The 41,647-nt window shown below is 70.5% G+C and carries 25 protein-coding genes; 16 read left to right on the plus strand and 9 right to left on the minus strand.

From position 1 onward, the window contains the following. Nucleotides 1-105: 105 nt before the first annotated feature. Both AB0B35_RS38780 and AB0B35_RS38785 read right to left on the minus strand, forming a co-directional pair. Complete coding sequence (locus AB0B35_RS38780; RefSeq protein ID WP_361055919.1) at nt 106-948, minus strand: fructosamine kinase family protein; 843 nt, start codon at nt 946-948, stop codon at nt 106-108. Between the two features lie 80 nt (nt 949-1,028). Next, a complete protein-coding gene (locus tag AB0B35_RS38785; protein WP_361055922.1) occupies nt 1,029-1,997 on the minus strand; it encodes a helix-turn-helix domain-containing protein in 969 nt (322 codons plus the stop codon). Between the two features lie 283 nt (nt 1,998-2,280). Between AB0B35_RS38785 and AB0B35_RS38790 the strand changes: the two genes are divergently transcribed. Then, the gene (locus tag AB0B35_RS38790) at nt 2,281-6,207 is read left to right on the plus strand and encodes a carboxypeptidase regulatory-like domain-containing protein (RefSeq protein WP_361055925.1); all 3,927 of its coding nucleotides are present in this window, start codon (nt 2,281-2,283) and stop codon (nt 6,205-6,207) included. Between the two features lie 59 nt (nt 6,208-6,266). On the opposite strand, the gene AB0B35_RS38795 is transcribed toward AB0B35_RS38790, so the two are convergent. Beyond that, complete coding sequence (locus AB0B35_RS38795; RefSeq protein WP_361055927.1) at nt 6,267-7,361, minus strand: RICIN domain-containing protein; 1,095 nt, start codon at nt 7,359-7,361, stop codon at nt 6,267-6,269. Between the two features lie 493 nt (nt 7,362-7,854). On the opposite strand from AB0B35_RS38795, the gene AB0B35_RS38800 reads away from it, so the two are divergent. Both AB0B35_RS38800 and AB0B35_RS38805 read left to right on the plus strand, forming a co-directional pair. Then, on the plus strand, nt 7,855-9,210 hold the full coding sequence (locus tag AB0B35_RS38800) for a ricin-type beta-trefoil lectin domain protein (RefSeq protein ID WP_361055930.1): 1,356 nt from the start codon (nt 7,855-7,857) through the stop codon (nt 9,208-9,210). 444 nt (nt 9,211-9,654) lie between these two features. Beyond that, a complete protein-coding gene (locus AB0B35_RS38805; protein ID WP_361055933.1) occupies nt 9,655-12,351 on the plus strand; it encodes a ricin-type beta-trefoil lectin domain protein in 2,697 nt (898 codons plus the stop codon). Between the two features lie 83 nt (nt 12,352-12,434). Here AB0B35_RS38805 and AB0B35_RS38810 read toward each other — a convergent pair whose 3' ends face one another. Beyond that, a complete protein-coding gene (locus tag AB0B35_RS38810) occupies nt 12,435-13,751 on the minus strand; it encodes a cellulose binding domain-containing protein (protein WP_361055936.1) in 1,317 nt (438 codons plus the stop codon). A gap of 256 nt (nt 13,752-14,007) precedes the next feature. On the opposite strand from AB0B35_RS38810, the gene AB0B35_RS38815 reads away from it, so the two are divergent. Both AB0B35_RS38815 and AB0B35_RS38820 read left to right on the plus strand, forming a co-directional pair. Continuing rightward, nucleotides 14,008-14,949, plus strand: a complete 942-nt coding sequence (locus AB0B35_RS38815; RefSeq protein ID WP_361055939.1) for a PaaX family transcriptional regulator C-terminal domain-containing protein — start codon at nt 14,008-14,010, stop codon at nt 14,947-14,949. Between the two features lie 338 nt (nt 14,950-15,287). After that, nucleotides 15,288-16,793: an endo-1,4-beta-xylanase gene (locus AB0B35_RS38820; protein WP_361055942.1), complete on the plus strand. Its 1,506-nt coding sequence runs from the start codon at nt 15,288-15,290 to the stop codon at nt 16,791-16,793. Between the two features lie 393 nt (nt 16,794-17,186). On the opposite strand, the gene AB0B35_RS38825 is transcribed toward AB0B35_RS38820, so the two are convergent. Beyond that, nucleotides 17,187-18,827: a ricin-type beta-trefoil lectin domain protein gene (locus tag AB0B35_RS38825; protein ID WP_361055945.1), complete on the minus strand. Its 1,641-nt coding sequence runs from the start codon at nt 18,825-18,827 to the stop codon at nt 17,187-17,189. A gap of 532 nt (nt 18,828-19,359) precedes the next feature. On the opposite strand from AB0B35_RS38825, the gene AB0B35_RS38830 reads away from it, so the two are divergent. The 6 genes from AB0B35_RS38830 to AB0B35_RS38855 all read left to right on the plus strand — a co-directional run bounded on the left by AB0B35_RS38830 (nt 19,360) and on the right by AB0B35_RS38855 (nt 25,962). Further along, a complete protein-coding gene (locus AB0B35_RS38830; protein ID WP_361055948.1) occupies nt 19,360-20,619 on the plus strand; it encodes an extracellular solute-binding protein in 1,260 nt (419 codons plus the stop codon). Nucleotides 20,620-20,624: 5 nt separating this feature from the next. Then, nucleotides 20,625-21,587: a sugar ABC transporter permease gene (locus AB0B35_RS38835; protein ID WP_361055951.1), complete on the plus strand. Its 963-nt coding sequence runs from the start codon at nt 20,625-20,627 to the stop codon at nt 21,585-21,587. Further along, nucleotides 21,587-22,414 (plus strand): carbohydrate ABC transporter permease, encoded by an 828-nt coding sequence (locus tag AB0B35_RS38840; RefSeq protein WP_360527164.1) that lies wholly within the window; start codon nt 21,587-21,589, stop codon nt 22,412-22,414. The genes AB0B35_RS38835 and AB0B35_RS38840 overlap by 1 nt, the downstream gene beginning before the upstream one ends. Nucleotide 22,415: 1 nt before the next feature. Then, on the plus strand, nt 22,416-23,564 hold the full coding sequence (locus AB0B35_RS38845) for a mandelate racemase/muconate lactonizing enzyme family protein (protein WP_361055953.1): 1,149 nt from the start codon (nt 22,416-22,418) through the stop codon (nt 23,562-23,564). A 316-nt stretch (nt 23,565-23,880) separates the two neighbouring features. Further along, nucleotides 23,881-24,690 carry a FadR/GntR family transcriptional regulator gene (locus tag AB0B35_RS38850; protein WP_361055956.1) on the plus strand — a complete coding sequence of 270 codons (810 nt, stop codon included), beginning with the start codon at nt 23,881-23,883 and terminating at the stop codon, nt 24,688-24,690. Nucleotides 24,691-25,110: 420 nt separating this feature from the next. Beyond that, the gene (locus AB0B35_RS38855; RefSeq protein WP_361055959.1) at nt 25,111-25,962 is read left to right on the plus strand and encodes an amidohydrolase family protein; all 852 of its coding nucleotides are present in this window, start codon (nt 25,111-25,113) and stop codon (nt 25,960-25,962) included. A gap of 152 nt (nt 25,963-26,114) precedes the next feature. Here the strand turns inward: AB0B35_RS38855 and AB0B35_RS38860 are convergent, their stop codons facing one another. Next, nucleotides 26,115-27,005, minus strand: coding sequence for an amidohydrolase family protein (locus tag AB0B35_RS38860; protein ID WP_361055962.1), 891 nt, complete (start codon nt 27,003-27,005; stop codon nt 26,115-26,117). A 267-nt stretch (nt 27,006-27,272) separates the two neighbouring features. Here AB0B35_RS38860 and AB0B35_RS38865 point away from each other — a divergent pair, with 267 nt between their 5' ends. From AB0B35_RS38865 to AB0B35_RS38880, 4 genes are read left to right on the plus strand one after another with little or no spacing between them, the layout of a single operon-like run. After that, nucleotides 27,273-28,265 carry an alcohol dehydrogenase catalytic domain-containing protein gene (locus AB0B35_RS38865; RefSeq protein ID WP_361055965.1) on the plus strand — a complete coding sequence of 331 codons (993 nt, stop codon included), beginning with the start codon at nt 27,273-27,275 and terminating at the stop codon, nt 28,263-28,265. Continuing rightward, nucleotides 28,262-29,029: an SDR family oxidoreductase gene (locus AB0B35_RS38870; protein ID WP_361055968.1), complete on the plus strand. Its 768-nt coding sequence runs from the start codon at nt 28,262-28,264 to the stop codon at nt 29,027-29,029. The genes AB0B35_RS38865 and AB0B35_RS38870 overlap by 4 nt, the downstream gene beginning before the upstream one ends. A 31-nt stretch (nt 29,030-29,060) precedes the next feature. Next, nucleotides 29,061-29,363: an L-rhamnose mutarotase gene (locus AB0B35_RS38875; protein ID WP_361055971.1), complete on the plus strand. Its 303-nt coding sequence runs from the start codon at nt 29,061-29,063 to the stop codon at nt 29,361-29,363. A gap of 35 nt (nt 29,364-29,398) precedes the next feature. Beyond that, on the plus strand, nt 29,399-30,370 hold the full coding sequence (locus AB0B35_RS38880; protein WP_361055975.1) for an aldo/keto reductase: 972 nt from the start codon (nt 29,399-29,401) through the stop codon (nt 30,368-30,370). A gap of 98 nt (nt 30,371-30,468) precedes the next feature. Here the strand turns inward: AB0B35_RS38880 and AB0B35_RS38885 are convergent, their stop codons facing one another. The 3 genes from AB0B35_RS38885 to AB0B35_RS38895 all read right to left on the minus strand — a co-directional run bounded on the left by AB0B35_RS38885 (nt 30,469) and on the right by AB0B35_RS38895 (nt 38,012). Next, on the minus strand, nt 30,469-32,742 hold the full coding sequence (locus tag AB0B35_RS38885) for an RICIN domain-containing protein (RefSeq protein WP_361055978.1): 2,274 nt from the start codon (nt 32,740-32,742) through the stop codon (nt 30,469-30,471). A 381-nt stretch (nt 32,743-33,123) separates the two neighbouring features. Beyond that, complete coding sequence (locus AB0B35_RS38890; protein ID WP_361055981.1) at nt 33,124-36,120, minus strand: glycoside hydrolase family 95 protein; 2,997 nt, start codon at nt 36,118-36,120, stop codon at nt 33,124-33,126. 119 nt (nt 36,121-36,239) lie between these two features. Further along, the gene (locus tag AB0B35_RS38895) at nt 36,240-38,012 is read right to left on the minus strand and encodes a family 43 glycosylhydrolase (protein WP_361055990.1); all 1,773 of its coding nucleotides are present in this window, start codon (nt 38,010-38,012) and stop codon (nt 36,240-36,242) included. A gap of 708 nt (nt 38,013-38,720) precedes the next feature. Here AB0B35_RS38895 and AB0B35_RS38900 point away from each other — a divergent pair. Further along, nucleotides 38,721-41,591, plus strand: coding sequence for a PQQ-dependent sugar dehydrogenase (locus AB0B35_RS38900; protein ID WP_361055984.1), 2,871 nt, complete (start codon nt 38,721-38,723; stop codon nt 41,589-41,591). Nucleotides 41,592-41,647 lie beyond the last annotated feature (56 nt).

Raw genomic sequence — 41,647 nt, forward strand, 5'->3', positions numbered from 1 at the left:
TCGAGTCGGCGGGCGCGGACGACACCGGCGTCAAGCCCGGCGACACCGTGGTCGCCCCGTTCGTGTGGTCCGACGGGACCTGCCCCGCGCCGCGGCGAACCAGGTTCAGGGGCCCGGTCGGCGACGGAAGGGGGCCAGGGTGGCGCGGATGAGGTCGCCGGCGCCCCAATCGTCGTCGAACTGGGCCAGCACGGCGAGGTGCTGCCGGAGCTGGATGATCGGCATACGGCTGCGCCAGTCGCTGTCCAAGGAGGTCAGCTCCGCGTAGGTCGCGAAGAAGCGGGAGGCTTCGGGCGGCGGCGACGTCGTCCACACGTGGGCCAGGTCGACCTCGGCCCACATGTAGGACACCGCCGGATCGATCAGCGCCGGCCGGCCGTCCGCGGTGGCCATGATGTTCTGCGCCCACAGGTCGCCGTGCGTCAGGCAGGCCGGGCGGTCCGGCAGCAGCTCGGGCAGCCGGTGGCACAGCCGTTCCAGCGCCGAGCGGTCCGCCCGGTCGAGCGCGGCCTCGACCCGGGGCTGGTCGAGCCAGCGGAGCAGCCGGTGCTGTGCGAAGAAGGCGAAGCCGTCGTCGTGCCAGGTGTTGACCTGGCGGCGTCGGCCCAGCCAGTTGTCGCGGTGCCAGCCGAAACGCGGGTGGACGGTGCTCGTGTGCAGGCGGGCGAGCAGGTGTGCGAGCTGCTCCCAGAAGGTCTCGCTGTGCGGTCTGGGCGCAAGCACCGACAGCACCAGCAGGTCCCGGTTCGCCAGCAGCACGTCGGGGGTCGGCGCGCCGCCGATCTCACGCAGGGCGGCCAGCCCATCGGCCTCTGCGAGGAAGACGTCGTCGGACGGCGGCTCGGCGAGGGCCTTGACGAACACCGGCGGCGCGTCGCGGCGGGCGGCTATCCCGGCGAGCGCCGCGAGCCCGCCCGTGGTCGGCTCGACGGTGACGACGTCGTTCAAGCCGCTACGGAGCAGGGCCTCCAGTAGCAGTGCCGACCCGGTCGGAGCTTTCATCCTGGTCAGAGGTGATGTCATCGGGCTCAGAGCCAGCCGCGGCGGACCGCTTCCATGCCGGCCTGGAACCGGGTCTCGGCGCCGACCAATTCCATGATCCGGTGCACGTGCCGGTGCACCGTGCGCACACTCCAGCCCAGGGTGCGCGCGATCGCCTCGTCGGTGGCGCCGCCGGCCAGCAGCCCGAGCAGTTCGGCGCTGCGGTCCGACAACCCGTCCGGCAGCTCCTCGCCGGGCCGGTTGACCGCGACCGAGCGCTCCCACAACGTCTCGAACAGCGCGATGAACGCGTCCAGCAGCGTCGACGGATACACCAGGTAAGCCGCCTCGGTCATCCTCCCGCCGGTCATCACCGGGATGACCGCGAACCGGTCGTCGCAGATGAGCATCTTCATCGGCACCTCGGTGGCGACCCTGGCCCGCTCGCCGTGCTGGATGCCCCGCCAGACCTCCGCCATCCGGCCCGGGATCGTCAGCGCCGAGCGGTCGTAGATGACCCGGTAGCTCAGGCCGCGGTCGGCGAGCTGATGGGTCTCCTCGGCATTGCCGCTCACCGGATTGTCGAGGTACGGCGGCCGGTCCATCCCTCTGATCTGCACCCGGGCCTCCCGCTGCAGGCGCACCAGGGTGGCCCTCAGGTTCGCGGCGCCCTCGACCACCTCGACGAGTTCACCGGGATGCCGTTCGGTCGCGTCCCGCCGGCGGAACTGCTCGGCCAACTGGTCGGCGTGCGTGCGCAGCCGCGACAGGTGGCGCTCCTGCTCGGCGATCAGGGACGCGGCGGCCTGGTCGGGCGGCGTCGCGGCGTACCGCGCGGGCCGGCCGGGCAGCCGGTCGGCGAGGCCGTGTTCGACCAGGCGGCCCAGCGAACGGGTCAGCTGCGCCCGGGAGAGCGTCACGTCGCCGAGCAGTTCGCTCAGGGTCGCCTGGCGGCGCAGGGTGAGCGCCTCGTAGACGTGCTCCTCGGGCCCGGACACACCCACCACATGCCACATTCCGTGCCTCCTCCGGCCCCGGTGAAATGCCTGCGCGGCACGACGAACCAAGATCCGCCATGACTGTTTCCGGCGCGTGAACCAGCCGGAGACCACCGTCCGGAACCCGCCAGCTGTCCTGAACATGAACGCCGCGACACATTGTCCACGCCCGCCGGCCCATGCCAAGATCGCCGTCATCTCGCGCCGACGCCGTGGCCGAAAGGCACGTGCGGCTGACGGCGGGCCCGTGGCGGCCGCGACAACCATGCGCCGCTCCCGTTCGGACGGTTAGGAGTTCCACATGGTCGTGCCCTCGACAGGGGCCCGCGGGCGTCACCCAGGTGCGCGGATCGCGCTCGTCGTGCTGTCGTTGCTCGCCACCGGCGCGCTCGCGGGCGTCCCGGCCCAGGCCGCCGTACCGGCGGAGCAGGCCGCGCCGAACCGGGTGGCGCCGCAGTACCGCCCAGCGGGCTGCAACACGGCCGAGGCGACGACGTCCACCGCGGACGGTCCGCTGGCCCGCTGCTACGCGCTCGGCCTGCCTACCGCCGGCGACGGGCGGCAGCAGAAGGCCTCCGGGCCGCCGGCCGGCGCGCTGGGCCCGGCCGACATCCGGTCCGCGTACCGGCTGCCCGACGGCGGCGAAGGCCAGACGGTCGCGATCGTCGGCGCGTTCGGCTATGACGCCGCCGAAGCCGACCTGGCGGTGTTCCGCGCCCACTACGGACTGCCGCCCTGCACCACCGCCAACGGCTGCTTCCGCAAGGTCGACCAGTCCGGCGGCACGAACTACCCCCTGGAGGAGCCGGGCTGGTCGATCGAGGCCGCGCTGGACCTCGACGCCGTCTCCGCGGCCTGCCCGAAGTGCCGGATCCTGCTGGTCCAGGCCGACAACAACGCCATGGGCAACCTGGGCCGCGCCGTCGACACCGCGGCCCGGCTCGGCGCGGTCGCCATCTCCAACTCGTACGGCGTCCCCGGTGAAGCCCACTACCAGCACCTCTACCACGCCCACTACGACCACCCCGGCATCGCCATCACGGTCGCCAGCGGCGACATCGGCAACCTGCAGAGTTTCCCGGCCACCCACCCGGACGTCACCGCGGTCGGCGGCACCCTGCTGACCCGCGACTCCTCCCCGCGCGGCTGGTCCGAGACCGCCTGGGAGCACGCGGGCAGCGGCTGCTCCAGCTACGAGGCCCGCCCCGACTACCAGGCCGGCATCGACACCCGGTGCGGCGACAAGCGCGCCACCGCCGACGTCTCCGCCACCGCGGCGCCGGAATCCGGCCTGGCCGTCTACAACACCCTCGGCCAGGACGGCTGGGCGCAGTGGGGCGGCACCTCGCTGGCCGCGCCGCTGCTCGCCGGGATGTACGCCCTGGCCGGCGACCCGCTGCCGGGCACCTACCCGGTCACCTACCCGTACCGCAAGGACCGGGCTGCGGGCCTGACCGACGTCACCACCGGCGTCAACGGCTACTGCGGCAACCTGCTCTGCGCCGCCGGAGCGGGGTGGGACGGCCCGACCGGCCTGGGCACCCCGGCCGGGGTCTCGGCGCTGACCCTCGGCGCGAGCGGGCAGCTGACCGGCACCGTCACCGCCGGGCGGAACACCCACGGCAAGAAGCACGGCGCGCTCTCGGGCGTGACCGTCACCGCCACCGACAGCACCGGGGCGACCTTCCACGCCACGACCGACGCCCAGGGCCGCTACCGCCTGCCCGTGCCGGTCGGCGGCTACGACGTCACGGCCGCCGCCGCCGGCTACCGCTCCGCGCCGGTGGCCAAGGCGATGGTCGGCAGTGGAGCCCGGGTCGTGCGCGATCTGACCCTGACCGCGATCCCGACCCGGACGCTGACCGGCACCGTCACCGACGGCTCCGGCCACGGCTGGCCGCTCTACGCGAAGATCACCGTCGACGGCCGCGCCGAGACGGTCCGCACCGACCCGTACACCGGCCGCTACCAGGTCGATCTGCCGGTCGGCGGCACCTACACCGTGCGCGCGACCCCGGTCGACCTGCCCGGCTACGTTCCCGGCACGGCCACCGCCACGATCGACGCCGCGAAACCCGGCGAGACCGGCACGGTTCGGCGCGACCTCGTGCTCACCGCCGACGACACCACCTGCAACGCCACCGGATACGCCTGGCGCCACCAGGGCGTCGCCACCGATTTCACCGGCTGGTCCGGGCAGCCGAAGGACGGCTGGCAGGTCACCGACGAGACCGGCTCCGGGCAGACGTGGCGGTTCGACGACCCCGCGTTCAAGGGCAACCTGACCGGCGGCGACGGCGGGTTCGCCACCGTCGACACCTGGTCCCAGTCCGGTGACATCAACTCGGCCCTGGTCAGCCCGCCGGCCGACCTGACCGGGGTGTCCGCCCCGGTGATCGGGTTCGACAGCGACTACTCGGCCACCAACTTCGGTGTCCAGTCCGCCGACCTCGAACTCAGCCTGGACGGCGGCGCGGGCTGGAGCGTCGTGCGCCACTTCTCCGACGTCAGCGTCTCCGGACACGTCGAGATCGCGATCCCGCAGGCCGCGGGACGGTCCGGGGTCCTGGTCCGGTTCCGCTACCAGGGGAGCCTCGCCAACTGGTGGCAGGTGGACAACGTCTTCGTCGGCACGCGCGCGTGCGCGGCCGTGCCCGGCGGGTTCATCGCCGGACAGGTCCGCGACGCCAACACCGGCCGCGTGCTCAGCGGCGCGAAGGTGTCGGCGGGCACCGGACCGGCGGCGACCACCGACGGCGCCGGGTTCTACCAGGTCTTCGTCGCCGGCGGGGGAGCGGTTCCGGTGACCGCGACCGGCCTGCGCTACGGCGACGCCACGGCGACGGTGCGCGCCGTCGGGGACCGCGTCGTGCGCCGCGACTGGAGCCTGCGGGCCGGGCAGCTGGCCGTGAGCCGGTCCAGCCTGCCGGTGTCCGTGCGGCCCGGCCGCACCGTCACCAGCGAGGTCCGGCTCACCAACACCGGTGACCGGCCGCTGCGGGTCGGGCTCGTCGAGCAGGATCGCGGCTACACCCCGCAGGCCGGCGGACACCGCGCCGCCGGGCCCGAGACGCCGCTGGTCAAGGTCCCCGTGTCGGACGGAACCAGGTCCCGCGACTTCGTGCGCAGTGCGGCGACGTCGCGGCCCGGGCAGTCGGCCGCGGACGGCACCGCCTGGGTGGAGCTGCCCGAGCTGCCGGAACCGCTGGTCGAGAACACGGTCGCCGACAACGATGGCACCGTCTACTCGGTCGGCGGCAACACGTACGGCCGCATGATGGCCGAAGGGTTCGTCTACGATCCGCAGGCGCGCGTCTGGAAGCCGATCGCCGCTCTGCCGCAGCCGCTGATGGGAGCGGGCGGCGCTTTCGTCGACGGCAAGCTGTACGTCGTCGGCGGCTGGGACCTGACCGGCGAACCCCTCGCCACCACCTATGCCTACGATCCGATGACCGACCGCTGGTCCCGCCGGGCCGATCTGCCCGCCGCGGTGGCCGACGCGGCCACCACCACGGTCGACGGCAAGCTGTACGCGGTCGCCGGATGCCCGACCTACACGTGCGACACCCCGTCGCACCGGACCTACCGCTACGACCCGGACACGAACCGGTGGACCCGGCTGGCCGACTACCCGCTCGGCGTGGCAGACCACGCCTGCGGCGCGGCCGGCAACGGGCTGATCTGCGTGGGCGGACAGTTCCCGTACCTGAAGGACTCCACCGGCGACGCCTTCCGCTACTTCGCCGAGTCCGACACCTGGGTGCCGACCACCGGGCTGAACCCGCTGTACGGCATGGCCTACGCCACCGTCGGCGGCCGGCTGCGCGTCATCGGCGGCGTCACCGCGAGCAGCATCACCAACCAGGTGATGGAGTTCGACCCGGCGACGGCGGTGTGGTCGAAGCTGCCCAACGCCAACCGGGCCGTGCTCGGCGGCGGGGCGGCGTGCGGCACCTACCAGGTCGGCGGCCAGATCAGCCGGGACGCCCTGACCGGGGCCGCGCAGCAACTGCCCGGCGCGGAGTCCTGCGTCCGCGGCGCCGACGTGTCGTGGCTGTCGGCCAGGCGCACCGAGATCACCATCCCGGCGGGCCGCACCGTCACGGTGACCGTCACGGCGTCGGCCCCGGCGGTGGCCGGGCACGGCGTGTACACGGCGCAGCTGGCGTTCGAGACGGACACCCCGTACCGGACCGAACCGCTCGCGGTGGTGATGACACTCCGCTGACCGGCGATCAGCGGAGCCCGCCCGGTGGACCTGTCCACCGGGCGGGCTCGCGCGGGTACTCAGCCGCGGGTCCACCGCTGGTTGGCGGCGGCGGTGCAGGACCAGAGGATCACCGGGGTGCCGTTGGCGGTGCCGTTGCCGGAGACGTCCAGGCAGAGTCCGGAAGCGACGTTGCTGACGGTGCCGTTGCTGTTGAGATTCCACCGCTGGTTGGTGCCGCCGTGGCAGTCCCACAGCTGGACCTTCGTGCCCGGCGCCGCTCCCGTGGGCGCGTCCAGGCACTTGCCCAGCGACTGGAGGGCCTGCCCGCTGACGGTCCACTGCTGGTTCGACCCGCCGCCGCAGCTCCAGATGATCGGCTGGACGCCGTTGGCGGTGTTGCTGCCGGGCACGTCGAGGCAGCGCCCGGAGGCCGCGCTGACCAGCGTGGACGATGCTGGGGTGGTGCTGGAGCCGATGCTGCCCGGCACCGAGCGCAGGGCGGCGTACCAGGTGGCGGCCATCTTGTCGTAGCCGGCCGCGGTCGGGTGGATGCCGTCGATGAGGTCGGCGGTGGTGAGCGCGCTGTGCATGTCGACGAGGTGGACGCGCCGGCCCGCGTTGACCTTGCTCTGCACGATGCCGGGGATGGCCGAATTGAAGGTGCGCGCCGCGTTCTCCTGACCGGAGTTGCTCAGCGGGATGATGGTCGCGACGAACACGTCCGCCGAGGGCACCGCGGCGGTGATGCGGTCGAGCAGGCCGGACAGCCGGCCCGGGGCGCCGGACAGGTTGTAGTTCTGCAGCACGTCGTTGGTGCCGATGTGCAGCAGCACCGTGCGCGGGGTCGTGTTCTGGAGCCAGCCGGTGATGTTGGCGTCGATCTGGTCGATCCGCCAGCCGGGGTGGCCCTGATGGTCATGGTCGCCGAGGGAGGAAGGGCCGTTGAACTGCGTGCCGACCAGGTCGACGCGGTATCCGCCGGCGGCCGTCCGCTGCCAGAGCCCGATCCGGTAACCGCCGGGCACCTGGGTACCCTCGGTTATCGAGTCGCCCAGCGGCATGACCCGCACCCCGCCGTTGGACTCGGCGTGGGCCACGCCGTTCTGCATCACCGCGACGGTCAGCGCCAGCGTGGCCGCCGCAGTGGCGAGCAGGCGCGCGTACTTGGCCATGGTCGATCCCTTCACTCAGGTCGTCTCGGCATGCGGCCACTGACCAGGGCAGCGGTGACCGCTCACATCGAAACGGTTTCGGCTGGGAGGCAGTCGTTACCTGTCGTCTTCGGCCTAATAACATGGATGACATGTGATGTGTTCGGTCCAATGTGACCGATAACATTCGAGGCGTCAAGGGTGCGAGTTTTCCCGGACCACGGGATCGACGGCAGTCGTTGACATGTGACGTGTTACGTCGCTACGGTGGCGCTGTCCCACGGGGACAGTCGGCCTGGGGCAGCGAGCCGACCGCCGCTCAGCCCACCGCGTGGTGCGGCGACGCCTGGACCGGCAGCCGCGCCGCGGACCACATCGCCCAGGTCCGGCTCCATCCCGCCAGATCAACCGCCCGCCCGCCCGGGTGCGGCGGTCGGGCTGTGCTGTCCCGTGCCCCAGCCGCAGGCGGCCGTCGCCAGTGCAGTCCCCGCTCCCAAGCAAAGGAGACAGCACCGTGGAATCCATCCAGCACCGACCCGCACGGCAACGGTGGCTCGCCGCGCTCGGCGCGGCCGCCGTCGTCGTCGCGGGGGCCCTGACGGCCACCGCACTGACCGGCCCGGCGGCGTACGCCGCCACGACCGCCGGCTGCGGCAAGAGCCCGACCCTGCGCACCGGCACGTACACGATCCAGAGCAGCGGCCAGAACCGCAGCTTCAACCTGCGCGTCCCCGACGGCTACAGCAACACCCGCCCCTACCGGCTCATCTTCGCCTATCACTGGCGCGGCGGCACCATGAACGACGTCTCCTCGGGCGGCAGCAGCGGGAGCACGTGGTCCTTCTACGGCATGCAGCAGCAGTCCGACAACAGCGCGATCCTGGTCGCCCCGCAGGGACTCGGCAACGGCTGGGCCAACTCCGGCGGCGCGGACGTCACCTTCACCGACGACATGATCCGCATGATCGAGAACGACCTGTGCGTCGACACCACGCAGCGGTTCGCCATGGGCTTCAGCTACGGCGGCGGCATGAGCTACGCCATCGCCTGCGCGCGGGCGACCGTGTTCCGCGCCGTGGTGGTGTACGCGGGCGCGCAGCTGTCCGGCTGCAGCGGCGGCAGCCAGCCGATCGCCTACTTCGGCATCCACGGCATCTCCGACAACGTGCTCAACATCTCGCAGGGCCGCTCGCTGCGCGACACCTTCCTGCGCAACAACGGCTGCGCCCAGCAGAACGCCTCGGAACCGGCCGCGGGCAGCGGCAGGCACATCACGACCACCTACTCCTGCCGCGCGGGCTACCCCGTGCAGTGGGCCGCCTTCGACGGCGGCCACGGGCCCGCGCCGGTCGAGGGCTGCTCCGGCTGCGAGGACGGGGCCCGGACCTGGACCAAGGCCGAGGCCTGGCGGTTCATCGCCCAGTTCGGCTCCGGCACGCCGCCGAGCTCCCCGCCGCCGAGCAGCCCGGCCCCCGGCCAGTCGAACGTGCTGCTGGTGGGCCAGCAGTCGGGCCGCTGCGTCGACGTGCCCAACTCGTCCACGGCCAACGGCACCCAGCTCCAGCTGTGGGACTGCCACGGCGGGACCAACCAGCGCTGGACCTACACGTCGAACCGGCAGCTCACGGTGTACGGCAACAAGTGCCTGGACGCCAACGGCGGTGGAACCGCCAACGGCACCGCCGTGATCATCTGGGACTGCAACGGCCAGGCCAACCAGCAGTGGAACCTCAACGCCAACGGCACCCTGACCGGTGTCCAGTCGGGGCTGTGCGTCGACGTGTCGGGCGCCGCTACCGCCAACGGCTCCAGGATCCAGCTGTGGAGCTGCCACGGCGGCGCCAACCAGCAGTGGAGCACCCGGAACTGACCGGGAACGCCGGGCCGGTCGCATCGTGCCGGCCCGGCGGCCACGACAGGCGCGGGAGCCGTCGTCGCCCGGCCCGCGCCCACTCGATGAAAAGCGTGGTCCGCACACGGAACCTGGCCGAAATGGAATAGACACAAGCCGTTGACGTGTGACGTCATACGTCGCTACTGTTGCGGTGCTCCAAGGAGGACAAGCGGCCTTTCGGGCAGCGGCTCGCACCATTCACGGCGGCTGCGCGGCAGGGAAGGCCGCGCTCGCTCCGGCGGCCGGGCCTGCGGCTGCCGGACCACCGCGGCGGGACACCACAGCAGGAGGCCGGCACCACCGCTTCGACGGCGCGAGAGTGCTGGCCCGGCAGGCGGTGGTGCCGCGGAAACGGCAGACCATCGCACTCCGGACGCAGCGGCGGACACCGCCGAGCTGCGGCAGTCGAAAGGAAGAGACGTGAAGTCAGCGCTATCGACCGTGGGAAGATCGCTGGTGGCGGTCGCGGTCCTCGTGTCCGCCTCGGTGGCGGCCACCGTCGCCGCCCAGGCGCCGGCCGCGGCCGCGACCCAGGCGACGTACTACGTCGCCCCCAACGGCAACGACGGCAACCCGGGCACCATCGGCTCGCCGCTCAAGACCGTGCAGCGCGCCCGGGACCTCGTCCGCACCATCAACACGAACATGACCGGCGACATCTACGTGTACCTCCGCGGCGGCACGTACCCGGTGACCAGCACCATCGAGTTGGGCGCGAGCGACTCGGGCACCAACGGCTACCGCGTCTTCTACTCCGCCTACAACAACGAGACGCCGATCCTCGACGGCGGCGTGCAGGTGACGGGGTGGACCCAGCACAGCGGGAACATCTGGAAGGCCCCCCTCAGCCGCTCCAACAAGCTGCGCGCGCTGTATGTCAACGACAAGCGCGCGTACATGGCGTCCAAGACCATCTCGTCGGCGGGCTGCTACGGGACGTACAACATCACGGCCGGTCAGGCGGCGTGGGCGTGGGAGTCGGGTTCGCAGTGTGACGGGGCCCGGTACAGCGCGTCGGACTTTCCCGCCATCAGCGCCAACCACGACGACATCGAGATCGAGACCGGCACCACCTGGACCACGGCCATCGTCGGTGTGCGCCAGGTGACCAGCGACGGCTCCGGGCGCATCGCGCTGTTCCAACAGCCGGGCGCGGCCATCGCCCAGGGCGCGTTCAACGGCAACGCCCAGGTCGGCGGCACCCACAAGGTCATGAACGCCTACGAGTTCCTGGACACCCCGGGCGAGTTCTACTTCAACAAGTCCACCCAGACCCTGTACTACTACAAGGCGAGCTCGGAGAACATGGCGACCGCCGCGGTCTTCGCGCCCAACAATGTGACCACGCTGCTGCGCATCGCCGGCACCTCCACGAGCAGCCACGCCCGCAACATCACGCTGTCCGGGCTCACCGCGCAGCATTCGGACTGGAACCTGTTCACCGTGGCCGGCTCGCCCTACAAGCAGGCGCAGCAGGGCAACCTCGGCGCGACCGCGTACGCGAAGCAGAACTTCCACGTCTACTACTACCGCAACGTCGACGTCACCCCGACCATGATCGACATCCAGAACGCCGACGGCATCCTGCTGCAGCGCAACCGGATCCAGCACGCCGGGGCCGACGGTGTCGGCATGGTCAACGACGTGCAGAACTCGCAGCTGATCGGCAACTTCACCAACGACATCGCCGGGTCGGCGATCAGCGTGGGCCACCCCCAGCACGTGTACATCGGCGACCACACGTCGAGCAACCGCGAGAAGTACCCGGTCGCGGTCGAGGGCCTGCCGAAGACCATCGACATCAAGAACAACTACCTGTACGACAGCGCCGTGCTGTTCAACGGGCACAGCCCCATCACGGCCTACTTCGTCGACACCCTGACCGTGCAGCGCAACCGCATCGAGAAGGCGCCGTGGTCGGGCATCACGATGGGCTGGGGCTGGTGGAACTTCGACGGCTCGGCCGGCTCGATCGCGCCCAACCGGCCGACGACGACCGCGAAGAACAACACCATCAGCTACAACCACTTCATCGACACGGTGCAGCGCCTCAGCGACACCGCGCCCATCTACACCCTGGGCAGCCAGCCCGGCACCACCATCACCAACAACTACCTGCAGGGCGTTCCGTCCGGGCACAAGTACGGCCTGCACCCTGACGAGGGCTCGGCGTACATGACGTTCCGCGACAACGTGCTCAGCGTCGACAAGAACGTCACCTGGCTCGTCAACTCCGACGACTGGGGCCGCAAGCACGACCTGAGCATCACGCAGACATACGGCCCCATCAACAAGGTGTCGAACAAGGTCCTGCCCAACAGCACGGTCCACGACATCCTCGTCTCGTCCGACTACGTCTGGCCCGCGGCGGCGTACGGCATCGCCGTGAACTCCGGGCTGGAGGACGCCTACCGGGGCATCATTCCGCAGGCCAACCTCGTGCTGCCCGACTACGTGCTGCCGGCGAGCACCTACGTGGGCAGCAGCGGCACGTCGATCCCGATCCGCGGCACCGGCGACTCGACCAAGTCCGTGTGGCTCGCGCCGTACGGCACGACCAGCTTCACCGCCGGGGCGACGATGACCCGCGCCGACGGCACCGCCACCTCGATCGCCGTTCCCAGCGCGGCGGGCGAGTACCGGCTGTACGTGGTGGACGCGCAGGGCGTGCGCTCGGTGGAGTCGAAGTCGATCGTCCGGCGGGACGGCAGCGGCGGCGGTGGTCAGCAGAACGTCCAGCTCGTGGGCGGGCAGTCCGGCCGCTGCGTCGACGCGCCCAACAGTGCCACCGCCAACGGCACCCAGCTGCAGCTGTGGGACTGCCACGGCGGCGCCAACCAGCGGTGGACCTACACCAGCGGCAAGCAGCTGACCCTGTACGGCAACAAGTGCCTGGACGCGTCCGGGGCCGGCACGACCAACGGCACCGCGGTGGTGATCTGGGACTGTCACGGCGGCACCAACCAGCAGTGGAACGTCAACTCCAACGGCACCATCTCCAGCGTGCAGTCCGGGCTCTGCGTGGACGCCACCGGCGCGGGGACCGCCAACGGCACGAAGATCGTCCTGTGGTCCTGCAACAGCGGCGCGAACCAGCAATGGAGCCTGCGCAGCTGACGACTCGTCGACCCGGCCTCGCGATCGGTGAGGCCGGGTCGACGACCCGCGTCAATGCGGACGGACCTTCCGCGGACGGTGCATCAGGCAGCCGAGCAGGTCAGCGTCGGCGTCGACGGAGTGCCGCCGGCGAGGAAGCCGAACGTTGTCGACCCGCCGGCCGACAGCGACCCGTTGTAGGAGACGTTGCGCACCGTCACGGACTGGCCGCTGGTGGACAGCGTGCCGCTCCACAGCTGGGTGATGGACTGGCCGCTGCTGAGCGTCCAGCCGACCGACCACCCCGTGAGCGGGGCGCTGCCGGCGGTGACCGTCACCTCGCCCTGGAAGCCGCCGGGCCAGGGGTTGACGGTCCGGTAGCTCGCGCTGCACGCGCCGCCGGGGGCGGGCGAGGACGGTGCCGGGCTGCTGGGCGCGGGGCTGCTCGGGCCGGGGCTCGGGGAGGCGGAAGCGCTCGGCGACGGGCTGGCCGACGGGGAGGCGCTGGGGGAGGGCGTGCCGGCGAACTGGGCGAGGAACGTGTTGACCGCCGCCGAGGTCCAGGTGCGGGTGCCGCTGGTGGCCGTCGACCCGTCCACCGGGTGCGGGGCGTGGTCGCCGTCGAAGGCGGCCCACTGGACCGGATAACCGGACCGGCACCCCGAGTAGAGCGTGGTGATGTGCGTCAGGCTGCCCTGCGCCGGTTCGCGCGGGCTCTGCGCGGTGCAACCGTTGTTGCGGACGAAGGTGTCGCGGATCGAGCGTCCGCTGGAGATGTTGAGCACGCTGTCGTGGGTGCCGTGGATGCCGAAGTAGGCGACCGGCTGGGTGCCCCCGCCGCAGCCGCTGAGGTTGGCGCCGGAGTAGACCACGACCGCCCGGAACACCGAAGGCCGGGCGCATGCCAGCGCGTAGCTCATCGCGCCGCCGTAGCTCCAGCCCATGGCGTAGACCTGGGCCGTGTCCACGCACAGGTCGCCCTGCACCAGGCTGACCAGGTCGTCGATCAGGGTGACGTCCCGGCCGTTGGTGTTGGCCCAGCCGTTGCTGATGCCCTGCGGCGCGACGAAGATCGTGCCGTCGTTGGACAGCTGCTTCTGCCCGTAGAACGCCCAGGCCGCCCCGTCCGATCCGCCGGTGGCGACGTCATTGGCGGTGCCGTTGAGCCAGTGCAGGCCGAAGATCAGCCGGTACGGTCGGGTGTTGTTGTAGGTGCTCGGAATGCTCAGGATGTACGTGCGGTTCTGGCCGCCGCTCTGGATCGAGCGAGTCCCGCTGGTCAGCGTCGGGGTTCTGCCGCAGCCGGCGGTCGGCCCGGCCTCGGCCAGGCGCGGCACCAGCAGGACGGCGCCGGTCAGCGCCAGGGTCAGCAGGCTGCTCAGCACCCACCGGTGTCGGCTTGAGCTGTTCGTTCGTGTCATGGCACTTCCTCGATGACAACAGTTGCGGGTCGGCTTGCCCTGGCCTGCCCCTGCCGGTGTGCCGGACTTCGTTCACTACGTGGTCGGGCTCCTTCGACGACGTGTGTCATGAAGGATGCCGGTCGGACAGGAAAGTGTCAATCGAACGGCTCGAATGGTTCCCGGCTGCTCCGGCGTCGCGTGGCCGCTGACGGGTCGCACCTACGATGGGCGGGACCCCGTGCCGCGGGGCGTGGCCGTCCCAGCCGGAGTCGTGGTGAAACTGTTCGAGATCGAAGAGATCTACCCCGATGTGGACGGCGGCTCGCGACTGCCCCGACGCCAGGCGGGCAACTCGCCGCAGGGCCTGGCCACGACACTGGTCGCCGACTACACGCTGCCCACGCGGGCCTGGCTGCCGTCGGCCGCGGTCACCACCCTGCTCGGCGAGTTCGGGATCACCAGCGGCGCGGCCCGGACCGCGATCAGTCGGCTGGCCCGCCGGGGCGTGCTGGAGAGCAGCCGGGACGGCCGGCGCAGCTTCTACCGGCTGACCAGCGACGCCGCCGACGAGCTGTCGGCCGGGGGAGCCTGGATCGCCCGGTTCGCCGAGCAGGCCCGCACCTGGGACGGCACCTGGACGCTGGTGGCCTTCTCGCTGCCGCAGGAGCACGGCACGCAGCGGCGATCATTGCGCGGCCAGCTGCGCTGGCTGGGGTTCGCGCCGCTGTACGACGGCCTGTGGGTCTCGCCGGATCCGTGGAATCCCACCGTCGCCGGGCGGCTGGCCGAGGTCACGCCCGGCGCGATGACGGTGTTCCGGGCGGCGCACGTCGACCTGGCCGCCAGCGCGGACCGCAACCCGATCGAGGCGTGGGACATCGCGGCGATCACCGAGCACTACGCGGCCTTCGACCGGCAGTGGCGACCGCTGTTGCGGCGCGTCCGCGCCGGACGGATCGCGGGGGCCGCGGCGGTCCGGGCCCGCACCGAGATCATGGACGCCTACCGGCACATCCCGCTGCTCGACCCGCAGCTGCCGCTGGAACTACTGCCCGCGGGATGGCCCCGCACGCAGGCCCGCGAGGTGTTCGTCGAGATCTACGACGGGCTGGCCGAGCAGGCTCAGCGGCACGTGCTGGACGTGGTCGGCCGGTCCTCCGGTGAGCCCGCCGCCGGCATCCGAGCTCACACCGTCGCGGTGATGGCCGCCGCCTGAGCTGTTCCGAAGGTCGTCCGGAAGTTTCGGAACCGTCGCCGTGATCCACTGTGCTTCGAACTTTCGCACCGCGCGGACGGTGCTCCTAAGGCATCAGTGATGATCACGCGCTGGGCTATCTGGACTGCTGAAATAGCTCTCGTGAGTGGATGTCGACCTAGCATCGGGCAAGGCTCAGCCGACATTGGTCATTGGTCATCTTCCGGAAGTTATCGAAAAGTTTCCGTTGCGGCGGGCATTCAAGCGTGGCAACATGCCCCGGTATCGATGCCCGATTCCCCGGCGCCGCAACCGATCGCCCGAGACGACGTGTGCGCCGACCACGAAAGGAGACCATGGTGACTGCGCTTCCCACCGCGCATCATGGCAGGAACCCACAGCGGCGATCGCCCATCCGCGCCGCCGCGCTGACCGCGGCCGCCGGTGCCCTCGCCCTGCTCACCGTCGTGCTCGTCATCCCGAACGCGAGCGCCGCGGCCAGCACCCTCGGCGCCGCCGCGGCGCAGTCGGGCCGGTACTTCGGCACCGCCATCGCCGCCAGCAGGCTCGGCGACTCGACGTACACCACGATCGCCGGGCGCGAGTTCAACATGATCACCGCCGAGAACGAGATGAAGCCCGACGCCACCCAGCCCAACCGCGGGCAGTTCAACTTCAGCTCCGGCGACCAGATCTACAACTGGGCGACCCAGCGCGGCCTCAAGGTCCGCGGCCACACCCTGGCCTGGCACGCCCAGCAGCCCGGCTGGATGCAGAGCCTGTCCGGCAGCAACCTGCGCCAGGCGATGATCGACCACATCAACGGCGTCATGGCCCACTACAAGGGCAAACTCGCCGCCTGGGACGTCGTCAACGAGGCGTTCAACGAGGACGGCAGCCGCCGCTCGTCCAACCTGCAGGGCACCGGCAACGACTGGATCGAGGTCGCCTTCCGCACCGCCCGCAACGCCGACCCGTCGACCAAACTCTGCTACAACGACTACAACATCGAGAACTGGAGCTACGGCAAGACCCAGGGTGTGTACAACATGATCCGGGACTTCAAGTCCCGCGGCGTGCCCATCGACTGCGTCGGCCTGCAGACCCACTTCACCGGCGGCAGCTCGCTGCCCGGAAACTTCCAGACCACCCTGTCCAGCTTCGCCGCCCTCGGCGTGGACGTGGCCCTCACCGAGGTCGACGTCACCAACGCCTCCACCTCGCAGTACGGCGGCCTGACCCAGGCGTGCATGAACGTGCCGCGCTGCATCGGCATCACCGTGTGGGGCGTGCGCGACAGCGACTCGTGGCGCTCCAACGAGAGCCCGCTGCTGTTCAACAGCGGTGGCGGTACGAAGCCGGCGTACACCTCGGTGCTCAACGCCCTCAACGCCGCCACGCCGCAGCCGTCGCAGTCGACGCCCGCCTCGCCGCCGCCGTCCTCGCCTGCCCCGAGCGCCTCCCCGACGCCTCCGACGGGCGGCGGTGTCGGCCGGATCGTGGGCGCGCAGTCGGGCCGGTGCGTCGACGTGCCCAACGCGTCGCAGACCAACGGCACCCGGGTGCAGCTGTACGACTGCCACAACCAGTCCAACCAGCAGTGGACCTACACCTCCGGCAAGCAGCTGACCGTGTACGGCAACAGGTGCCTGGACGCGGCCGGTTCCGGCAACGGTGCGGAGATCCAGATCTACAGCTGCAACGGTCAGGCCAACCAGCAGTGGAACCTCAACTCCAACGGCACCATCACGGGTGTCCAGTCGGGTCGGTGCCTGGACGTCTGGAGCACCGCCAACGGCGCCCGGATCCAGCTCTACGACTGCAACGGCCAGGCCAACCAGCGGTTCAGCCTCGTTTCCCAGTGAACCGGCGCCACGATCGCGTGGCCAGGGCGGCCGTGTGGTGACCGCCGGCGGCCGGGGGCGCATGTCGCCCCCGGCCGCCACCGCAGCATATGACGTATGACGAAAAGAAGATCAACGCACCATAAGTGACAGATGTTCCCCGAGGCCTCATCGGTGAGATCACGTGCCAGTCCGCGATCGTACCTGACAGGATGCTGTCTCCAGGCGAGCACGTCGACATCAATGCATTGACATATGACGTATGATGGACATACGGCGGGGCCCAAACCGCCAGCGGACCGCGGTGCTGGAGCCAGGCCGCCGCGGTCCGCGCCCCTCGCACCCAAGAGCCCGCCGAGCGGATCGGGGACATCCGCCCGGCGGGCTCTTCTCATGTCGACCTTTGCCCGCGGTCTAGCGGCGGGTCCAGCGCTGGTTGGCCGCGCCGGTGCAGGTCCACAGGATCACCAGGGTGCCGTTGGCGGTGGCGGCGCCGTTGACGTCGACGCACAGGCCCGACTGCCGGCTGCTGATCGTGCCGTCGGAGTTGAGGTTCCACTGCTGGTTGGCGCCGCCGTTGCAGTCCCAGAGCTGTACCTTGGCCCCTGCCGTGGCGTTGAGCGGTGCGTCGAGGCACTTGCCCAGGGCCTGCAACGCGGCCCCGTTGACCGCCCACTGCTGGTTGCTCTGGCCGTTGCAGTCCCAGATCACCGGCTGCGTGCCGTTGGCGGTGTTGCTCTGCGGGACGTCCAGGCAGCGCCCGGAGGCCGCGCTCACGAAGGTGGTCGTCGACGGCGGGGGAGTGGTGCCGCCGCCGCTGACGCGGTAGACCACCGTGCCGTGCGCCGGGACGCTGGCGGAGATGGTGCCGCTGGTGGAGCCGGTGGCGTTGGTCCACGCGTCCAGCAGGGTGAACGACGTGCCGGACTTGCCGACGGCCGCGGCCGTGGTGGAGACCGTCGTGGTCGAGGACCCCTGGTTGAACAGGGCGACCGCGACGTCGCCGTTGGCCAGCCGCTTGGCGAGCACGCGGCGGGTGCCGTCGTGGGAGACCTGGGTCGCCTGCAGGCCCAGGGAGTCCTGGTTGATGGCGATCAGGTTCGCGTTCTTGAGGATGGTCTGCGTCCCGCCGGACATCGAGCGCAGGTCGTTGCCGGCGATCAGCGGCGAGGCCATGACCGCCCAGAGCGCGAAGTGGCTGCGCATCTCGGTGTCGGTCATGCCGCCCCGGCCGACCTCCATCATGTCGGGGTCGTTGAACCCACCCGGCCGGGCGTAGGAGGCCAGCGGGACGGTGACGTTGACGATGTTCTGGATGCCCATCGGGTAGCCGTTGCTCTGTCCCGTGTCCCAGGCGTTGGTGATGTCCTCGGTGGTCCGCCACATGTTGGCCACGTCGCCCCAGTTGCGCAGCGGGCCTGTCTTGGCGTGGATGCTGTTGGGGTTGATGCTGTAGACGATGGGGCGGCCGGTGGCGGCGAGCGCGTCGCGCATCTTGGCGAACGTGGCGACCTGCTGGTCGATGGTGCCGGTGGGCGAGCACCAGTCGTACTTGAGGAAGTCCACCCCCCAGGCGGCGAACTGCCGGGCGTCCTGCGCCTCGTGCCCCTGGCTGCCGGTGGCGCCCGGGTACGAGCCGAAGTACTGGGCGCAGGTCTTGTCCAGGGGCACCTGGTAGATGCCGAACTTGAGACCGCGGCTGTGCAGGTAGTCGCCGAGCGCCTTCATGCCGCTGGGGAACCTGGTCGGGTCGCCTTGCAGGTTGCCCGACGAGTCGCGGTTGGGGTTGAACCAGCAGTCGTCGACCACGACGTACTGGTAGCCCAGGTCGCGCATGCCGCTGCTGACCATCGCGTCGGCGTGCTGGCGGATCAGGGTCTCGTTGATGTTGCAGCCGAACGTGTTCCAGGAGTTCCAGCCCATCGGTGGCGTGCGGGCGACACCGTTGTCGAGTGCGTGCGCGGCGGGGGCCTGCAGGCCGAGCGCGGCCGCGGTCAGCAGCAGTGCTGCCGCCAGCGCGGTGGCCAGGCTTCGCCTGCGGTGGGGACGGTTCATCGTGCTCCTCTGGTCGGGACGGGCGGGTGGGGAGCGGACGATGCGCGGTCCGCCGGTCGCGGGCGCGGTCGGCGGAACCGTCGGATCGGCCTGATCTTCGGCAGCGCGAACCCCTCACGGCGCGGGACGCGGTGAGTCGCAGTGTGCGGAGTGCTCTGTCCGGAAGGGATGGAGCGGGCGGGCGCTGAGGTGCGGAACGCCTGTGGGTCGGGTGGCGTCGTCATAGACTGTGACCGATAACATCGGAACGCGTCAAGACGTTGCCGAAATGTTTCGGTTGATCGAGCGGACTCAGCATGGCATGGTCTGCGCGTTGTGGATGGGGCGCAGGGCGCCGGTCGGAGCCATGTGATCGGTAACAATCCGAAAGCCCGGAGCGGGTGGCTCTGGTCGTGGTGCGAGTGTCGGGAGCCGACGGTGGCGGCCTTAGGTTTCCGCCAGGTTTCCGTTGACATCACACATCATATGACTTAGCTTTGCTGCATTCCAGCTGACGGCCGGCCCGATCCGGCCATTCTCGAGATGAGAATCAATGAAGCAGCGAGTACTCTGGCCGGCCGCCGTCGCGGCGATGCTGGCCTTGGCGGGCTGTGGAAGCGCCACGGGCAGTGAATCCCCGTCCGACGCGGCGAGCGGCAAGCTCGTGGTGTGGGACTGGAAGTCCAGTGACAAGACCGCAACCGCATACGTGGAGAAGGCGAAGGCCGATTTCGCCAAGAAGCACCCTGGCGTGACCGTCGAGTTCGTCGCCCAGCCGTTCGACCAGTACTACACGCTCCTCGGAGCGGCGATCCAGGCGGGCAAAGGCCCCGACGTCATGCTGTTCAACGGCGGCGGTCAGATCCGCGACCGGGTCGACGCGCTGGTCCCGCTGGACCAGTACCTCAGCCCGGACAAGGAGCGCCTGGCCGGCTGGGACGCGTTCACCAAGGACGGCAAGGCGTTCGCCGCGCCGGTGACCCTGCAGGGCCACCCGATCTACTTCAACAAGGACCTGTACAAGAAGGCCGGGCTCGACCCGCAGAAGCCCGCGACCACCTGGAACGCCTTCACCGCCGACTGCGCCGCCATCACCAAGGCGACGAAGGCCACCTGCTTCTCGCTGGGCAACAAGGAGGGTGCCGGCATCCAGTTCTTCCTGTCGGCGCTCGGTTCGGGAATCTTCTCGCCCCAGGAGTACGACGACTGGATCGCCGGCAAGCGCGACTGGAACTCCCCCCACGTCAAGCAGCTCTTCCAGCTGTGGAAGGACGTCGAGGCGGGCGGCCTGAACAACAAGGGCGGCAACTCGACCACGATGTTCACCGACGCCTTCGGCATCTTCCAGGCGGGCAAGGCGACCAACATCATCGGCCTGATGTCCGACATCGGGCACTGGAAGGACTTCAACGAGTTCCTCGGCCCCGAGAACGTCGGGGTGATGAAGTCGCCGGTCATCGCCGAGGGTGCCGTGCCCAGCCTGCCCTTCGACGGCGGCATCGGCTACGCGGTCGCCAAGTGGACCAAGGACCCGGCCCTGGCCGCCGACCTGGTGCGCTCGCTGACCTCGACCGACGCCCTGACCGCGTTCTACACCAACGCGGGCGCGGTCGTCTCCGACACCACCGTCAAGGCCGCCGAGCCGGCCGTCACCGCGCTGGTCGCCGACCTCAAGACCGGCAAGCCCGCACTGCACGTGGCGCTGTCGTCGAAGACCATCGAACTGATGGGTCGGCTGTCGCAGCAGATCCTCGACGGTTCCGTCACCGTCGACGCCGCGCTCAAGCAGCTCGGCGAGTCGGACCGGAGCTGACCACAGTGCCGCTCGGTGATTTCACGCCGCTGTTGGCCCGCCCCGCTCGGGCGGGGCGGGCCGACGGGCCGGCGACCGCGTCACGCAGGCGTCCCAGGGCCGGCAGGCTGTCCTCGGAACGGCTGTCCCCGTTCGTGCTCATGGCCCCCGCCGTCGCCGTCATCGTGCTGTTCCGGCTGTGGCCGCTGCTGCTGGGGGTCAACTTCTCCTTCACCGGCGACGGCGAGCGCAACGGCGCGGCGGTCGGGCTGGACAACTACGCGGAACTGTTCGCCGACCCGCTGTTCCTGGGCGCGCTGCGCAACGTGGGCTGGCTGGTGCTGCTGCTGCCCATCGCGGTGGCGATCCCCGGGATGCTGGCGACGTTCATCTACCTGCGGGTGCCGGGCCACCGGTTCTACCGCAGCGTGTACTTCTTCCCCGCGGTGCTGTCACCGGTGATCGTGGGCTCGATCTTCAACCTGCTGCTGTCCTTCGACGGCCCGGTCAACAGCCTGCTCGAACTGGCCGGCCTCGGCCCGGTCGACTGGCTCGGCGACTCCGACGTCGCGATGTTCACCGTCGTCGGCGTGCACGTGTGGGCGACGTTCGGCATGTCGCTGGTGGTGTTCCTGTCCGGCTTCGCGACACTCGACCCCGCCCTGCTCGACGCCGCCCGCTCCGACGGGGCCAGCCTGCCGCAGGTGATCCGGCACGTGATCATCCCCGGCCTGTCCCGGACGATCCAGTTCGTGTTCGTGACGACCATGATCGGAATGCTGACCTCCATGTTCGGTCTCATCTACGTGATGACCAGCGGCGGCCCGGGCGGGTCCACCTACCTGCCGGAGTACTACATCTGGATCCAGCAGGGCCAGATGAACCGCCCGGCGTTCGCGTCGGCGGCCTCCACCGTGCTGTTCCTGGTCATGCTCGTCGTAGGACTCGCGCAGGTCAGCTTCCTGCGCCGCACCGGTAGGGAGGACTGATGCGCGGCGCCCGTTTCAGCCGGTGGCTGATCGCCCTGCCCATGGCGCTGCTCGCGCTCGCGACGATCTACCCGCTGGTCTTCACCGCCAACGCGGCGATGAAGACCCGCCGCGACTACATCCTGGACCGGTTCGCGTTCGCCGACACCCTGCGCTGGGACAACATCGCCACGGCCTGGACCAGCGCCGGCACGGCGCGCTACTTCCTCAACTCGGTGATCGTGGTCGCGGGTGCGTCCGCGTTGCTGCTGCTGCTCGGCTCGATGGCCGGGTTCGCGCTGAGCCACCTGCGGTTCCGCGGATCCCGGGCGCTGTTCCTGGGTTGTCTCGCGGCGCTGTTCGTGCCGTTCCAGGTGATCATGGTGCCGCTCGTGCGGACCATGGCCGACACCGGGCTCGTCGACACCTACCCGGGGCTGATCCTCGCCTACACGGCGCAGTACCTGCCCTTCACGATCTACCTGATGACCAGCTACTACAGCGCCATCCCCAGCGAGATCGTCGACGCCGCGCGCATCGACGGCAACACGACCTACGGCGTGTACCGCAGGATCATGCTGCCGATGGGCCGGCCCGCGCTGCTGTCGGTCGGCGTGCTCAACGCGCTGTTCTGCTGGAACGACGTGCTCATCGCACTGCTGATGATGCCGTCCGCAGAGCACCGCACCCTGATGGTCGGGGTGACGTCGCTGCGCGGTCAGTACTCGGCCGACATCCCCACGTTCGCCTCGGGGGTGCTGATCGCAGCCGTGCCCGTACTGGCGGTCTACCTGTTCTTCCAGCGCCGGATCGCCGACGCTGTCACCGCTGGTTCGACGAAAGGCTGACATGCGCATCACTGGGTATCGCGCCCTCAACACCGTGCAGGAATGGGGCCGGCCCGTCGGCGACGCCAACGGCGTGTACGCCGACGGACTCACCGACGTGCCGATCGTCGTGGTGACCACCGACGAGGGTGTCACCGGTGTCGGCATGGGCCCGCACGTGGAACTGGACGCGATCTTCGCCGCCATCGACGGCGAGGACCCGCGGGCGGTGACCGCGCTGTACGACAGGATGCTGCGGCAGACGTTCAAGGCCGGACACGCCGGAGCCGTCTTCGGGGCGATCGGGGCGTTCGACTCCGCCCTGTGGGACATCAAAGCGAAAGTCGCGGGCCAGCCCCTGTGGCGCCTGCTCGGCGGCCGCGACCGCGTGGTGCCCGCCTACGCCTCCGGCCTTGACATCGGCCTCGACGACGACGACCTGGCCGCCACCTACAAGGCCTACGCCGAACTCGGCATCCGGGCCGCGAAGCTCAAGGGCGGCCTGGACGTCGAGCGCGACCGGCACCGGCTGGCCCTGGTCCGGGACGTGCTCGCCGAGGCCGGCGGCGTGTCCCGGCCCGGCCTGATGCTCGACGCGAACGAGTGCTGGACCCGCAAGCAGGCGGTGCGGCACGTCGCCGAACTCGAACGGACCCTCGACCTGATCTGGGTCGAGGAGCCCGTGCGGCGCTGGGATGCCGAGGGCCACGCCGCGGTGGGCCGGGGTCTGCGGGCGTCGGTCGCCAGCGGCGAGAACCTCAGCGGGCTGGAGCAGTTCCGGCCCCTGCTGGCGGCGGGCGCGCTCGACATCGTGCAGACGGCGTCGGTGTGGGGCGTGACCCACTTCCTGCGGGTGTCGGCCCTGGCCCACGCGTACGACCTGCCGGTCAGCCCGATCGGCACCAACCCGGTCGGCCTGCTGCACGCGGCGACGTCGGTGCCCAACCACCTCGTCAGCGAACTGCAGGCCCTGCACCCACCGGTGGGTGTCGACATCGACCTGCGGATCGAGGACGGATCGTTCGTCCTCGGCGACACGCCCGGTCTGGGGATCAGCATGGACGAGGCGGCCATCGCCGCCTGTGCGCTCCAGCCGGCGACGGTGTCCTTCGACGGGCCGGGTGTGCGGCCCGAGCAAGCCGGCCGGCGGCTGTTGGCTGTCGCCGGCTGAACGGGGGTGGCCCGCGCTCAGGGGTGCGGGCCTGGTCCGGGTGGGTGTGGTGGCGTGAGGGCGCCGCACCTGCCCGGACCGGCCGAAGTGCCGGCGCGCCGTCGGCGTGCGCGCCGGCACTTCGGCGGGTCCGGAGTCGGTCGGTGTTCCTGCGACCGTGCCCGATGCGCGCAGATAACCATTCGTGCGAGAATCTTCGTGGTACGGAAGCGGAACAGTGACATATGACATCTTACCTGTGACGTCTTAACAGCGTGCCGTACACTCGTCGTCGTCGGGTCTGGTGGTCCGGCGACCACTGCTCCGGGAGGGCGCGTTGACGCGGCAGGTTCTGGCCGACCCGTTCGGCATACCTCATGCCTCCGCCGGCGACGCCGGCCCGCCCCGCGCCCGCGGCACCAAGCTGGGCATCAACGTCGTGCAGCAGATCGTCAACGACATCGTGCGCGGCGTGCTCACCCCGGGCTCGACCCTGCCGCCGGAGGCGGACCTGTGCGACCAGTTCGGCGTCAGCCGGACCGTGATCCGCGAATCCGTCAAAGTGGTGCAGGAGAAGGGCCTGGTCCGCATCGAGCACGGCCGGGGGACCCAGGTCACCGACCCCCGGCAGTGGAACCTGCTCGACGACGTGGTGCTCACCGCGATCATCGCCCACGACGCCAACCTGTCCTTCCTGGACGAGCTGGTGGCCACGCGCACGGCGCTGGAGGCGGACATGGCCGCCGCCGCGGCGATCTCGCACACCGCCGAGGACAGGCTGCGCATCAGCGCCTCCCTCGAACTCATGCGCTCGAAGAAGGACAACGTGCCGGAGTTCGCGGCCGCCGACGCGCACTTCCACGACATGGTCATGGCCGCCTCGCGCAACCGGCTCGGCCGCGCGATCGTCAACAGCATCCACGACAAGGCTCGCGGCAGCATGCGCTACCACGGGGAGTACAACGAAGCGGTGGTGCGCCAGACCCTGGACGAGCACCAGGCGATCCACGACGCCATCCTTGGCAAGGACCCCGCCGCCGCCGCCGCGACGATGCGCGCGCACATCACCGGCTCGTGGAGCCGTCGGCGTCCGCAGACCGACGCGGAGGCCCCGGCTCCCGCGCCGCGCCGCCAGTCGGCCCGCTGACCGAGGGCGCGGCCGGAGCGCTCCCGGCGTTGTCCGCATTCCCCACGCGACCGACCTGCCCGGCAGGTCGGTCGCGTTGTCTGAGCAGGTGCTGCCCAGCCCCGGCGCTCGCGGTGGCGCACCCTCTGATTCGGATCGCGGCACAATTCTTGGATCAGGTCTTGCTATGACGTCATACGTATGATGAGGTTGCGCCCAGAGTGTTTCGCTCGGGTTAATACGCGCCGTCCGCAAAGGATCGTGCCGTGTCAGCCCGTCGGGCACCAGACGGCGCCGGCCCGCACCCCGCCGCGTGCGGGCCGGCGTCCCACCCGACCGGACTGAAGGCCGGCCAGCGCCGCTCTTCACGACGATACGGAGTACCGCAGTGCAGGAGCAGGATTCGGCCGGCCCCGCCATGGGTGACCGCGGGCGGCACAGGTGATCGTCGACGCGCACGTGCAGCTGTGGTCGGCGGACAACCACCGGCTCGCCGCCGCCGAATACGCCCCCATCCGGCGCCACTACGGCGTCGGCGAGTTGAAGGCGGAGCTGAACGAGTCGGAGGTCGACGCCTGCGTGCTGGTCGAGGCCGCGGGCGTCACCTCGGCCGACACCACGCGGTGTCTGGAGGTCGCGGCCTGGACGCCGTGGGTGGTGGGCGTGGTGGGCTGGGCCCCGCTGGCCGACCCCGATCTCGGCGAGATCCTCGGCAAGCACCGGGCCGAACCCGGCGGGCAGCGGCTCGTCGCGCTGCACGAGCGGGTGTACGAGCTGCCCGAGGACTTCCTCGACCGGCCGGCCGTGCGGGCGGGTCTGGCGACGGTGGCCGAGTGCGGCCTGGCGATCGAGCTGGCGGTGCGGGCCGAGCAGCTGCCCTCCGTGGCGCGGCTGGCCCAGGCGATGCCGCACGCCCGGATCGTGCTCCAGCAGGCCGGGTCGCCCTGGGTGACCGGCGGCGTCGAAGGCCTGACCGAGTGGCAGTGGGCGATCGCGCCGGTCGCCGCGTGCGACAACGTGCGGGCCAAGCTCAGCGGCCTGGTGACGCTGGCGCACTGGGACCGGTGGTCGGTGGACGACCTGCGGCCCTATGTGGAGCACGCGGTGCAGGTCTTCGGCGTGCGGCGGCTGATGTTCGGCTCGGACTGGCCGATGTGCCGGCTGGCGGCGACCTATGCCGAGTCGCTGCGCGCGATCGCCTGGCCGTTCGGCGGCCTGCACCCGGACGTCTTCGCGGCGACCGCCGTCAGCACGTACCAGCTGGACATCAGCGAGCTTGCTCGCCCGGTGTGAAAGCGCCTGGCGGCTGGACGTCGGCGAGCCGGGGCCCGGCGTGAAGATCTTTTGCCGTTCGCGCAAGCCGTAGCGGGCTGGTGCTGAGAGACGGCACTGGGCACAGGTCACCGTGGCCCGGTGCCGCGATGGCGGCACCGGGCCTCCGGCCGTCAGGAGCCGGTCGCCTCGATCCGGCTGCGATCGATGCGGTAGACCCGGGTGGCGGTGCCGGCGAGCACGTCACGCCATCCCGCGGCGTCCAGCTCCGACAGGGCCTGCCGGACCAGGTCCAGGGTCCGGCCGTAGGTCTCGTGGAGCAGGCAGATCGGCCAGTCGCCGCCGTACATCAGCCGCTCGGAGCCGAACAGCCGCAGCGCTGTGCGCAGGTGGGAGCCAAGCCGGCGCAGCGCCTCACCGTCCGGGTCGTCGCCCAGGTACAGCCCGGAGAGCTTGGCGTACACCCGGGGACAGCCGGCGAGGAACTCCAGGTGGTGTGACCACTGCTCGGCGTGGTCCAGTCCGGCCCGCAGCGGAGGTGCGCCGAGGTGGTCCAGGACCAGGTGCAGTCCTGGGTGGCGGCGGGCGACCTCGGCGGCGGTGCCCAGCGCTGCGGGGCCCGCGGCGACGAAGTCGAACGGCACCCCGGCTTCTTCCAGCAGGCCGAGCCCTTCGTCGACGTCGGGGCGCAGGATCCAGGACGGATCCTCGCGCTCGTGGATCAGGTTGCGTACCCCGACGAACAGCGGATCGTCGCGCAGCCGGGCCAGGCGGTCGACGGCGACGGACGGCCGATGCAGCGGGACGTAGCCGACGACGCCGACGATCCGGTGGTCGGACCGCGCGGTCTCCAGCATGAGGTCGGTGTCGAAGTCGTCGTCGGCGGACTGCACCAGCACGGCGGCCCCGACGCCGTGGTCGACGAGCGCGGGCGTGACCTCGGACAGTGTCATGGCGCGGTCGATCGGCGCCAGGTGGGGGCCGAGCCAGGGGTAGACGCCGCGCGACGGATCCCATACGTGCAGGTGCGCGTCGATGATCGTCTCGCGGGGAGGGTGGGTCATGTGCGGCTCCGGGAGTCGGTGGAAGCGGGCGGCGGTCGGCGCGCGCTGAGCGTTGTCATTCGGCGAAACATATGATGTCATATCTGAACTCGATCCGATCCGGACAGGCGAGGTCGAGTGCCCCAGCCGAAATCGAGGCGCACCAAGCCATTCCGCCGCATGACAGCGACACGTGTACGTCGTGCTCGAACGGCAGGCACGCACGGCGGGACGCCGGTTCACGAGAGGGAAGCCATGCACCGAGCCGTATACGAAGGTGACCGGCGCTTGAGCGTCGTCGACGTGCCGGAGACCGCACCAGGTCCAGGGCAGGTGCAGATCAATGTCGCATTCACCGGGATCTGCGGCACGGACCTGCACATCCTGCACGGCGACATGGACCGGCGGGTCGCCATGCCCGCGGTGCTCGGTCACGAGATGTCGGGAACGGTGGCCCAGCTCGGTGAAGGCGTGGACGGCTGGAGGCCTGGCGAGCCCGTCACCGTCCTACCCGTCCTGCCGTGCGGCACGTGCGTGACATGCGCCGCCGGGCACGGGCACGTCTGCCCGCGGCTCACCTTCATCGGCATCGACAGCGCCGGGTCCATGCAACAGCGCTGGAACGTGCCCGCCGGGGCGCTGGTACGCCTGCCCGACACCCTCGACCTGGCCCACGGCGCGCTCGCCGAACCGACCGCCGTGGCCGTGCACGACGTACGCCGCAGCGGCCTGACCGCCGACGAGCACGCCGTCGTGGTCGGCGGTGGGCCGGTGGGCCTGCTCATCGCCGTGGTCGCCCGGCGCACCGGAGCCCGCGTGCTGGTCCTGGAGCCCAGCCCGCAGCGGCGGGCCGTCGCCGACCGGCTCGGCTTCACGACCGCGGACCCCACCACCGCCGACACGACCGCGCTGATCGGCGACTGGACCGGCGGTGAGGGAGCCGCCGTCTGCTTCGAGGTCTCCGGCGCGGCCGCCGGAGTCGCCACCGCCGTGCAGGCCCTGGCCCCCCGCGGCCGGCTGGTGATGGTGGCGATCCACGCCGCACCACGGGAGGTCGATCTGCACCGCTTCTTCTGGCGCGAACTGACCATGCTGGGCGCCCGGCTCTACAGCCGGCCCGACATGGCGACCGCCGTCGAGCTGGTGGCCGACGGCCACATCCCGGCCGCGCAGCTGATCACCCACGTGGAGCCGCTGGCACGCGTCGGCGAGGCGTTCGCCGCCCTGGAATCCGGGGCCGGTGTCATGAAGGTGCTGCTCGACTGCGGGTCCGCCCGGTGAGCGCCGCCATGTTCGACCTCACCGGCAAACTCGCCGTCGTCACCGGGGCCCGCCGCGGCATCGGCCTGGCCGTCGCGGACGCGCTCGCGGGCGCCGGAGCCGACATCATCGCCGTCAGCGCCCAGCTCGAACCGGACGGCAGCGAGGTCGCCCGCCGGGTGACGGCCCACGGCCGAGGCTGCGAGGTGCGCGCGGTCGACTTCGCCCGGCGCGAGGCGGTCGCCGAGCTGGCCGCCGACCTCGCAGGCCGGGAGCGACCGGTCGACATCCTGGTCAACAACGCCGGCACGATCGCCCGCGCACCGGCCGCGCGGCACAGCGACGACGACTGGGACCACGTGCTCGCCGTCGACCTCACCGCGCAGTTCGTCCTGGCCCGGGAGGTCGGGCGGGCGATGCTGGACCGGCGTACCGGGAAGATCATCTTCACGGCGTCGCTGCTCAGCTTCCAGGGCGGGATCACCGTGCCCGGCTACACCGCGGCCAAGTCGGGTGTCGCCGGGCTGACCAAGGCGCTGGCCAACGAGTGGGCCGCGCACGGCGTCAACGTCAACGCCATCGTGCCCGGCTACATCGCCACCGACAACAACCAGGCGCTGCGCGACGATCCCGTACGCAACGCCGCCATCGTCGACCGCATCCCCGCCGGGCGGTGGGGCACCCCGGCCGACCTCGCCGGGGTGGCCGTGTTCCTCGCCTCGGCCGCCTCCGACTACGTGCACGGCGCGCTGGTTCCCGTCGACGGCGGCTGGCTGGGCCGGTGACCGAAACGGCGACGCTCGGCAAGGAGCATTCATGCAGGTGATCGCACTGCACACGCGGCTCAGACCCGGCCTGGAGGCCGAGTACGAACGCATCCACGCCAAGCTCTCATCCGAGCACGAGCAGGCACTGCGCGACAGCGGGGTCCACTCGTGGCACATCTGGCGCGACGGGCTCGACCTGTTCCACACCGTGGTGTGCGACGACTGGGACGGCATGGAGACCGCGATGGCGAAACTGGAGCTGACCGAACGCTGGCACCAGGTCATCCACCCGATGCTGGACATGACGGTGTCCCAGCGCGGCCCGCTGCCCCTCGTGTGGCATTTACCCTGACCAGCCGACCTCGACCTGAATCAAGAGGAGTCGCCGTGAACCCGCCCGCCGCCGTGATGCCCACCCGGCCGCTCGGCCGCACCGGCCTGAACGTGTCCACGCTAGGGTTCGGCGCGGCCGGGATCGGCAACCTCGGCTACGCCGGATCCGACCTCGCCGCCGCGCGGGCCGTGGACGTCGCATGGGAGGCGGGGATCCGGCACTTCGACACCGCGCCCCACTACGGGCTCGGCCTGTCCGAGCGGCGACTGGGCGCGGCGCTGCGCGCTCAGCCGCGCGACGCCTACGTCCTGTCCACCAAGGTAGGTCGGCTGCTTCGCCCGCATCCCGCGCCGACCGGCTCGGATCTGGCGGCCGGCGGCTTCGACGTCCCCGATGACCTGGTGCGCGTGTGGGACTTCACCGCCGCCGGCGTCGCCCGCAGCATCGAGGAGAGCCTGACCAGGCTGGGCGTCGACCGTATCGACATCGTCTACGTCCATGACCCCGACGACGCCGTCGACGAGGCGATCAGCCAGGCGATACCGGCCTTGATCGCGCTACGGGACCAGGGCGTGATCCGGGCTGTCGGCGTCGGCATGAACCAGTGGCAGGCGCCGCTGCGCATGGTCCTGGAGACCGACCTCGACGTCGTCATGCTGGCGGGCCGGTACACCCTGCTCGACCGGTCGGGCGAGCACCTGCTTGACGAGTGCGCGCGCCGAGGGGTGGCCGTCGTCGCGGCCGCGCCGTTCAACTCGGGCATCCTGGCCAGGCCGTGGCCGCAGGACGGCGCGAGCTTCAACTACGCGCCGGCATCGGGCGAGGTGCTCCAGCAGGCTCGCCGGCTGGCCGAGACCTGCCAGGAGTTCGATGTCGCGCTGCCGGTCGCGGCGCTGCAGTTCCCACTGCGGCACCCGGCGGTGGCGGCGGTCGTCTCCGGCATGAGATCGGCCGAGCACGTCACGGCCGCGGTGACCGGCCTACGGACACCGGTGCCGGACGGCCTGTGGCAGGCGACGGGCTGATCCGCTCGCGCCGGCGGGCACGCCGCACCGTGATACCACCGCGGGGTCGAGACTGGACGTCTCGACCCCGCGGTCGTGTCATGCCTCGCGCTTGCTCATCAGCTGCGCAGGGTCCACTGCTGGTTCGTGCCGCCGTGGCAGCCCCACAGGTGCAGCAGGGTCCCGTTGGCGGTGGCGTTGCCGCTCGCGTCCACGCACAGGTTCGACTGCACGCCGGTGATCGTGCCGTTGGAGTTGACGTTCCACTGCTGGTTGGCCTGACCGTTGCAGTCCCAGATGACCAGGCGGGTCCCGTTGGTGGTGCCCTGGCCGGTGGCGTCCAGGCACTTGTTGCCGTAGACCGTCAGCTGCTTGCTCGCGGTATAGGTCCACCGCTGGCCCGTGCCGCCCGCGCAGTCCCACAACTGCACCTGGGTGCCGTTGGCAGAGCTGGCGTTCGGCACGTCGACACAGCGTCCCGACTGGCCGCCGACGATGGTGACGCCCTGCTGGGTGCCGGTCTGCACGCCCGCCGACGCCATGACCGCGCGTGCCGCCGTCGGCCAGTTCCCGCCGCTGACGACCACCGTGCCGGTGTTGGTGTTGCCCCGCGAGCCGCTGGTGATGTTGGTGTTGGTGCTGGTGGTCCAGTTGTTGGTCAGGGTCAGGTTGCCGGTGTTGTTGTTGGCCCAGTGCTGCCCGTACGCCCACTGGCCGATGTTGTCGAACACGTTGTTCGACGCCGTCAGATAACGCGCCCCCTCGTCGAAGTACAGCCCGAGCCAGCCGTTGGTGTTGCGGAACCAGTTCTGGCTGATCGTCGAGCCCGGCAGCGCGGACAGCGCGTAGAACGCCGCACCGTCGGTCATCTGGCGCATGACGTCGTGGACGTGGTTGGCCTGCACGCGGTAGTTCGCCGCGATCGTCGCGGTCGTGTATCGGGGCTGATAGTTGTAGAGCCCGCGGTCGATGTAGTCCTGCGCGCCGCCGGCGTCGTTGGCGCCCCAGCCGTAGCCGATCGAGATGCCGGTGTAGGGCAGGTTGTAGACCTCGTTGTTGGTCATGGCCGAGTCGGCGGCGTAGGTGATGAGCAGCCCGACGTGGCTGCGGTAGTCGATGGCCACGTCGTGGACGGAGTTGTTGCTGTAGACGATGTCGCGGTTGACCATCCGGGAGTCGCTGGGGTGGTGCGCGTCGGCCTGCACGCCGCCGGCGATGACGGCGCCGGCCGAGATCTGCTCGAAGGTGTTGCCGATCACGTCGATGTCGGCCGCGCCGAGGCCGACGCCGGTGGCGTGGGCGTTGGCGTCGTTGCCGATGCCGAGCCCGACCTGGCCGAGGTTGGTGAACCGGTTGCCGGTGAACCTGATCGCGTTGGCGGCCGACACCTGCACCGCCGCGGGCATCTGGCGCCAGTTGGGCCGGGTCGCCTCGAACTGCGGGCAGCCCGACTGGCACGAACTCAGCCAGTTCGACGGCCGGGACCAGGTGCCGTAGATGTACGCGCCGGTCTGCTGGTCGGCGTAGCCCTGGCTGCTGTTGGGCTGCAGCCAGCTGGTGTACGAGAACTGCAGGCCGGAGAAGGACAGGTGGTGGGCCGGCGCCGCGTAGGTGCCGCCCACCCGCAGCAGCGACTCCAGCCGCGGTAGCTGCACGTCGGCGGTGGCCATGTTCTCGCCGCTCAGCGGCTTGTAGTAGAGCTGGCCGGCGGAGGTGTCCAGATACCACTCGCCGGCGGCGTCGAGGAACTCACGTGCGTTGACCAGGTACATCGGCCCGGCCCGGAACGGGCTGCTCAGCGTGTCGTAGCCGAAGGTGTTGTTGTTCCAGGCGGGCTGTTCCATGGTGATCGTGTTGCTGCTGATGGACTGCACCGGCACGTACCGGTCGGTGAACGAGTTCACCGACTCCAGCTCGATGCGGTCTTCGGCGGCGACGTTGTTCAGATACGACAGCGCGCTGTTGGTGAACGTCATACCACTGGTCGTCATGGTGAAGTCGCCGCGGTTGACCTGTGTGCGGGCCCGGGTCGCGATGCGGCCGTTGACGTAGAGCTGGCGGGTGTCGAAACCGGCGCTTGCGGCGGCGCGCCAGATGTTCTGCGTGGCGTCCACCTGCGTCCAGCCCGTGACCCGCTGTCCGCCGGAGATGACCGGCTGGGCGCCTGTCGCGGCCTGCCAGAACACGGTGTAGCCGTTGGCGCCCGAGTCGGCGGACGTGAATGTCAGCGGTGCGGACAGGGCGTAGGCGCCGCCGGCGAGCTGGACCACGATGTCCCCGCTCATCGTCGGCGCGAGGCCGCGCACCGACGACTGGGCCTGGGTCAGCGAGCACGGTTGCGCCGTGGAGCACGCCGTGCCGGATCCGGTGGGGGACACGTAGAGGGTCGTCATGACCGCGGCGGTTGCGGGAGTGGCGGCCAGCGTCGACGTGGCGAGGAGTAGGGCGGCGCAGAGGGCTGTCAGTCGGGATCGGTGTTTCGTCTGTCGTCGGGCGTGGCGGAGTGCAGAAGCCACAGTGGCGTCCTTCCACGAGGTGAGCCGCTGGCGGGGGCACAGCGGGCAGCGGTGAGCCGTCATCAGCGGGAAACGCTGGCGTAACCGATGGCGTGCATCACATCACATGTATGACGTCATAGCAATATTGAAGTCGATGGGAGCCGGGGCGCGTGTGGAGAGTGGATGCGCGACAGCGTGCGCCGCGCGCCGCGGGCGTCTTTCCGGTGCCCGCGGCGCGCCGGCTCGTGCGCTGTCCGGGTGTGGACGGCCCTGCGGTCAGGAGCCGATCGCGATGGCGAAGATGTGCATCGTCGGCACCCCGGACGCCGGGCGTGAGCTGATGTTGGGCAGCTCGACGCGCACGACGGCCTTCGCCGCCAGCGACACCCCCGCGTAGTAGATGGTGGCGGCCGTGTTCTCCCGGCGGTTGCCGGGGCGGTTCTGGTAGGACATGACGATCGCCGCCGTCGCGCCGCTCTTGGGGCCGCCGTACCAGTCGGGCACGCTGAGGGTGAACGACTGGCGGGTGCCGTCGGCGTACACCACGGTGGCGGTGCCGCCGACCGCGCCGTACGTCCCGGCGGCCAGGAACCCCAGCTTGCTGCCGGTGCCGCTGATCGCGACGGACTGGCCCGAGGCGATCACGTTGTCCGCCCCGCCCGGTTGGACGTTCGGCCACCGGAAGGTGACGCCCTCGCGGGTCAGGGTCGCGCCCGGGGTCACCCCGACCAGGGCCAGCGCCTGCGCCGACAGCGTCGCCCCGTTGCCGTCGAAGTCGCCCACGCCCGTGTTGCTGTCATTGGTCGTGCTGACGTTGGAGAACAGCTGCTCCAGCGTCGGTGTCGTCTGTCCCGTCGGCTGCGCCCGGTAGGTGCGTCCGGCCTGGACGGTGATCCGCACGCAGTCGGATTCGACCCGCGCTGGGGTCACCGTGGAGCCGTCGGCGGTGTCGACCACGGTGAAGCCGCCGGTGAACAGCCGTGCCCGCACCTGCACCACGCCCGCCCGGTCGGCCCGGATCAGCGCCTCGGTGAGCTGGCCCGAGCTCCAGGTCAGGCTCACGGTGTAGCCGCCGCGGCCACGCAGGCCGGTCACCCGGCCGCTCGCCCACGCCGAGGGCAGCGCGGGCAGCAGGTGCAGCTCGCCGTTGTGGCTGTGCAGCAGCATCTCGGCGATGCCGGACGTGGCCCCGAAGTTGCCGTCGATCTGGAACGGCGGATGCAGGTCGAACATGTTCGGCGCGAGCCGGGACGTGTTGACCAGGTCCCTGATCAGCTTGTGGGCTCGGGCGCCCTCCTCCATCCGCGCCCAGAAATTGATCTTCCAGGCGAGCGACCAGCCGGTGCCGTCGTCGCCCCGCAGCTCCAGGGTCCGCCGCGCGGCCTCGAACAGCGCGGGCGTCGCCCGCTTGGTGATCTGGTTGCTCGGGTGCAGGCCGTACAGGTGGGAGATGTGGCGGTGGTACTGCTCGGTCTCGACCCAGTCGGCCAGCCACTCCTGGATGTTGCCCCGCGAGCCCACCTTCATCGGCGCCAGGCGCTGCCGGGCCGCGCGGACCTGCGACCGGAAGTCGGAGTCCACGCCGAGCACCTCGCTCGCCGCCGCGCACCCGTCGAACAGGTCCCGCAGGATCTGGTTGTCCATCGTCGGACCGGCGCAGACGCTGACGTTGGAGTGGTGGGACAGCTCGGGGGAGTTCGACGGGTTGGTCACCAGGTAGCCGAGATTCGGCTCGGTGACCAGCGTGCTCAGGAAGAACTGGGCCGCGCCCCTCATCGCCGGGTAGTTGGCGCTCAGGAACGAGACGTCGCCGGTGAACCGGTAGTGGTCCCAGATCAGGGTCGCCAGCCACGCGCCGCCGGTCTGCCACATGCCCCAGAAGGCGCCGTCGACCACCGACGTCGCCCGCCACGCGTCGGTGTTGTGGTGGGTGACCCAGCCGCTCGCCCCGTACTGCGCCTGAGCGGTCCGGGCCCCGGTGACGGCCAGATCCCGGATCATCGCGAACACGGGCTCGTGGCACTCGGCCAGGTTCGTCGTGTCGGCCGGCCAGTAGTTCATCGGCAGGTTCGCGTTGATCGTGTACTTCGAGTCCCACGGCGGGGCCATCTGGTCGTTCCAGATGCCCTGCAGGTTGGCCGGCTGCGTGCCGGCCCGCGAGGAGGCGATGAGCAGGTACCGGCCGTACTGGAACAGCAGCGCGGAGAACTGCGGGTCGGTGACGGAGGCGTGCTGGCTGATGCGTACGTCGGTGGGCTGGTCCGCCGCGGAGGTGCGCCCGAGGTCGAGCGTCGTGCGGTTGAACAGCGCCTGGTAATCAGTGGTGTGCCGGGCGAGCAGAGTGTCGTAGGAGACGCCGCGGGCGGCGCTGAGGTGGCGGCGGGCGATGCCCTGGTGGTCGCCGCTCACGTCGCGGTAGCTGACGTAGCTCGACCCGATCGACACGAACAGGGTCACGCTGGTCGCGCCGGACACCCGCAGCGTGCCGCCGGAGCTGGAGACGGTGCCGCCGCTGGCGCTCACCCCGGCGAGGGCGTGGAACCGGACGGCCCCGGTCACCCCCTCCATGGAGCCGGAGGTGCCGTTCAGGGCGATGGTGCTGCCGTCCGGGCTGGACACGCTCGACGACTGCGGGCTGTCGAACGCCGCGGTGAACGTGACCGCCCCGCTGCGGTCGGCGGTCAGCCGCATGACGATCACCTGGTCGGGCGCGCTGGCGAACACGTCGCGCTGGTAGCGCACGCCGTTCATCACGTAGGTGACCGAGGTCGTGGCCGTGGTCAGGTCGAGGCGGCGGTGGTACTGCGAGGCGCTGCCGGAGGTGGGGAACGTCAGCCGGAGGTTGCCGACCGGCTGGTAGGCGAGCTGCCCGACGGGCCTGCCGAGCATGCGCGAGTTGATCAGGTCCTGTGCCTGGCCCCACTGGTTGGCGAAGACCAGCCGCCGGATCTCCGCCAGCGCCCCCGCCCCCGCCGTGTTGGCCGGGTCGTGCGGGCCGCCGGCCCACACCGTGTCCTCGTTGAGCTGGAGCCGCTCGGTGTCGACGTTGCCGAAGACCATCGCGCCCAGGCGGCCGTTGCCGATCGGCAGGGCGCGAAGCCAGTCGGTGCCGGCGGATTGGTTGTACCAGAGTGCCAGGTCGTCGGCCGCGAGCACCTCGGCGGGCGCGGCCGAACCGGCCTGGGCTTCGGCGGTCCACGGCAGCGGCGAGAGAATGGCACCGGCGCCCACGGCACCGGTCTTGATCACTTGTCTGCGTGTCAGATCCGACATCGCTCAACTCCCTCGGAGCGAACAGGGTGAATGGTCAGTTGGCTGGTGCGTCGAGGTGGGAGGGGGAACCGGCCGGTGGGCCGCCACCGGCCGGTTCGGTGACCGTCAGGGCAGGACGGTCACTGGAAGGAGGCGTCGTCGAGGTAGTAGCCGTCGGTGCCCGCGGCCGTCTCGACGTAGAGGCTCGCGCCCGTCAGGGTGCCGGTCCAGGAGACGGTGGCAGTGCCGGTCAGCTGGGTCCAGCCGCTGGAGTTGACCGTCGTGGCCGGGGTGAGCTGCACGTAACTCGTCGAGCCGTTGGCGGTCACGGCGAGGGTGACCTTCGCCGACGGGGTGCCGCTCTGGGTGCGTACCCAGACGCTGGTGGTGTAGCTCTTGCCGTTGACGAGCTTGCCGGTGACGTCCTGGCGGATGCCGTTCCACGACGCGGTGCGGCCGGTGAGCAGCAGCGACCGGCTGCCGCCGTGCACCACCGACGTGTTCGACGCGAGGGTGCCGCTGCCGAACACGGCCCACCCGGTCGTGCCCGACTCCATGTCGGCGTTGGCCAGCTGGTTGCCGCTGGAGGAGCCGCCGCCGAACTGCCACCAGTTCACGTTGAACAGGCCGCCGCCGCTGCCGGTGAACCGCAGGTACAGGTCACGGGTGCCGGTCGCCCCGGACACCGCGCAGGTGACCGACGCCCAGGTCTGGTAACCGCCCGTGCCGGACACCCCGCACGTTCCCACGACGGGGCCGCTGGTGCTGTCCAGCCGCAGCTCGATGTTGCCACCCGCCCCGGCGGAGGCGACCCGGGCGGTGAAGGAGGTCGCGCCGGAGCCGAAGGCGACGCCCTTGACCTTGATGTAGTCGCCGTTGTCGATCCAGCCGACGTCGAGGGTGCCCTCGCTGGCGGGCTCGGTCTCGACGCCGCTCTCCCAGGCGATGGTCTCGGCCTCCTGGCGCACGTACGGGTTGAGGGTGCCGATCTGCGGTGCGCCCGAACTCGTCATGTTGATCGTCGGGATGGTGCCGTTGCTGTTGTAGGTGAACTTCTCGACCGCCACCGACCGGGCGTAGCCGCCACCGCCGGGCAGCGCGCCGTTGTGGTAGAAGAAGTACGAGCCGCCGTTGAAGTCGATGACGCCGGCGTGGTTGGTGAAGCTGGAGCCCTGGCGCGGCATGACGGTCCCGCGGTAGGTCCACGGCCCGGTCGGGCCCGTCGCGGTGGAGTAGCCGATGAACTCCGAGCAGCATTCGGCCGCGAACACGTTGTAGTACAGGCCGTTGCGCTTGTAGACCCAGGGGCCTTCCTCGTACAGCGTCGGGCGGTTGGCGTTGCCGTTACGGGTGCCGTAGCCGCTGGTGGTCAGCGGGATCTGGGTCGGGCTGCCCGAGTACGAGATCATGTCGGTGTTCAGCCGGACGTACCACAGGCGCGGGTTGCCCCAGTACAGGTAGGCCTGGCCGTCGTCGTCGATGAGCACGTTGGGGTCGATCTCGCCGTTCTCCACCAGTGGCCGTCCGAGGGCGTCGGTGAAGGGGCCGGTGGGGCTGCTGGACACGCCCACGCCGATGGCCATGCCGCCGGTCGCCCGGTTCTTCACCGGGACGTACCAGTAGAACTTGCCGTTGCGGTAGGCGACGTGCCCGGCCCAGGCGTCGGCGCTGGCCCAGCTGAAGGTGGACAGGTTCATCGGCACGCCGTGGTCGGTCCAGTTCACCATGTCCGCCGACGAGTAGACCCGCCACTCCTTCATCGTGAAGTAGGTGGACCCGTCCTCGTCGTGGCCGGTGTACAGGTACACCCGGCCGTTGTGGACCAGCGGGGCGGGATCGGCGGTGTAGATCGTCTGGACGATCGGGTTGTCCGCGCCGGCGCCGACCGGCGCGAGCGTGAGCGCGAGCAGCACGCCGACGCCGGTGGCGGCGAGCCGTCGCAGGCCGTGCCGGGTCCGTGGGTGTGTCACGAGGTCTCCTTCGGAAGTCGCCGACCCCGGGCGACGTCCTGTCCGGAAACGTGCTCAGCGACGCCCGGCCGCCGCGTGCGCGAGGCCGAGGCGGGGGAGGACTGCGCCGGAGGTCGACTTGTCTGCGGAACGTGAAGTGCGCTGTATGACGTCTGAGCACGCCGCACACCTGGCCCGGTCGCCTGAGGTGCGCGATCGGTGCCCTGCCAGCCGTTGCGGATGAAGGTGCCGACCATCCCGCGGTCAGTCGAATGTGAACGATAACAGGGCTTGAGTCAAGATGTGACGAAAAGGTTTCGCGTGTGCGCAGGTCAGGTGGACCCTCCACAGCAGAGCCGATCAACTGGAGAAGATCGATGCATGCAGGTGGGTTGACAAGCATGATGTGACCGATAACATCGACCGAGCCGACTTCCTGATAACACGTCATATGACCTGGCCGTCACCAGCATGTGACAGCGAGATCAGCAGGTTCGGCAACTTGTTTCGTCGAGGGTGTACCGGCGGCGCGGGACCCATCGACCGGCGATCCGTGACGGCTCCATTCCACCGTCATGGGTCGCCACCTGTCGGGCGCGGCGGGCCGGCAGGAGCATCTCCGCCACGGCGGCTCGTGCCCGCCCTGGCCTTCACTCGTCAGGAAGGGTCCACATGTCCACCAGGGACGGCCTCCCCCCGCACCGCGCCAGACGATGGTTTCCCGCAGCGCTGACGCTGCTGCTGGCCACGTCCGGTGCCACCGCCATCCTCGCCACGGCCCCCGCGGAGCTCGGCGGCCCCGCGCCGGCGCAGGCGCACACCATTGTCAGCACCGACTACCAGCAGGTCACCCTCGCCAAGGGAGTGTCCGAGATGGGCGAGCCGATGACGCTCGCCGTGCTGCCCGACCGCTCGGTCCTGCACACCGCCCGCAACGGCACCCTGCGCCGCACCGACGCGTCCGGCAACACGGCCGTGGTCGGCACCATCTCGGTCTACAGCCACGACGAGGAGGGCCTGCAGGGCGTCGGGGTAGACCCCAACTTCGCCAGCAACCGGTTCATCTACCTCTACTACGCTCCGCCGCTGTCGACCCCGAGCGGCGACGCGCCCAGCACCGGCAGCAACTGGTCGGCGTGGCAGGGCGTCAACCGGCTGTCCCGGTTCACCCTGAACTCCGACTTCACCGTCAACCAGTCCAGCAAGGTCGACATTCTGGACGTGGCCGCGGACCGGGGCATCTGCTGCCACACCGGCGGCGACATCGACTTCGACGCGGCGGGCAACCTGTACCTGTCCACCGGCGACGACACCAACCCGTTCGAGTCCGCCGGGTTCGCCCCGCTCGACGAGCGCACCAACCGCAACCCCGCCTATGACGCTCAGCGCTCCGCGGCCAACACCAACGACCTGCGCGGCAAGATCCTGCGGATCAAGGTGAACGCGAACGGGTCGTACTCGATCCCCGACGGCAACATGTTCGTCGACTCCGACAGCCGGACCCGGCCGGAGATCTACGCGATGGGTTTCCGCAACCCGTTCCGGATCAGCGTCGACAAGGCCACCGGCGTGGTCTACGTCGGCGACTACGGCCCGGACTCCGGCAGCACCACCAGCCGCGGCCCGAGTGGGCAGGTCGAGTTCAACCGGGTCACCGGGCCGGGCTTCTACGGCTGGCCGTACTGCACCGGCACCAACAGCTCCAGCGAGACCTACGCCGAGTGGGACTTCGCGAGCAACAGCGCCGGATCGAAGTACAACTGCGGCGGCGGCCCGACCAACAACTCGTTCCGCAACACCGGTCTGACGACCCTGCCGGCGGCCAAGACGGCCTGGATCCGGTACGCCGGCGACTCCGGCAGTCCGTCGGAGTTCGGCAGCGGCTCGGAGTCGCCGATGGGCGGCCCGGTCTACCGCTACGACGCCTCGTCGTCGTCGAGCACCAAGTTCCCGCAGGGTTTCGACGGGCAGTTCTTCGCCGGCGAGTTCGGCCGGGGCTGGGTCAAGCCGATCCACGTCAACTCCGACGGCAGCCGCGGCAACATCGAGACGTTCCCGTGGAACGGCAAGCAGGTCATGGACATGGCCTTCGGGCCCGACGGCGCACTGTACGTGCTGGACTACGGCACCGGCTACTACAACGGCGACGCCAACTCGGCGCTGTACCGCTACGACTACGTGGGCAGCGGCAACCGGGCCCCGACCGCCGTGGCGAGCGCCGACCGGACCTCCGGCGCGGCCCCGCTGACGGTCAACTTCTCCTCGTCGGGATCGTCGGACCCCGAGGGCGGGACGCTGACGTACTCCTGGGCGTTCGGCGACGGCACGACCTCCACGTCCGCCAACCCGTCCAAGACCTACAGCGCCAACGGCACGTACAACGCCACGCTGACGGTCCGGGACCCGCAGGGCGCGACCGGCTCGGCGAGCGTGCAGATCGGCGTCGGCAACACCGCGCCGACGGTCACCATCAACAGCCCCGCCAACGGGCAGCTGTTCAGCTTCGGGGAGACCGTGCCGTTCAGCATCACGGTGTCCGATCCCGAGGACGGCACCATCGACTGCACCAAGGTCAAGATGACCTACGTGCTCGGCCACGACAGCCACGGCCACCAGATCACCTCGCAGAGCGGCTGCAGCGGGTCGATCGCGGTCCCCGTCGACGGCGAGCACGACGACGCCGCGAACATCTTCGGGGTCTTCGACGCCGAGTACACCGACGCGGGCGGCCTGACCACGCACACCCAGCACACCCTGCAGCCGCGCAAGCGGCAGGCCGAGCACTTCAAGACCTCGTCCGGGGTCGCCACCTTCGACAAGAGCGCCGCCGAGGGCGGCAAGACCGTCGGTGACATCAACAACGGGGACTGGATCGCGTTCCAGCCGTACCGGATCAGCAACGTGACGGGCTTCAGCGCCCGCGTCTCCTCCGCGGGCAGCGGCGGCACACTGCAGATCCGGGCCGGCTCGGCCACCGGCGCCGTGCTCGGCTCGGCGACCGTGCCGGTCACGGGCGGGTGGGAGACCTTCGCCACGGTCACCGGCTCGATCACCAGCCCGCCGAGCGGCACCACCACCCTGTACCTGACCTTCGCCGGGTCGGGCACCGGGTTCCTGTACGACGTCGACTCGTTCACCCTGGCCACCGGCACGGCCTCCACGGGAACCGGCCCGATCAAGGGCCTGGCGGGCAAGTGCCTGGACGTGCGCAACGGCGCGACGGCCGACGGCACGCAGATCCAGCTGCTCACGTGCAACGGCGCTGCCGCGCAGACGTGGACGGTGTCAGGTTCGACGCTGCGGGCGCTCGGCAAGTGCCTCGACGTCAACGGCGGCGGCACCGCCAACGGCACGAAGATCCAGCTGTGGACGTGCACCGGCGGCGCCGCCCAGAACTGGACCTACCAGTCGTCGGACCAGACGCTGCGCAATCCGCAGTCGGGCAAGTGCCTGGACGTGTCCGGCAACAACTCCGCCGACGGCACGGTCGTGGCCCTGTGGACCTGCAACGGCGGCAACAACCAGAAGTGGACCCTGCCCTGATCCGGGGGCCCCGCACCGGCGCTCCCACGCACGTGGGGGGGCCAACGCCAACGAAA

The organism is Catellatospora sp. NPDC049133, from assembly GCF_040648455.1.
Classification (GTDB): domain Bacteria; phylum Actinomycetota; class Actinomycetes; order Mycobacteriales; family Micromonosporaceae; genus Catellatospora; species Catellatospora aurea.

Excerpts from the sequence above, each read along its gene's own strand:
- AB0B35_RS38785 (WP_361055922.1), bottom strand. The coding sequence starts at position 1,997 with ATGTGGCATGTGGTGGGTGTGTCCGGGCCCGAGGAGCACGTCTACGAG.
- AB0B35_RS38790 (WP_361055925.1), top strand. The coding sequence starts at position 2,281 with ATGGTCGTGCCCTCGACAGGGGCCCGCGGGCGTCACCCAGGTGCGCGG.
- AB0B35_RS38795 (WP_361055927.1), bottom strand. The coding sequence starts at position 7,361 with ATGGCCAAGTACGCGCGCCTGCTCGCCACTGCGGCGGCCACGCTGGCG.
- AB0B35_RS38810 (WP_361055936.1), bottom strand. The coding sequence starts at position 13,751 with ATGACACGAACGAACAGCTCAAGCCGACACCGGTGGGTGCTGAGCAGC.
- AB0B35_RS38825 (WP_361055945.1), bottom strand. The coding sequence starts at position 18,827 with ATGAACCGTCCCCACCGCAGGCGAAGCCTGGCCACCGCGCTGGCGGCA.
- AB0B35_RS38830 (WP_361055948.1), top strand. The coding sequence starts at position 19,360 with ATGAAGCAGCGAGTACTCTGGCCGGCCGCCGTCGCGGCGATGCTGGCC.
- AB0B35_RS38840 (WP_360527164.1), top strand. The coding sequence starts at position 21,587 with ATGCGCGGCGCCCGTTTCAGCCGGTGGCTGATCGCCCTGCCCATGGCG.
- AB0B35_RS38845 (WP_361055953.1), top strand. The coding sequence starts at position 22,416 with ATGCGCATCACTGGGTATCGCGCCCTCAACACCGTGCAGGAATGGGGC.
- AB0B35_RS38860 (WP_361055962.1), bottom strand. The coding sequence starts at position 27,005 with ATGACCCACCCTCCCCGCGAGACGATCATCGACGCGCACCTGCACGTA.
- AB0B35_RS38875 (WP_361055971.1), top strand. The coding sequence starts at position 29,061 with ATGCAGGTGATCGCACTGCACACGCGGCTCAGACCCGGCCTGGAGGCC.
- AB0B35_RS38885 (WP_361055978.1), bottom strand. The coding sequence starts at position 32,742 with ATGACGACCCTCTACGTGTCCCCCACCGGATCCGGCACGGCGTGCTCC.
- AB0B35_RS38890 (WP_361055981.1), bottom strand. The coding sequence starts at position 36,120 with ATGTCGGATCTGACACGCAGACAAGTGATCAAGACCGGTGCCGTGGGC.
- AB0B35_RS38900 (WP_361055984.1), top strand. The coding sequence starts at position 38,721 with ATGTCCACCAGGGACGGCCTCCCCCCGCACCGCGCCAGACGATGGTTT.